The organism is Pseudoalteromonas sp. SR41-8 (assembly GCF_014163915.1).
Taxonomy (GTDB): Bacteria; Pseudomonadota; Gammaproteobacteria; order Enterobacterales; family Alteromonadaceae; genus Pseudoalteromonas; species Pseudoalteromonas rhizosphaerae.
On the sequence record NZ_JACJEE010000035.1, the window covers coordinates 1 to 47,154 of the forward strand.

Consider the following 47,154-nt stretch of genomic DNA (forward strand, 5'->3'; position numbering starts at 1 on the left):
CGAATATTTAAAACCGAAGTTTTATTTAACTCTCTGAGTTGTTCGTGCCTCGCTATGCGTTGGCGTTTCCCGTCTCAGTGGGGTCGCATTATAGGGAGATCCAAAAACAGATCAACACTTTTTTTGATCTTTTTTGATTTAATTGACTGTTCGAACAAATTTAGTGCATAAAGGTGGTTTTTAATACAATAAAAGGGCTTTTACAGCCCTTTTGTTACTTAACAATAAACTTCCAACCAGCTTTTGCTTGCTGTTTAGACTCTTGTTGGAGCTCACTTGCCATTAGCGGGTGCGCTTTTAGCCAATCATTTTCAAATATTAGTGTTAGAGCGTCATTATTAACAGTTAATACTAATTTTGGTAATACATCATCTTGGCGACGCATTGATAAGATCACTGCGATCCTAAGCAACCGTGTTACATACTGAGTAAGCTGAGCATGGCAGCCTAAATACTCAAAAACATTCTTTTGCAGATCTGAACGATGTGCATTCGCTACAGCCGCAATAATTTTATGCTCCGATTGTGAAAAGCCTGGCATATCGGTGTTTTCTAAAATATAAGCGGTGTGCTTTTGATATTGCTTATACTCAATTAACAAACCAATCTCATGCAATTGCGCAATCGCTTTTAGTAAAGGCAGGCCACTATTGTTGAATAGTGGCCACTGCTCGCTGACTTGAGCTGCGAGGTGACTGGCGAGTTCTGCAACTCGGTTCGCTTGTTTTTGATCGACATGATAACGGCTCATCAGGCCATCAACAGTGCGCTTTCGAATATCATGATTATGAAACTCAGGGATCATGCTATAAAGCACACCTTCACGAAGTGCGCCTCCTGCTAATCCCATTTTATCAATTTCAAGCGCTTCGAATAAAGCAATTAAAATAGCGAGCCCTGACACAAAAACTAAACGTCTTTCTTCACTAAGCCCAGGTAAATCTAGCTCAGCGATGGTCTCATAGGCGATCGATTGCTTTTTAATTTTATTGAGTTTATCTAAACTCAGTGTTTCATCGAGTGATTGTGCCACCATAATTTCTTGGATAGCTTGTACAGTACCCGATGCACCTGATGCAATCTCCCAACCCGCCACTTTATAACTTGGCGCTATATCATCAATAACTACTCGTGCGGCTTTAATAGCAGCATTGAAATTAGCGTCATTGAGTTTACAGTCTTTAAAGTAACGTTCTAGGTAGGTAACACAGCCCATGTTTAGGCTTTTATAATGTAGTGCGTCGAATCCCTTACCTATAACTACCTCAGTACTGGCACCGCCAATATCTATTACTAGTTGGCGACCACTACATGAAGATGTATGCGCAACGCCTTTATAAATAGTGCGCGCTTCTAGCTCACCACTAATGACATTAATTTTATGCGCAAGGATTTGCTCGGCTTTGATTTTAAATTCATCAGCATTCGTTGCTAAGCGCAAAGTAGCGGTGGCAACAATAGTAATGTTGTTTTTAGGGATATCTTGAAGACGCTCTGCAAATAGTGCGAGACATTCCCAGCCTCGTTGCATTGCTTCTGTGCTCAGTAAATTATCATCATTTAGCCCTGCGGCTAATCTGACTTTGCGTTTAACTCGGCCTATTGTTTGTAAGCCGCCAGCAATTGACTTAGCGATCAACATGTGAAAACTGTTAGATCCTAAATCAATTACTGCATAAACATTTTTTTGCGGTTTAAGTTGCCCCACCGTTCAAAAACCTCTAGTTACTACTACGACTATAACGACGGTCGCAATTACGACCGTGCTTTTTGGTAACTATTGTTTGGTCTACGTCCGCTGTTGTTACTACGACTACGTGGGCCTGTTGAATAATTACGCTTTCTTTGAATAGTAGGCTTAGTTAAATCATCAAGCAATGCACTTTTATCATAATGTGATAAAGGAATGCTGTGCTCTATGTATTCTTCAATTTCATGAAGATTATATGCGTACTGCTCACATGCAAAACTAATTGCCTTACCTGATGCCCCAGCGCGTGCTGTACGGCCAATACGATGAACATAATCTTCACAATCATCTGGTAAGTCGAAGTTAAATACATGACTCACTTCAGGGATATGTAAGCCACGAGCAGCAACATCTGTTGCCACAAGGAAGTCTAAATCACCTTTAGAGAATTGCGCTAAAATTGATTGGCGTTTTTTCTGATTTACGTCACCAGTGAGCATTCCCACCCGGTGTCCATCAGACTTTAACCATGCATAAACCGTTTCACAGCTATGTTTAGTATTTGCAAACACAATGGCTTTCTCAGGCCATTCTTCTTCAATCAAAGTTAATAACAGCTTAACTTTATCTTCTTGAGAAGGATGAAATAACTCTTCAACAATGCGCTTGCCAGTTTTCACATCAGGTTCAATTTGTACATGCTCTGGGTTTGTCATGTGCTCAAACGCCAGTTCTTGAACGCGATACGATAACGTTGCTGAAAATAATAAATTAAGGCGTTGTGATGTATCCGGCATACGGCGGAACATATAGCGAATGTCTTTTATGAAACCCAAATCAAACATACGATCGGCTTCATCAAGTACCACTACTTCGATTTCATTGAGGGTGTAACACCCTTGTTTATATAAATCGATTAAGCGCCCTGTGGTGCCAATTAAAATATCAACGCCTTTTTCTAATTGTGCACGTTGTTTTTCGTAATCTTCGCCACCATATACTAAACCTAAGTTAAGATTACAGTGTGGCGCTAAAATTTTTGCATCTTTGTGGATCTGAATCGCAAGCTCCCGAGTAGGGGCCATGATCAGGGCTCTTGGATGTTTACTAGGTGCTTTGCTAGATTGTAATAACCGATGGCACGTGGCAGTTAAAAACGCCAACGTTTTGCCTGTACCTGTTTGTGCTTGACCCGCAATGTCGCGGCCATCACAAATAAAAGGTAGGCATTTAGCTTGTATGGGTGTGCAATATTCAAACCCACTTTCGGTTAACCCGGCAACCACTTCCGGTGCAATAGCAAAGTCTGAAAACTTTTTATCGGTCAAATGTGTCTTAGTCATAGCGTTTAAGCATAACGTTTAAACTTGCAATAAGAAACAAGAGTGTTTAAATACGCATTAAATAATTCGCCTAACTTATCGGAGAGCGCAATGAGCGAGAAAATTATTCAATTAACTGACGATGGCTTTGAAGCTGACGTTTTACAATCAGACAAGCCTGTATTAGTTGATTTTTGGGCAGAATGGTGTGGACCGTGTAAAATGATCGCGCCAATTCTTAATGAAGTGGCAGAAGAGTTTGATGGCCGTGTTGTAATCGGTAAATTAAACATTGACCAAAATGCGGGCACACCACCTAAATTTGGTATTCGTGGTATCCCTACGTTACTTCTTTTCAAAGAAGGCCAAGTTGCGGCAACTAAAGTGGGTGCACTTTCTAAAACTCAACTTGTTGAGTTTTTAGAAAACAACATCTAAAAATATGCCTAAAAAAAGGGCAACTGCCCTTTTTTTTAATTTTTTTTGTATAAAGACTGGACGCCTAGCGAATGACCTGCTAGTTTATAAAGCCAACTAATCCTTAGTTTACCAACAAACCTCTCTCACTAATCAATATCGATTATATGAGCATGATAACTGTAATAAAGAACCCACCAATATGCATTTACGCGAATTAAAAGACAAGTCGATCAAAGAACTTGTAGACTTAGCTGAGTCCATGGGGCTCGAAAACGTAGCCCGCTTAAGAAAGCAAGATATTATCTTTGCTATCCTTAAAGCCCACGCCAAAAGTGGAGAGAACATTTTTGGCGGTGGTGTATTAGAAATCTTACAGGATGGTTTTGGTTTCTTAAGATCATCAGAAGCCTCTTACCTTGCTGGTCCTGATGACATTTATATATCACCTAGCCAAATTCGTCGTTTTAGTATGCGTACTGGTGATTCTATAATGGGTCTCATACGTCCACCTAAAGACGGTGAACGTTACTTTGCATTACTAAAAGTAAACGAAGTAAATTTTGATAAACCTGAAAACTCTCGCACGAAAATTCTTTTTGAAAACCTTACCCCGCTACATGCAAACGAACGTTTACGTATGGAACGCGGTAATGGTAGCACCGAAGATATTACTGCTCGAGTACTTGATTTAGCCTCACCAATTGGCCGTGGTCAACGTGGTTTATTAGTAGCACCGCCTAAAGCGGGTAAAACAATGCTACTACAAAATATTGCGCAATCGATTACCCATAACCACCCAGATGCGACATTGATGGTACTACTTATCGATGAGCGTCCAGAAGAAGTTACTGAGATGCAACGCCTAGTAAAAGGTGAAGTTATTGCATCAACGTTTGATGAACCAGCAAGCCGTCACGTACAAGTTGCTGAAATGGTAATTGAAAAAGCAAAACGTTTAGTTGAGCATAAAAAAGATGTAATCATCTTACTGGATTCAATCACACGTTTAGCACGTGCTTATAACACGGTAATTCCTTCATCAGGTAAAGTACTTACTGGTGGTGTTGATGCTAACGCCCTGCATAAACCAAAGCGTTTCTTTGGTGCTGCGCGTAACGTTGAAGAAGGCGGTAGTTTAACTATTATCGCAACTGCGCTTATCGATACCGGCTCTAAGATGGATGAAGTTATCTACGAAGAGTTTAAAGGTACTGGTAATATGGAATTACACTTAAATCGTAAGATTGCTGAAAAACGTGTATTCCCTGCAATCGACTTTAACCGCTCAGGTACCCGTCGCGAAGAGCTACTGACTAAACCTGATGAACTACAAAAAATGTGGATTTTACGCAAAATAGTTCATGAAATGTCTGAAATTGATGCCATGGAGTTTTTAATTGATAAACTCTCTATGAGCAAAACGAATGATGAATTTTTTGATTCGATGAAGCGTCAATAATTCTCTTTACTAGATTCTAAAATGCCTGTTAATACAGGCATTTTTTTTGCCTATCCCTAAATCTCACTCCTATTATAAATTTGTTTTATTAATCTCTTTGCTCTGTTTCCTATAGACGAAAATCATCAGACTGCGCAGTATTGAGTAAATATTAAAACTGCGATTATTTAAATCTAGCACGCAGTAATGCCACTCAATAAAACGCTCAACTCGCCTTATTGGTTAGTAGTAACTTATAGCCTTAATGTAACGACCCATTAAGCTTATATATCGCTCTTTTAAGTCAGCTGTTGTGATAGCTGCTTAATCAAATCATCTACTAATTCTTTTACGTCTGCATCACTGCTGGGGTTATGTTTTTGTGATAAGAGTGATTTATCTAAGCACATCGCTGCATTAGCTACATCAGTTAATGAAAATATCTGTGCGGCACCAAGGATACGATGGCTATCTTGCTGTAATGCAATATAGTCCTTTGCTGCAAGGTGCTGTGTAAGTGACGCTATTTCATCATCAAAGCTGGCAATAAAACTCGTCACTAAATCGCTAATATCAGGATTAGCTAAAGGTAGCGTGCTGGTACTATTTAAATGCGCTGCGAGTGCCTGATAAAACGCTTCTTTTTCTATTGGCTTACTTAAATAGCCAGTAAATCCCATCGCTAAGTAATTATCTATTTCATGACTCATTGCATTAGCTGTTAACGCAAAAATAGGTTTATTAAAACCACACTTATTTAACAGTTCAAATGCACTAAGGCCATCCATTACTGGCATCTGTATATCTAATAAAACAACATCTGGAAATTCACTGAGGCACTGTTCAACTGCTTGCTCACCATTACTTACTGAGATCACTTCAAGGCCAATCGACTTTAAAAAGCGCGTTATTAGTCTACGATTGTCGGGATGATCTTCTGCTAATAATACTCGCCCAACTAGACCTTTAGTTGCAGCTGGTTTTGAGTTGTCGGTAGCAATAAGGGTTGGCGCATACTCTTTACATGGCACATTAAAAATAAACTCACTGCCTTTACCATGCTCACTTTCAACACTAATATAACCCCCCATCATAATTGCTAATTGCTGGGAAAGACTCAAACCAAGTCCTGAACCACCGAACCTGCGAGTGATGGTATTATCGCCTTGTTGAAAACATTCAAAAATGTTTTTTATTTGCTCTGTATTCATACCAATCCCCGTATCAATCACTTTAAAGCATACGCCTTGTTCGGTGTGATTAATATCCAGAGTAACACTGCCGTGCTCGGTAAATTTGATCGCATTAGTCAGTAGGTTTATTAGTATTTGCTTAACGCGGATCATATCTAACTTAGTCCAATAACTCGAGCCTAAGTGATTTTCTAATAGCAGCGTTAAACCTTTACTTTTAGCCTGCATACTTGACATAGCATAAACATCATTAACAAGCTCCACGAGGTCAAACTCGCTAACATGTAAATCTAAACGGTTTGCTTCTATCTTACTAATATCGAGCACATCATTAATCAAATCTTTTAAATGATCGCTATGTTTTTTAATAACTAACAATTCTGTTTGTAATTGCTGGGGCTGATATAAACCATGCAATAAGTCGTCTGTTTGCCCTAAAATAGCGGTAAGTGGTGTGCGTATTTCATGGCTGATATTAGCCAAAAACTGGCTCTTAACTTGATTCGCGGCACGTAGCTCTTGTGCCACATATTGTAATTCTTGAGTACGTTGCTCAACTTTTTGCTCTAATTGGGCTTTAGCCTTTTTTTCGATTGCACGGCGATATAATACAACTGCACAGATCAATACCAACATCAGCACAATAGACAGTAAAATAGTTAACTGTGAACGTTTTTCAATCTTTAATTCTTGTAGGCTACGCTCTTGTTTAAGCTGTTTAATTTCTTGGTTTAACTGGTTCGACTGAAACTGAGACTGAAATACATTTAACGCTTTCATGACCTCTTCACTGGTTATGCTACGTTGATAATCAACAAACTGTTGGTGCAGATGAATAGCCCGCTTATAGTCACCGGCACCAGCGCTTAATAACGCCTCGATACCTAAGCCGTCTTTAATACGCAATTCATCTTTATATTCTTTGGCTAGTGATATTGATTGTTGTAAATTTTGCTCCGCAATATCAATATCCCCCATCACTAATTGCACTTTAGCTAAAACATGTAAAGAAGCTAACCGTAAGGATTGATTATCTATCTGCTGAGCGTATTTTTGAGCTGCTTGTGCGTGATACAAAGCAGCATCCAACTCATCGATTTTTAAATTTATGTTAGCTAAGTTGGTATGCTGTACAGATAACTGATAGGCATCATTTACACTTTGATAATAGCGTAAAGCGAGCTGGTAATAGTGCAACGCTAATTGATTTTGACCCGACTCAGTATAAGCAACACCCATATTGCCATAGGAACGAGCAATCCCCTCTTCATCACCCAATTGCTGAAATACATCGAGCACTTCGCGATAAATTTCGAGTGCCGAATCATAGCTAGATAAACGAATATAGATGCCCGCAATATTATGAAGAATATCAGCTTTGTCTTGCGCGCTACCATCTATTTCATAAAGTGCTTTTGCCTGCTGGTAATGATCTAAAGCAAGCTCCATGTTGTGCATATTAAAATATGCAAGGCCAATATTACTTAGCAAGTTGGCTTGTTTTAATGGACTCTTTAAACGTACCGCTAAGTTTAACGCACGGCTGTAATCAATAATGGCTTGTTGTAATAAACCTTGAAAATATTGCACCACGCCCTGCATTTTTATTGCTCGAAAATGTAACTCAGGCAGATTTTCAAATGTACTATGCTGCTCAAGCAACTGATAATAATGCAATGCTTGGGGATAATTACTCAACTCAAACGCACGCTCAGCTAAACCAGAATAAATAGCAACTTGTTGCTGATTTGATAATTGTGTAGACAGTAACTGGGTTGCTAACAGCTGCTTTTCAGACCATTCATCCGTAACTTTAAATTGTTCAAAAAGTGCTACTTGTTGTTGAGCATTACCTGATTGAGAAAAAACGCCAAGCATACTAATAGAGCAAATAAATAATAGGCGCTTAAACTGACCCAGCATAATTTTTTCCTTGGAATTTTGTTAGCAGTAGAAGCTATGATAGTTTAGTCAAGATACACCAATAACTAGACTGTAAACAATGCTTAACCCACTGATTGATGAGATTTTCGAGTTAATTTTAACGAAGCACATTTGGAAGGTTCACACTTTAGCGTTGGAATTATCTAAGCGAGGTGTAGTTAATAACTTAGATACAGATCCATACCGTGATCTGTTTAAGCGTAACTTTTTAATTATGAATGCACTTTATCAACTGCAACAACAACTGTTGCCAAATCAATATTTATTGGTAGCCAGTTTACATATAGAGCTCACCGATAATCCAGATAAGATAACTATTGCAGCGCATGACTCATTACAAACGTACTATCTAGATTGGCAAAATTACGATGCTTCGATAACAGAAGTTAAATCACTGTTAGATGACTTTTGGCGTACTTTTCGTGCATCACCAACAATAAATACGCTTGATCAACAACAACGCCAGACATTATTAAAGCGCTGGGAATTACCTGACGATTTTTCTATGCAGGCATTGCAAAAGCGCTGGCGGCAGTTGGCAACACAATATCATCCAGATAAACAACATGGTAATGCAGAGCAGTTTAAACAGTTAAAAAATGAATATGAGCAGCTTAGAGCAAGCTGCTCAAAAACATCATAAGCAATAATTAACGAGTTAAACGACGGGCACGAATTTTACGCCCTTTAATATTACCTTCCGTTAATTTTCGTAGCGCGGGCTTTGAGCTATTACGTTCGACAGCCACAAAAGCCACATTATCAAGCACATTAATTTTACCGACTTGACGTCCGGCAACACCATCTTTACCGGTTAATGCACCTAAAATATCACCTGCGCGTACCTTTTGCTTTTTACCTGAATCGATCATTAGTGTCACCATTTGTGGTTTGTATGGTGGCTTTTCAAGTAGGCTAAACGGCGGTAATTGTTCTGGTAAAAAATCACATTCATAATGGTCACCAATTTGTGCCACTTTGAATTGTTCTGCATCGCCATAAATAGAGCATGCAATGCCTTTTTTACCAGCACGACCAGTTCGACCAATACGGTGTACGTGGGTTTGTGGGTCATGGGCAAGGTGGTAGTTAATCACCATATCCATATCATCGATGTCTAAACCGCGAGCGGCTACATCAGTGGCCACTAAAATCGAGGCGCTTTTATTAGCAAAGTGGATCAAGGTGCGCTCACGATCTCGCTGCTCTAAATCACCATGCAATGACACGGCACTGAAGCCTTCATCAGCTAAATCATCACACACCTGTTGAGTTTCGACCTTGGTATTACAAAACACCACACAACTTTCTGGTTGAAACTTCAGCAGCAACAATTTTAATGTATTAAAACGTTGTTTGTTATTATCCATTTTATAAAAGTACTGTTTAATAGTACTTTTTTCTTGCTCTTCTTCAACCTTCACCATAACAGGATTACTTAATACACGCTTGGCAATCGCTTCTATTGCGCGCGGAAAAGTGGCGCTAAATAATAAAGTTTGACGCTGTTTTGGAATACGCTCAATAATTGCATCCAAAGTGTCTTGAAAGCCCATATCAAGCATTTGATCGGCTTCATCAAGTACTAGCGTGTCTACATCATCTAAACGTAGCGTACCTTTGCGAATATGATCATCTACACGCCCAGGTGTGCCAACAATAATATGTGCACCATGCTCTAGTGAACCAATTTGTGGACCAATCGACACGCCACCACATAGAGTTAATATTTTTATATTGTGAATACCACGCGCTAATTTACGCATTTCCACAGCTACTTGCTCAGCCAACTCACGGGTTGGACAAAGCACTAAAGACTGTATACGAAAACGCTTAACATTAAGCTTGGCCAACACACCTAAACTAAATGCGGCAGTTTTACCTGAGCCAGTTTTAGCTTGTGCAATGATGTCTTTACCTTCAAGCACTGGCGGCAGGCTTTGCGCCTGTACAGCGGTCATTTGGGTGTAACCTAAAGTCGATAAGTTATCGACCAAACCTGATGGTAAAGCGAGTGATGAAAAAGCTGTAGCGGTCAAAGTAATTTCCAGTGCAATAAGTAAACATGAAAAGCCGCTGCAGATGCCCGACTTAGTTATGCTGCATAATAGCAGAATATACAAATTGCTACCATTAAGCTGACCATATTCTCAATAAACATTCACCATAACATCGCCACCGATAGGCATTTATCTCATCTACTTTTGTTGCTCAGTATTAAATGCTTTAATAACTCTCACTTGAAAATATAACCAGGTCAATAATGAAAAAAATCATCACCGGATTACTGCTCGCCGGCAGCTTTTTAGCCAATGCCGCCGAGCCTGAATTTACCGCAAAGCAACTTCAGCAAGTCACCGAACTAAGAACTAATGCCAGTAACAGCGAGTTAAGCTATCAATTGCTTGAATCGCTTACTACTGAAATAGGACCTCGCTTACCTGGCACAGAAAACGATAAAAAAGCCGTTGCGTGGGCCCAAGCTAAATTTAAAGAGCTTGGTTTTGATAAAGTATGGCTAGAAGAAGCAACCTTTCCTGAATGGCGCCGTTTTAGTGAAAGTGGCAAAATTTTAACGCCAAGCGAGCAACCTTTGCACCTAACAGCGTTAGGCCACAGCGTTAGCACACCGAAAGATGGCATTACCGCTGAAGTTGTATTATTTGAAACGCTTGATGAACTTATCGCAGCACCAGCAAACAGCTTAAAAGGTAAAATAGCTTATATAAATTACCATATGAACCGTCATATTGATGGCAATGGTTATGGTCCTGCTGTTCGTGCTCGCTCAACAGGTTCAGTTGAGGCTGCAAAAAAAGGCGCGATTGGTTATATGATGCGTTCTGTTAGCACCGCACACCACCGCTTTGCTCATACCGGTGGCAGTCACTATCAAGAAGGTGTTACGAAAATCCCTAATGTGACCATTGCTAACCCTGATGCAGATCAGCTAGCTCGCTTAGTTGCACTAGGTAAAAATGTTACCGTAAATATCAATGTGCAAACTGAAGATCGCGGCCAAGGTACTGGCTATAACGTGATTGGTCAGTTCAATGGCACACAAAACCCTGAACAGTACGTACTGATTGGCGGTCATTTAGATTCTTGGGATTTAGGCACTGGCGCACTTGATGATGGTGCAGGCGTTGCGTTAACCATGGCTGCAGCCAAACATATTAGTGAAATAAAACGTCCTAAACGCAGTATTCGTGTAGTGTTATTTGCCGCTGAAGAGCTAGGATTATGGGGCGCTAAAGCTTATTTTAAAAAGCATGCAAATGAACTTGATAAAATTGTTGCCGCCGCTGAATCTGACTTTGGTGCTGATGTAGTGTATGGCTTTGAATCGAATGTATCTGCAGCCTCGTTGCCAGTAGTGCGTGCAATAGCCAAGCAACTTGCGCCGCTAAATGTTGAATACATAGGTAAAAATAGCGCTAATGGTGGGCCTGATTTAATTCCATTTAAAAATGCCACCAGCGCGCCAATTTTTGAGCTGCACCAAGACGGTACTGATTACTTTGACTACCATCACACTGCTGATGATACGCTTGATAAGATCGATCCGGCTAAACTTAAGCAAAATACCGCAGCATATGCTGTATTTGCGTTTATGGCAGCTGATGCTAAAACTACAATTAAAGCAAAGCCTGTAGCGAGTAAATAAGCTAACCAAACATACTTTATTACAATTTTTTACTTTGCATCTAACCCTCCTTGTTTTAATTTAACGTAAAACAAGGAAGGGGAAAAAAGGCCATATGCTACTATTCAATACCAGCGATTCATTGTCGTTTTTCAGCCAAACAAAAACCTGCCCATACTGTCATCACGATGACTATCGACTACAAAACCACAGCCGCTTTTTGCGTTTTTCAATTGTCCCTATGCTGCCATTAGCATGGCATTACCAATACCAGTGTAGCCATTGTCAGCACAATGTGCAGCTTTCAATTATGCAACTGCCATGGTTAGAAAAGCTTTCTTTGATCAAATATTTTATAGGCTCGATATTACTTATCTGGTTATCAATTTACTTCTATACACAACATCTTGATGAGCTAAAAGCCAAGCAAGCAATACTCAGCCAGCCACAAGCATTCGATACTTACTTGGTACATGCTGATAAGTTTTCTAACGAACCATTGCGCCCTGAAAACCTAAAAGTAGCCCAAGTACTCGAGTTTGATGACCAAAATATCACCTTTCAAATCAGCAATTATCGCTATAAACGCGACAGCGGCATTACTATGGCTATGCGTACCAGCTTATTGATACAAAAGGGTTATTTCTCATCAAAAACAATAATTTTACCGCGCAGCGAAGTACAGCGTTTATATGATGAAGGCGCTATTTATGATGTACTACGCCCTTATGCATATAGCTTATATGGTGGTTTTGTGATGTTCCCACCACGCCCTAAACCGCTATATGAAGGGTTGAAGCTTAATAAAAATAATCAGCAAGGCATCATCTATTACAAAGATGGGTTATTTCCTGAAGCGTTCGAAAGCTTTTTACTCGCCAGCAAAGAAGGCTCACAATGGGGTCAGCTTAATACTGCGCAAATGTATCGTGATGGTGAGGGGGTAGAAAAAGATATCAGCCAAGCTATTTATTGGTATCAACAAGCTGCCAGGCAAAATAACCACAAAGCCAAAGTACAACTCAAAGAGCTGTGCCTTGAGTATTCCTGTTAATATAGCCAAACTACCCACAACAAGTGGATATAAATATGGCAAGCTTTTAGCTTGCCATTTAACACGTAAATACGACTGTTACATTGTTAAGTGTTGGTCTAAAAAGGTCAGCACTTTTTGATAATAACGAGTGCGATGTTCTTGCTTATAAAAACCATGCCCTTCATCTTCAAGCAGTTCATATATATAAGGATGTTTAGCTTTTTTAAGAGCCGCAATCAGTGATTCGGCTTGCTCAATCGGTGCACGCTGATCTTCACCACCATGCACTATCAGCACTGGAGCCTTTAACTTATCAATATTATAGCTAGGTGAAAAAGCCTTTAGTTGCGCTTCATCTGTACCCAATACATTCTGTAAATAACGTTGGCCACTATCGCGCTCCGCAACATCCCCTTCTTTAAACATTAAGGGCAAATCATAAACGCCAACAACGCCAATCGCACATTTAAACATATCAGGTTCTAAAATCGCACTTTGTAACGCTGAGTATCCACCAAAGCTCGCGCCCATAATGCAGATATTGTTTTTATTAACTGTACCCTGCTCAACTAAATACTTCACACCATCTATAATATCAAATTGAATTTCAGCTCCCCATTTTCGATGCCCAGCATGCTCAAAGTTACGGCCAAAACCACCTGAACCTCTAAAATTAACTTTTAGTACGGCCAAACCACGGCTTGCAAGCAACTGTGCATCAGGGTCGAATCCCCACCAATCGCGCGGGCCATGTGGACCACCATGTGGCATAACCACTAAAGGTAAGTTTTTTTCTATGGTGTTATTCGGTACTGTTAAGTAGCCATAAATAGTTAAACCATCTCGACTGATATAACTTACAGGCTTGGTCTGCGCCATTTGTTCTGCATCAATCCAACTGCGGGATGCAAACAAAAATCGTAAGTTATTACTTTTGGCATCGAATAAATAATATTGTCCAGGGTTACGATCATTAGAGGCATAAATAATATTAGTGTCGCCATCTTCAGTACTACTAACGAGTTGCACTTGTTCACCAGGTAAAGCGGAGATTAATGATTTTAAACGCATGCTTTTATCTGATTGCCCATCGACAAAAGCATAAGTTGGATAACCTAGTTCGGTTTCAATCGCAAATAGCTCTTTTGATGCTTCATCGACCCATATTTGCTTTGGTGAGACTTTCTCTTCCTTATGAATTAAATCAATTGCTCTGGTTTTTAGATTCAATTTATATAAGCCTTGAGCTTCACCACTTATTGATGCTGTGATATAGACAGCATCACCACTACTATCAAAAGCGTGCAACTCAACATCACTGTAAGTCAAACCAGCTAAATTAAGCGCTTGCCAATCTCCACCTGACTTTTCACGGATATGTATTGTAGGCTTAATGTAATCATCACTGGAAACAGCCACTCTGACATTTCCTTCATGGTCAGTCAAAAAGTTGGCCATACGTGACGGGGAGCGCGTAACTTTTCGACGCTTCCCTGAAAAGATATCAACCTCATAAACAACCGTGTGCGGTTCACTACTTGATGTCCACGGGTAAGTCACTATAAGCATTTTATCTTCATCGTGGATTAAAGGATCCAGCAAATAAGAGGTGCCATAAAGTGGTGTGGCCTTTTTGATACGAGAGCCAGTTTGCATTTCGCCAAGATAGCCAACTAAGTACTTAGCTTTTGAGCCATCAGCATTCACGCCATATAATTCCCCATAATATTCAGGGTGATCTTGCCAGCCGCGTAAGTATTCTTTTGCAACTACAACCCGATCATCACTTACCCAATGATAAGCACCAACTTGGGCATTGCTCTCAAAATTAATAGCGTGGTGAATTGTAAATTTTTTAGCATCTAAAATAACTAGCACCTTTTTACCTTCAGGTTGCATAATTACTGCAAGGTAGCTCCCATTAGGAGAGATTTTAACTTGGCTATATTCACTGCTGCGGCTGAAGTCATCGACTGCTGGAGCTGATTGATTTGCATCACTCATGAAGCTGACAACACACAAAGCAATAACAACAATAAACTGCATTATTTTACCCATACAACATCCTTTTATATTTATATTTATATTTATATTTTTTGCAATTGTACCCAGTAAGATTTTAAATAGATATCCATCCAAATACTTAAGTAAAGAACGAAGAGTACTTATTTACTTTGATTAAGTTACATTATAACATTGCCGATACATTATAACAAAACACCGGAATGTTAATGATTTTACCTAACTTTAAAACTAGCCTGATCGCATCTATGGTCACCGTACTGTGTGCTTGTAACAGTGAAATTGATGATCTTGCAGATAAAAATGCTGGGCTGGCAGATAACCATGATCATATCGGAATCACCTCAACAGGGCGTTTAGCCATTAGTCATGCTGATACTGCAAACGTATCAATTTTCGATACTGATAATGACACGCTACTTGAAATGTTTAATACTGCAAATATTGTTAGCGGCTTATATGCAAGTCCTAACAATCGTTTTGCGGTACTTATACAACGCGCGGATAACTATGTAGAATTTATTGATGGTGGTTTATACCAAGAAGATCATGATGATCACCTGCATGATTACAAACAACTACCTTCCTTTTCAGGTTTTACATTAACAAATGATAAGCCAACTCATTTTGATATAAGCGAACAGCAAGCGGCACTGTTTTTTGATGGCAATATAGATGCGGGGATCCCAGCAAGCTTTGCTATTTTAACTGATACATCAATTGAAGATGGCGAAATACTTGCAGCTCATAGCTTTACTAATGCCATGCATGGTACAGCGCAAATTCGCGGTGAATCGGTAATAACAACTTATCGCAGCGAAGATATAACTAGCGTGCTGCCAAATTATGTTGAACAACTGCATATTCATGGTGATCACTTTCATCAAGAACAGCGGTTTGCAGTGGATTGCCCTGCACTACATGGCAGTGCGCAAAATCACCAGCATATCGCTTTTGGCTGTAGCGATGGTGTATTAGTTATAACTGAAAAAGGTGGTGTGTTTAACGCAGCCAAAGTAGCTAATTTCAACAGCTTTGCTGAAGGTACGCGTATTGGCACAATTAAAGCGAGTGAACACAGCGAACTATTTTTAGGTATTGCACAAAGTAAGCTTTTTTACACCATCGACCCAGCATCAGCTGAAATGACACAGCTTGCATGGCAACAAAATACTGAAAATACCGTATTAGCAAGTGCACTCGATAGGATTACTGGCGAGTTTTATGTGCTTGGAAGTGACGGTTTCTTGTCGGTGCTACATGCTGAAGATGATTGGCAAGTCAGTGCACGCTTTAAAGTACTCGAAAACCCAGCTGGTAACTATGCACTCGCTGCCTCTGCGGCCGACGATACTTTATATATCAGTGATGCAAACAACCAAACAGTATTAAGTATCGACACGTATGAGCAAACGACTAAAACTATTCTTAACCTTGATTTTATCCCTAATCAAATTACCTGGTTAGGTATAGCTGCTGAATCAAAACATGAACACTAATTAATTCAAGCAAATAACTTTCATAGCATTCCCTTGCTAATTCATTGCCAGCAAATTTACTTTGCTGGCTTTTTTGCTTTCATGCTGGCAATTCCATGATGAACCAACACAGCAACCGCACCGGCTAATACACCGAATAAACCATCGAACAGTAAAGGCGCAATAATCTCTCCCAGCGTACCTAAATTTGCTAGTGCAAACTCAGCAACAGCGATTTGCCAATGATGCAACACACTAATACCATGCACTAAAATTCCACCACCCACTAAAAACATCGCTACCGTACCTGCAAATGCTAAAAACGCCATTAAGCGTGGTGCTGCGGCTAATAAACCTTTACCTAATAATGCTTTAAAACGGTTTCCTGTTTGCTGTGCTTGGTTAAGCAAATACAAACCAGCATCATCAAGTTTTACAATCCCTGCCACTAACCCATAAACGCCAATGGTCATGATCACCGCAATAACACTTAAGACTAACGCTTGATTTAGTAGACTTGCACCCGCCACGGTGCCTAGAGTGATAACTATTATTTCTGCCGATAAAATAAAGTCGGTTCGAATAGCTCCTTTTACTTTTTGTTTTTCGTACTCAACTAAATCTAAATTTTCGATAGCATCTACATCATCATTTTTCGTAGCTGGTAATAACTTTTCGACTAACTTTTCAGCACCTTCAAAACACAAAAATAATCCACCAACCATTAATAAAGGTGTAATAAGCCAAGGTAGCCAAACACTTATTAATAACGCTGCAGGAACTAAAATTGCTTTATTTAAAAAGGAGCCTTTCGCTACCGCCCACACGACTGGTAGCTCACGATCGGCAGTGACTCCTGTCACTTGTTGCGCGTTTAAGGCTAAATCATCCCCTAACACACCCGCAGTTTTCTTCGTGGCGACTTTACTCATAGTGGCAATATCATCTAATAAAGTGGTGATATCGTCCAATAATGTCAATAGGTTAGTACCTGCCATCTCATTTCCTTTGCAGTTAAAAAATTTATAATAATCAACATAGCCTAAACAAGTATTTTCACCAAAGGTTAATTTTCGTTTGCTATGCTAGTTGCTAAACACACTTAGCCAAGGTACTTGTTTATGTATAAAATCCTATTAATTGCACTCGGTGTTATTAGCCTCAGTGCATGCACAGAACAATTAAATAGTCAGTCTTTCTCCTGCGATAGCCAACTAAGCGCCGTTATTACCAGTAATGATGAAGAAAGTGCCACGCTAAATTACAATCAAGTAGATCATTCGCTGACCAAACAAATCAGCGCCTCGGGCGCAAAATATACCAATGAAGATGTGCTGTTTTGGACCAAAGGGAATGAAGCAATGTTGATAATTGATGGCAACAAATATCATTGTAATTTAGAGTAATACAATCGCTCGCCAAACTTATAATTTATAAAAATACTGCTACACTCATAAATAATTAAGTATTTACGGGTTCACTATGCGCGCTATTGCTATTAAAACGAAACTAATTTTTGCCTTTGCCACAATTGGTTTTTTAATGCTCGCCAGCAGTAGTTTTTTTTACTGGTCATTAGGACAAATTAATCACGCCACTTCGGATATAGAAACTTTAGCTGTACCTGTACAACAGCAAAGTCATGCCTTGCGGTTATCGCTGTTATCAATCACCAAATTTAATGCTGTTGCATACAGCCAAACAAGTAAAGCCAGTTTGCAACAGCAGCAACAGAGCACTCATGAAGAACAAACTTTATTTAAAACCAAGCTAGAAGAATTAAGCTCTCAGCTGCACGACCAACCACAAATGCTGCAATTACTATCACAAATAACACAACGTTATCAAAAGTTTAGTGACACTAGCGCAACAATGTTTAACACCAAACAACAAGGCCTAACAGCAGCAACTCAGGTTACCTTATTAGCAAATGATTACGCTAATAATCTCGCTGATTTAAGTAATGGCTTACTTGATTTAGAACTAATCGAAGTAACACCGGCGCAACAGTCGTTATTAGCCGCTATTGTTGGTACCGCGACCCGCATTGACGACTTGCTATTCACTTTAGGCAATAATGTTAAGAGCATCAACCACATTAGCTCCCTACAAACACTCACAGAGCACCAACAAGATACCGCTTTTTTATTAGACAATATCCAATCTAATTTTACATACCTACAACAGCAAGCGAGTGAGTTAAAAAATCAAACAAATTTCAGCAACCTAAAAGACCTTCTCAGCTTAATTAATCAACAGTTGGCAACACTGTACCAGCAACAAAGTACTCTTTTGACCAGTAAAGTTGCGACCGAGCAAGCCTTTGCTGTATTCCAGCAACAGTTTCAACTTACCGAGCAGCTCATTATTGAGTTAAATCATTTAGCCGATAAACGCTTTGATACCTTGCAGGCAGATGCTCAGTCGGTGATCACTACCGGTTCGCGACTCGCGATTATTATAAGTTTAGTGCTTATTTCATTTGCAGCCTTGATCTGCTTTTTAACCACCAAAGCAATGTTAAAACCACTAAATGCTGTAAATAAAGCACTATCACGTATCGCTTCTGGGGATTTATCGAAACGTACAAAGCCCCATAATGATGATGAATTTGGTGTACTTTTAAACAATATCAATCAATTAAGCGATGATCTAAGTACATTACTAAGTGCGATAAGTGATAACGCCCACACCTTAGATCAATCAGCAATTCAAACCAGTGCACAAGGCCAACATATGACCGAAGCAGCACAGCAGCAATTAGATCGTATTGCAGAGGCCGACTCGGTGGCGCATAGCATGCATAGTAATTCCCAAGCGGTCTGTGAACGAGCGGATAACACCTCTAATGAAGTTGCTAACGCTTCGCAGTTTGCCCATGATGTAAACCAGATTGCTGATCGTAACAGCCAGCGTATCGCAGCGTTGCTTACTCGACTTGATCAAGCAGTACAAAGTACTAATGAGCTAACCCAGCACACACAATTAATTGGCGCGATCGTGGATACAATTAGTAGTATTGCTGAGCAAACTAATTTGCTTGCGCTCAATGCTGCAATTGAAGCTGCCCGTGCAGGAGAAAATGGCCGAGGCTTTGCTGTTGTGGCAGATGAAGTACGCTCTTTAGCTGCACGAACGCAAAACTCGACTAGCGAAATACATACAATGATCCAAACACTGCAACATCAGGCCAACACTGCTCATCATGAAATTAACGATGGGCAACAACAAGCAAAAGAATGTGTAGCAAATAGTAGTGAATTAAACCAAGCCGTGGATAAAATACAAAGTACCTTAGTGACAATTAACCAAATGAGTATGCAAATTGCCAGTTCATCGCATCACCAGCTTGATAACAGCAATGAAATAAAACAGATTATGGCGCAGGTAACGGTGCAAGCACAAACGAATGCCGAACATGCAAAGTCTCTCGCCAACCAAAGTGAAGACGTTAACCAACTCGCTCACTCATTAACCAGCGCAGTAGAAAGGTTTAAGTTCTAACTCTGAATATAAAACCCATCTGCAGCTATTATCATAATGATAAATACACACCACTGAAATAACGTTGCAGTGGCATTTAGCAGCTTATTTATTATTTTGCTCCGCGATAAACTCCCTAATGTATTTATCAAATAGTGCCGCTGGCAGTGGTTTGCTGTATAAAAAACCTTGAATATAATCACAATTTAGAGCATTCAAAAAAGCCAGCTGTGCAAAGGTTTCAACTCCTTCGGCAACAACTTTGAGCTGTAGGTTACTAGCCATTGAAATTATTGCACTGACCATCGCACAATCTTCAAGCTCATCGGGTAAGTCTTTTATAAACTCCCGATCTATTTTTAACTTACTCAGCGGAAAACGCTTTAAATAGCTCAACGATGAGTAACCGGTGCCAAAGTCATCAATTGCTAAACCCACGCCGGTTGCACGTAATGCTTGTAATTGCTGCAAGATGTTTGAGCTATTATCAGCAAGTAGCGTTTCTGTAATTTCAAGGGTTAAACACTGAGCTGATAACTGCGTTTCCTGTAGAACACTTTTAACTAACGCTTCAATATCTTGGCGAATAAATTGCACGCTAGACATATTTACCGTAACAAAAAACTGATCACCGAAACTGCTACACCACTTAGCAGCTTCGCGGCATGCTTCTCTGAGTACCCACTCACCAATTGGAATGATTAATCCTAACTCTTCACATACAGGAATGAATTGTGCCGGCGACACATCGCCAAGCTCCGCACTATGCCATCGCAATAAAGCTTCACAACCGACCGTTTTTTTATCGTGGCTAATAATTGGCTGAAAATAAACGGTAAACTCGTTATTACTAAGCGCTTTATGGAGAGCATTTTCAAGCTTACTACGAGCAGTCGCTTGTTCGTGCAAGCCGCTAGTAAAGAACTCAAAGCAGTTTCGCCCTTGTGCTTTAGCTTTGTACATGGCGCTATCAGCATTACGTAATAATATTTTGCGCTCGACTCCATCGTCGGGGAAAATAGTGATCCCCATACTGCCGGATACAAATACATCTTGCTCACCAATTTTAAATGAAGAATTAAGCGCCAGCAGGGCTTTTTTAGCTAGTCGCTCAATGTCTGCTAACGTATTGATCCCGGGCAGTAATAGCGCAAACTCATCGCCACCTAAACGGGCAACTACGTCAGAGCTGCGCATACATGCTTTAAGCCTTTTGCCAGCCTCAAGTAACAGTAAATCACCACTATTATGCCCTAGGGTATCGTTAACGCTTTTAAACCGATCTAAATCAATAAAACAAATTGCCAAACGCTTATTATTAGCTGTCGCACGGATCATTTCTTGATCTAGCTTGCTATTATAATGATAGCGATTTGCCAGCCCCGTTAAGATATCAAAATTAGTTTGTAGCCACATTTCCTGTTCATTTTCTTTGCGTAAAGAAATGTCGTTAAATAAGGCAACATAAACTTCAATGTCTTTTTCCTCGTCAAATACTACCGAAATATTGACCCAGCTCGGATAAATACTACCATCTTTGCGGCGGTTCCATATTTCACCTTCCCAATGCCCTACCTCATTTAAACGTCGATATAACACTTTAAAAAACGATGGTTTATGATGGCCCGAATTTAATATTGCAGGTGTTTTACCAAGCATATCTTGTTCTTGATAACCGGTGATCTGTGTGAAGGCTTTATTTACAGCTTGAATTTCATTATCACGATTAGAAACTAAAATACCTTCATTAGTTGTCGAAAATACCGTGCTCGCGAGTCGTTGTTGTTGACGTGCTTTTAATTTTAAAGTGATATCACGAATTAAGTGTATTTCACCAATTTTGCTATTTTTTTCGTCGATAACTGCGGTTACTCGTGCCTCTCCCCAAAATACCTCTTTAGCTCCGTGAAATTGACACTCACTATCAACCCCAACTACTCCTTTCGGGCACTCAGTAAATGAGTAAATATTTTTATCTTCCAGTGGCTCGCCTGCAGTTAACTTTTGCACAGCCGCAGTATTAGCTGTAATGACCCTATGTTCGACATCCGTGTAAACGAGCAGATCATCAATACTATTGAAAATCGCTTTTAGCGTCGCACTGTCTTTTTGCGCCGATTTTTTAGCTCGGCGTAATCGCAAAGCTAACATGGTTAAAGTCGCTAACAGTATTATTAGTACAGAAATAGATATTAGCGCTAACAGCAATTGATCGGTGCGTTTTTGTTCTATTTCATTAGTTTGACTAGCAACCAATTGTTCAAGATTTTCTTGATAATGCCAAAGCGCTTTTTCAAGGTTACGTTGAGATGAAATATCATGTATGACAGAAAATAAAAAATCTTTATTTTCAATTGTAAATGGGGCTGAATAAACGCTAACGGTACGTGTTTCACCGCTCGCTAATCGGTGTTTGAAAACAAAATAGTTTTGCCCTTTAGTCAGAGCCGCTTGGCGCTCCTGTGCAACTTGTTGCTCAGTAAATATATTAATTTGCTGGATACGCATTGTTTGCAATTGCGCAATACTGTAACCATAAAATGCAGCCGCTGCTTTATTAGCAAATTTAATTTCACCCGTTTGCGGCTCTACCACTAACATCACGGCACTGTGCTCATTAAAAAGCGGCATATTGATCACGGAATCTAATGATTGTGATTGCTTAGCACTTACTTGATCTACAAAGGTAATTACACAGCAAATAATAACAGCCTTGATAAATGTTTTTACGATAAGCCCACCCATTAATCAAAAACTCATTTCAAACATTTGTCCTAAACTATAGCTTACTCACCTTATAATGTAACAAAAATGATCGCTTAAATGCGCTCTAAAAACACCTCATTAATTCGCTTAACGTCTTTATTTAAGTATAATGCTAACAGTCTTTTAAGCTTTAAAGCGGCCCACAATGAAATACAAAGATCTACGTGATTTTATCGATTTATTAGAAAAAAAAGGTGAACTGAAGCGTATTCACCAAGAAGTTGATCCTTATCTTGAAATGACCGAAATTGCCGACCGCACATTACGTGCTAAGGGACCCGCTTTATTGTTTGAAAACCCTAAAGGTTATGATATCCCCGTACTAGCTAACTTATTTGGTACACCAGAGCGTGTTGCCATGGGAATGGGTAAAGAACACGTTAGCGAACTACGAGAAGTCGGTAAGTTGCTGGCATTTTTAAAAGAGCCAGAGCCACCAAAAGGCATTAGAGAAGCATTTAGCCAAATTCCAGTGTTTAAGCAAGTATTAAATATGCCTGCCAAAGAAGTTAAAAAAGCGCCTTGTCAGCAAGTTATTCTAGAAGGCGATGATGTTGATTTAACTAAGCTGCCAATTCAACACTGCTGGCCTGGTGATGTGGCTCCATTAATCACTTGGGGTTTAACCGTCACCAAAGGGCCTTTCAAAAAACGCCAAAACTTAGGTATTTACCGCCAACAATTACTCGGTAAAAATAAAATCATTATGCGCTGGTTATCACACCGTGGCGGTGCTCTCGATTTTCAAGAATGGTGTAAAGAAAACCCAGGCCAACCTTATCCGGTATCGGTAGCATTGGGTGCTGATCCGGCGACAATCCTAGGTGCCGTCACACCAGTGCCAGATACCTTGAGTGAATACGCCTTTGCCGGCTTGCTACGTGGTAGCAAAACAGAAGTAGTTAAGTCGATATCCAATGATTTACAAGTTCCAGCCAGTGCTGAAATAGTTCTTGAAGGCTATATAATGCCGGGCGAAATGGCACCTGAAGGCCCTTATGGCGATCACACGGGTTATTACAATGAGGTTGATAACTTCCCTGTTATGACCGTGACCCACATGACACATCGTAAAGATCCTATTTATCACAGCACTTTTACTGGTCGTCCACCAGATGAGCCGGCAATTTTAGGGGTCGCACTCAATGAAGTCTTCGTGCCTATTTTGCAAAAGCAATTTCCTGAGATAGTCGATTTTTATCTACCGCCAGAAGGCTGTTCATATCGTATGGCGATAGTGACAATGAAAAAACAATACCCAGGTCATGCCAAGCGCGTGATGATGGGGGTATGGTCGTTCTTGCGTCAGTTTATGTACACAAAATTTGTCATTGTCTGTGATGATGACGTTAACGCACGTGATTGGAATGACGTGATCTGGGCGATTACTACACGTATGGATCCCGCCCGCGACACGACTCTAATTGAAAACACACCGATTGATTATTTAGACTTTGCATCACCGGTTTCAGGTCTTGGTTCAAAAATGGGTATGGATGCCACTAATAAATGGCCCGGCGAAACCACTCGAGAGTGGGGCGAACCCATTGTGATGGATCAAGCGACTAAAGATCGCGTCGATGAAATCTGGCAAAGCTTAGATATTCTTTAACAGCTCTTTTAGAGGCTATAAACTCACTATGCGGATATGTTATTATTGTTCAAATAAAGTGCGTATCCGCTAATTTAAGGTAAAACATGCAAACATTACACGCTGAAGTTGTCGCTATCAGCCCACTCACTGAATTTGTTCACAAAGTAATTTTAAAACCTGTTGAAAGCGTCACCTTTGAAGCTGGCCAATATTTGCAAGTAGTGCTTGGCGAAAAAGACAAGCGCGCGTTTTCAATTGCCAGCCGCCCTTCACAGTCTGATGAGCTAGAACTCCATATTGGCGCATCTGCAGTTGATTCATATGCAATGCAAACTTTAGAGCATCTTCGCCAAGCCCATGCTGAGAAAACTCAGGTGTTGATTGAAGCCGGCTTAGGCATTTCACAGTTGCGCCTCCAATGCGAACGCCCAATCATTTTACTCGCTGGCGGCACTGGGTTTTCATACGCAAAATCTATGGCTGATCATTTAAGTGAAATCGGTTGTGAGCGTCCGGTATTGTTCTATTGGGGTGTGCGTGAAGAGTCAGCCTTATATGCGCATACTGAAATGCAAACATGGGCCGATAGCCGTGAAAACTTTACCTTTATACCAGTAGTTGAAAACCCAACAGCTAGCTGGACAGGCCATACAGGCTACGTACATAAAGCGGTGATGAACGATATCGTATCGCTTGCCCCATATGATATTTACATGGCAGGGCGTTTTGACATGATAGGTATTGTCCGCGATGATTTCCTAGCACATGGTGCAATTCGCGAAAACATGTACGCCGATGCATTTGCATTTATAAAATAGTATAACCAGAGTAACCAGCTTAATTTTTATCCGTAAGCTGGTTACTGACACTCCCTGACAGCCCGCTATGATTTACTTAGCTCTTCTTAAACAAGGAGAACTATGATGACCACAAATTTAATCGAAGTTGTAAATTTCAAACTAAAGACTGATACAAAATTAGCGCAGTTCCACATCGCTAATAATGATTTTCAGCGTTATATTGATAACCAATCAGGCGTACTTTACCGCTCCCTTGCTAAACAAGCCGATACCCAGCAATATAGTAGTATCATTTATTTTGCTACGGTTGCTGATGCCCAAAAACTGCGTGATACATTTTTTGATAATGCTATTTGCCAACAGTACACTTCTCTCATTGCAAAAGAATCGATAAAGCAGGATCGTTTTGAAGTGCTTAGCCAAACAGCTTGCCAACAAAGCTAACACTGTATTTTTGAAAACAAGGATAACCAATGCACAAATCAGAGCGGCTATTTCAATTAGTAAACATACTTAAGAGTCGCCGCTTTGCGATCACTGCAAACGAACTTGCCAATAAATTACAGGTATCTCAGCGAACAATTTATCGCGATATTCAGCACTTACAGAGCTCGGGCGTGCCCGTTGAAGGTGAGGCAGGCACTGGCTATTTAATTACCGATTACGATCTACCACCGATGATGTTTACTCTTGAGGAGCTACAAGCACTGTTGTTAGGTAGTAAAATGGTCAGTGCTTGGACTGATCCACAGTTAGCGGCGAATGCCCAAGCTGCAATGACTAAAATTAATGCAGTGTTGCCTAACAAGTTAAAGCAACGCGTTGCAGAGCTGCCGTATTTAGTCTCTGCATTTCATCACGATAAAAGCCACCAAACGACCACTTTGATACTTCGTAAAGCCATCACTAATAAAACCTGCATTGAATTTCATTATCTGGATGTAAACCAACGATCAACTCAGCGTATTGTCGACCCTTTAGGACTGGTATATTGGGGAGCAAAGTGGACTCTTATCGCTTATTGTCAGTTGCGCAGTGACTACCGAGAGTTTCGCTTAGATCGTATTCAAAGCATTATTCCACTCGCCAAGGTATTTGATACTAATTCACAAAAAAGCTTAGCGCATTATATGGAGTTAGTGAATGCCAAATACCAAACTCACTCTGATGGTCTGGCTCATAATTAAATTTAGCTGTGATTGTTGTTACCTATCAGCGCAATCAACATAAACAATTTCACAAACGGCCAATCCTTAACCATACTTTGAATAACTCATTAATTGGGAGAGACCCAAATGTTAAACACCAAAGTAAAAGATTTTATGCAGCGCAAGTTACCGCATATAACCCCTGAAACCGAGATGACCACAGCAATTGCAGAACTACAAAAATTCAAACTACTGGGAGCGCCAGTGTTTGATGATAATAAATGTTTAGTGGGCTTTATTTCTGAGCAAGAACTGCTAAAACCGTTAATGCAAAATAGTTATTTTTGTGACGGTGTGGTTAAGGTTTCACAACTGATGCAAACCGAGGTTGTAACCGTCAACGGCGACACCAACATAATGGAACTTGCCGAGCAAATGAAAACCGGTAAACCTAAAAATTACCCCGTTGTTGAAGGCACCAAAGTAATTGGCATGATTGGACGCAGTGATGTACTCAAAGCACTTTTTGATAACTACCTAAGCTGCCAGCAATAATGTGTTTTTCAAGCAATGCCTGACGCTAAGCGAACAAGGCATTGCCATTTGTTTAATGTGCGTTAATTAAGCTAGGGGTGCTCCGTAATATTTATAACCGCCGCATCTTTGGCTTTTATTAATACTGCGCAGTTTTTATCTGATGGTGCTAACGTCACTTTAACAACGTCACTCAACGTCAAATCGTTTACTCTATTTGCGCATCTTAGCGCTATTTCACCAATCTGCTCAGCATTCATTGAAATTGTAAAATTGAGTTTTAGAGGCTGATATACCCAACTTTGCCCTTTAAGCATTGTTTGTTGTAACTTAAACTCTTTATCACTTGATAGACTCTCATTTATAGGCTGCTGTAAAAAATCCATGCTTTGTTCGCTAATTTCAACATTCTCTAATTGAGTCATTGCCTTAATAGCTTGCCCAGCATTAAAAAACTGATTTTTATATAAGTGCCAACTATATAAATTTTGTAGTGTTTTAGAGGCAAGTGATGGTGGTAAGTCTGTATGAAGATAGCCTGCTCTTTCGATACTTTGACCGTAGTTATCCCACTCTTTTTGCGCGTAATAATAGCGACCTTGAATCCAATAAAGTAAAGCCTGCTCTTGTAAGTTTTTGGCATTATCTGATGACATATCGGTCAATAATTTTTCGACTTCAGCGAACCGCTGCTGAGAAAGCAGCTCACTTGCTTGCTCGTAACGAGTATAAAAACCGGGCGTAACAGCGTTTGCCCAGACGCAATACTGCCTTGCCCATCTGTTGCTGGCGAAAACTCGAGCTTTTCAAAGTATTTTTTTGTACGTGCAGTAAAATATTCTTTATCAGAAATATCGATAATATCAATATCACTCACTTTACCATCGATATCAATTACATAACTTACGTAAGCCCAGCCTTCTAAACGAGTGGCGCTTTGAGTTTTATTTAGCGTATTGTGATTATTAATAAGTTTCGCAGGTATGAATGATTCAGCCTTTACAAAATAACTATTTGCTAAAATCGAAAGAGTAAAAAATATCGTGAAAAATTTCATAGTCAGGTCCTTTAAGGGAATTACATCCTTACTTTATTTAGAAGCGCCATTCTTCTAGTGCAATAAATGTTTTTCTTTCCTGTTGATATTGCAAAAATGCGCTAGATAGCGCATTTCAATCATAAAACTTAAATTAATAAGTAGACGAGGCTTTTAGATCTCGTAAGGCTTGTTTTTCAGCATCACTCAAGTATGCAATATCAAGTGCATTGGCTTGGGCTTTTTCCATATCAGCCTGAGTAAGGCCTGCAGCAGGTCCTGCAACCATGTATTCATGTTCAATTTCGATGCCTTCCACTGCGGGATCATCGGTATTAATACACGCTAAAATACCATGATCTAAAAAGCGCTTCAGTGGATGCATATCTAAACTGGCTACTGTGCTGGTTTGCACGTTACTAGTTAGGCACGATTCAATACCTATGCGTTTATCACGTAGGTAGTCCATTAGCTTGGCATCTTCAATAGCTTTGACACCATGGCCAATACGCTCAGCACCTAGCTCATTGATTGCTTGCCAAATACTGGCAGCTCCCAGAGCTTCACCGGCGTGAATCGTTGCGCTAAGGTAAGCATCACGTACTTGCTTAAAGTGATCGACAAATAACTCGCCCGGAAAGCCAATTTCATCACCAGCTAAGTCCACTGCAACTAAATCATTTTTAAACGCGAGTAAGGCATCTAACTCTTGCTGGCAAACTTTAGTGCCATAAGTACGTGATAATATACCAATCAGATTAGCTTTAACCGTGCTACTTTGAGTCGCACTTTTAATACCATCAACTACAGCTTCAACCACACCTTGTGGATGTAAGCCTTGGCTTTGTGCCATGTAGTAAGGGCTAAAACGCAGCTCTACATAATCAAGACCTTGTGCTTGCGCATCTTCAATATTTTCGATGGCAATACGCCGACACGCATCGTAATCACCCAATACCGTGACGCCCCAGTCAAGCTTTTGTAAAAAGGCCATTAAGTTAGGCTCAGGATCGATAACTTGCACATGCGGTATTAAGTCTGCAACATTATCAGCAGGCAGCTTAATATTGAACTGACGACCTAAATCAAGAATAGTTTGCGCGCGGACATTGCCATCTAAATGGCGATGGATATCTAGCAAAGGGAGTTTTTTATTGATCATAATTAGCACTCAGTTCAGTTAATTTGCGCGGATCATACGCACTTAAATCGGTAATTCAAGTTTAGATGATTTTGTTTGTATTATTGAGGTCATTTGTCAGCCCCGCTCGATAAAAGTACTAAAAATTAATCAGTACTCTGTTGTAGGTAATGCCATATGGTTTTAAATAGCTTTTCGGCATCGATTGGTTTTGTTAAATAGCCATCCATACCAGCTGCGAGAGCTTTTTTAACATCATCATCATGAGCATTTGCTGACAGAGCAATAATAGGAAGCTGATGTATAAATAGCTCATCACGAATCACTTTAGTGGCTTGCAAACCATCCATATTAGGCATTTGAATATCCATAAGCACTAAATCATAACGGGTTTCAGAGACCTTCTCAATGGCTTCAAAACCGTCACTGGCAACATCAGCAATACACCCTTTGGTTTTTAATATAGCGGTAGCAACATGTTGGTTTAGCGGATTATCTTCCACCAATAGGATCTTAAATTCAGCAAGCGATAAAGTACTCGTGTCAATCTCAGCAAAGAGAGGCTCTAATTGCTCGGCTTTAGTGAGAGGCGAGATACGTGGTAAGGTAAAAGTGAAAGTTGAACCTTGTCCTTCCTCACTTACTAAACTAATATTTCCTCCCATCAATTCAACCAACTTTTTGCAAATACTTAACCCCAAACCTGTACCGCCGAACTGTCGCGAGGTAGAGCTATCGGCTTGTGCAAATGGTTGAAAAAGTTGCTGTTGAGCTACTTGGCTAATACCAATACCAGTATCACTGACACTAAAGTAAGTGACGTCTTGCTGCTGCCATACTTTGAGTGTGATTGTGCCTGTAGCGGTAAACTTAATCGCATTATTTAATAAATTTAGCAAGACCTGCTTTAAACGTATTGGGTCGCTATCTAGCTGTAGATCTGCGCTGTTATCTAGTTCTAATATTAATTTCAGCGACTTAATATCAACGTCGAATTGCACCAAATTAACTAATTCATCAATAAGCTGATTTAGCTCGATAGGCTCTTGTATTAAATCGAGTTTGCCAGCTTCCATTTTAGAGAAATCGAGTACATCATTTAATACTCGCAGCAACACACTCAGCGCACCATCAGCTTGTTCAATATAATGGCGGGCTTGTTGCCAATCTTGCTGCTGCAACGCTAAATAATGCAGACCTTTAATGCCATTGATCGGAGTACGTACTTCGTGACTCATATTCGCTAAAAACTGACTTTTGATTTGACTTGCTTCATCTGCTTTTTGTTTTTCTTGACGCAACACTCGTGTTTGTTGAGCAACTTGCTCGCGCACCTGAATATTGGTGCCGGTCACTGAGATTAAAAAAGTGATCAGTAACCAAACAAATAACATCCCTAATATTTGTGCAAACCAGTACATTATCCATGACGTTTGTGTTGTTGGCTCAAATAGCTGAACTTGCCAAACTCGCTGCCCAATAACTAACTGGTATTCACTCAGCTGTTTGCTATCGGTGCGAGATGCACGGTAGATTAGTTGCCGCTGCTGCGCATCAGTCACATCGTAGAAGTGCATACTTACTTGACTACGATGATTAAACTGCAAAGTATCAGCCAAGCGCGCTAAGTTAATAACGCCAACCACAAAGCCCCTAAAATCACCTTGAATATCTAAGTCACCAAAAACCGGAAAGAAAAACAATACCCCAGTATCATCATTGTTGCTTTGTACAAGCTTCATCGGTTCGCTAATAATCAACTCATTCAATGCTTTTGACATCATCATCACATTACGGATTTGCGCATTTGAGGCTAAATCAAAACCTACTACCTCTTCATTACCCAACATCGGATGTACATACTGTACAGGGTAATAACTGTCCCGTTTCGTCACACTCTGCCATTGTTGCTCGGGTGATTGCTCTTTTATATAAAATTCATTAAAGCCTTCTAGACGAATTTGTTGTTGGTATTGAGCAACCGTTGATAACGGTACATTTGGCACCCATTCTAGGGCAAGTACTTCATTGCTATAATCAAGTTGAGTTGTAGTAAAACGCTTAAATTCAGCGTAACTGACTTCATCACTACTGGCAAAAAAAGTAGAAAGCAGAGCTAAATGCGCCGATACCTCATCTAATTTATGATTTATTTCCAACCGCACTTCAGCTACTTTTGCTTCTTGCTTTTGAATATCTTTGTCTTTTTTCACACTTGCCGCAGCATAAAAGCTAATACTTATAACGACATAAATAAGGATTGAAGGTAAAATTACTTGTAAGCGATGACGCATCTGCTCGTAATTAAAAGCCGCCAATATTAACGGTGTAAAAATTAACACCCCAATACTGTCGCCAATCCACCACGCCACAAAGTTATCAAAAGCGGTATGTACCGGTATTATATTATTGGACACCAATAAGCTAGTGCCTATCGCTGCAGCAATCACACAGCAAGCAGGCCCTGCAATGATCAAGCTTTGTACACTGTGTTTTAAAGAGGATAAGTCTAGCGGAGCTTTAATTATTTTAACGATGCAATAGCAGCCTACCCAGGCCTGCAAAACGGCTGCAAAAGAGACAGCTAAAGCTTGTAAGAAAACCTGCCAATGCAGAATATCAGCAACACGATCGAGATGAATCATATTGGTGAGTAAAGCACCGAGCAAAACCCCAACTAAGGCGCGTCGCCCGCACAATAAAAACCCTGCAAGGGCAATGCCTGATGGTGGCCACGAAGCCACTGCATAACCATCAATAGCGAGCAGCGAATTACTGAAAAACCCAGTAATAAAATAAGCAAAAGTTAAACCAAACGTCAGAGTAAATATATTTTGCAATGCTCTGGCGCTCCTATTCAGGCCTCAACTAACTGTAATTACAAATAAAGGTCGAGTGCTTTTTGTGGTTGTGCGCTTTTACTATAACTAAGCTGTGCTTGTACTAAATATTCTTTGCTGTTCTCTGTGTTTAACGCTTTATCGAACACCCGAGCAGCAAGCTCATACTCACCATGAGCATTAGCTAAGCATGCAAGTGCCAGTAACAATGCTTGATTATCCGGCTCTTTTTTTAAAGTATCTTGTAAACTCGCCTGTAACTTTAATGCGTCTCCAGGGGCGGACACTTTTAATATATGTGCAAGCTCAATATGCTGCTCTGGTTTTTTCAGCATTTTAAGTAAACTTAATTCAATCTCATTTAAACGCCCAGCTTTTGCCATCGCAGCTAAGTAACAGCTATGCGCTTTTACTTTTACGTTTTTAGATAGTTGCTGATACTTATCGGTTAATTGCGATTCTGGCTGTGCCATAAAGTAGGTGGTTAATAATATCGACCATTGGCTATCTGTTAACGCTTTTTTACTTAGTAAACGCGGCATAAACTGCTCAAGCGCAGTCCATTTTTGCTGTTGCACAAGTACTTCGGCATACAATTTCAGCTCCAGCGCGGTGGCTTTTTTAGCTTCCGCTAACGCTTTTAATTCACTGCTTACTGTGTTGCAATCACCACTGGCTAACCAGAGTTTAGCCGCTTTTAGTTGGTTTGCTGGCGATATTTTCTCAAGTAATCCAATCGCTTTGCTTGTGTCATTATTTTGTAAAGCCGCTTTAGCTAGTAACGCATAGCGCACATCTTGCCAATTATCAGCCACGCTATTGTTTCCCAATGCCAGTTCTAGCTGCTCGCTATCACCATTAATTAAGCTCCATACACCTTGCTCAATCGCCGCTTGTTTACGCTCTTCACTGCGGGCAAAAAAACGATGGCGAGTATTGCTGTATAAAGACAAAATATAACGAATAAGCTTATAAGTTAAATACAAACCCAGCGCGATAACCAAAATGGTCGCGCAAAAAGCGACGATAGACCCTTCAATAGTAGTTTGATTAAACGAAATTAATACATAACCCACTTCACCTATTAACATAGGCGATAAAGCAAGTAATACAGCAACTGCTATAATAACCAATATTAAGCGGATCATTTTGCCCACTCCTTGATCTGCTCAGTACTTTGCAAAGTGATAGCTGGACTAAAGTTTAACTGCTCTTTGCTCAACTCCTGCAGCGCTTTAAGCGTACTTTTAGTTAGTGCTTCATCATGTTGGAAATAATCTTTTACTAATACTTCGGCTTGACTCAGAGCAGTAAAATAAATACTGGCTTGTTTAGTCAAAAGCGCATCTTGAGCTTGCGATAAATATAAACTTAATCGCTGTTGGATCAAATGACGCTCGTACTCTGTCAATAAAGGTTCAATAGCGATATCTTCACGTTGGCGAATTTTAATAAAGTTATCTTTAAATTGCTGCCACGAATTAGCTAAATTTTGCTGCCAATCACTAACGTTTTCGCTCAATACATGTTGCTCTTTTTGATCTACTTCTTGTGGTAATGCCACCGCATTGAAAACGAGCTTATCTACTTGCCCAAGTACACCGTGCAGCTTTAAATAAATTGCTTCTATTGCAACCGGCTCAACAGTGCTAAGCGCTTGCAAATCTTGATATATTGCTTGGCGAATAGCGCCAGTTCCTGGATGCTCTGCTAATAACGTATCTAATCGAGTTAATACTGCCGCCGCTCCATTATAATCATGCTCAGCCCACAGTTTAAACTCAGCCATACGCTGCAAACTAGTCACCTCTTGTGGATTAAGACTATATGTTTGTTGCTCTGCACGCTGCAAGGCGGCTGCTAATTGTTTTGCCGTGTTATCTGCATTTTCAGCTAAGCTAGCAGCAACTTTTTGCTCACTATTAAACAGCGCTTGTTGCAAGGTTTGCTGCGCAACTTTCACTGCTTGCAGCTCTTTACTGAGTAATTGGTTGTCAGCTGATAACTGATTAACTAACAAATTTGCTTGCTGTTGTGTATGAAGTTTTTGGTAAAACTGAAAACCAACACCAGAGGCCACAATCAACGAGATAAGTAATGCTAAGCTGCCAGTTTTACTTATTTTTTGTTTGTTGTTTTGGTTCGTTTCTTGTTTCATAGCAAAGTCTTTTTTTGTTGCCGAAGGAGAGTCTGCAACCTTAGCACTCGCCTTGGTTGAACTGCTTGGCGTTGCTTTAGGGTCAGCAAGCTGTGATGTTGGCTTTGTATCTTCACTCATAATGTTACCTTCGCTAATACAAGTAAACATAGCGCTATCGCTTGCACCTGCAGCAATGTGTATATTTGCCGAGTCAATCTGTTGCGCCGCAAGGTATTCACTAATGCGAGCACTGGCAACATAAAACTGGCACTGTCTGATCCACTCTAATTGTTTTGCGCCCAGTTCACGAAAAATCGCATCAACTGCCGCATTACTTGTTATGACTATACCTTTAACATCAAGGCTTTGCCAGTGGTCTAGCCAGTCAGTTGCATTACCTTCTACAGGGCCTCGTTGATAAACCACTAAATTATTTAAAAATGCCCCACGTTGCTTTAAGTTTTTTGCAATCGTTGCTCGGCCATCTTTACCTTTGACCAACACTATATTTAGACCATCAACTTGCTGTAATGATTTTAAAGCCAGTAATCCTTCAGAATCATGCAGTTTAGGCACGGCTGCTCGTACGCCAAATGCCTGCCAAATGGCTTCTGCCGTTTGTTCACCTACGGCATAAAATTGCGCTTTAGTATTGATATCGGGTTTAAGTGCCAACAATGCTTTGACAGCATCTTGGGAGATAAAAATAATTTTATCTGCATTCAGTAAAGGGGTCAGTTGAGTATTATCTGGGGTTAAGTAATCAATTTTCAAAACCGGAAATAAAGTCGCCTGATAACCCCCTTGCGACAGTTGCTCTGCAAGGTCGGCGCCTTTTCCATGTGGGCGAGTTATCAGGATCTGTGACATTTATGCGTCTCTATATACTTCAGCTAAAATTTTATCTGCGCCTAAAGCAAGTAACTGTTCAGCCAGTTGCACACCAAGCTGTTCAGCATCAATTGCTTTACCACTGATCTCAGCGCGTAAAATTTCGCTGCCATCAATTGCGCCCACTAAACCACGTAAATGTACTTGCTCGCCATCAACTAAAGCATAAGCGCCAATTGGTACTTGGCAACCACCTTCTAAACGGCGATTCATTGCACGCTCGGCATTAACACGAATACGTGTCTCGTTATGCTCAAGTGGTGCAAGTAACGCTTGGGTAACCTCGTCATCAATACGGCATTCAATACCTACAGCGCCCTGACCATTCGCTGGTAACGATTCTTCTGGTTCAATAAATGCTTTAATACGGTCATGCATCTGTAAACGAATTAATCCAGCAGCAGCTAAAATAATCGCATCATATTGGCCATCATCAAGCTTAGCTAGGCGAGTATTGACGTTACCGCGTAAATCACGAATTTCTAAATCAGGACGCAGTTCACGAATTTGACACTGACGACGCAAACTCGATGTACCAACAATAGCACCTTGTGGTAGCTGTGCAATGTTGGCAAAGGTATTTGACACAAATGCATCGCGTGGATCTTCACGTTCACAAATTGTATGCAGTGCTAACCCTTCAGGAAAATCAACAGGTACATCTTTCATTGAATGCACAGCGATATCTGCACGGCCATCTAACATGGCCTGCTCAAGCTCTTTAACAAATAGTCCTTTGCCACCGATTTTTGCAAGTGGTGTATCAAGAATAATATCTCCTTGTGTCGACATTGGTACTAGCTCAACAGTAATGCCGGCATGGAAATGCTCTAGCTGTGCCTTTACAAATTCAGCCTGCCACAGTGCTAATGCACTTTTACGCGTAGCGATACGAATAAGTTGAGGTTTTTTTGTCACGTTTTCAGTCATAAAAGGAGTCCAATTAATTTTCTTTGCTGAGCCTAAAGGTGAATAAACACTTACTCAGCTAAAATGCGAAATTCTTTTTGTGCCAATAAATGGCCCTGTTCGTCAACAACATCAACACGCCAGTTGCCAACTTGTTCAGGTAAAATAGTTTTATTAGAGTAAGTGCGATACCGAGGAGACGTTACACCAAGCTCAATACTAGCTAGCACTTCATTTTCATAGCGCCAAACATGCTTGACCGTCTGCCCTTGCATATTTTTAAGCTCACTAAAAAATGCCATTGTTTCAGTAAATTCATTTAAACGCACATCCGCTTTAAAAACATTAACGGGCTCACGATCAACCACTTCACGGGTCAATACTGCGCGGCTTACTTTGTCGGTATCAATTTTTGCACCAAGAGCAACGCTGGCAATATGTGCGGATGTAGCAAAACTATCTGGTTGCTCCGCACTAACGTCACTTTCTACTGGCTCATTATTGGTATTTGTAGCAACAATAGTATTAGCTGCAAGTGCTTGGCTTTGTTCGGGCTGATTACTATCAACAATTTGCTGTTCTGGGCTATCAGTTATCATCGCCATTTCTAGCGATTCACTTTTATCATCCACTACACTAGCATCATTACCATCATCAGCATTAATATCAGTGAGTGTCGACGCTTCGCTGACTACCTCAAACTCTGTATTGTCTGCTACCGTTGTTGAAGATGCTAAAGGCGCGTCTTCTTCGCTTGTCTGTGCAACAGACTCGGGGCTATCAAGGGGTTGTTGTTGATCATTTTGCTCAGCATTTACGGAGCTCAACAGGCTATAAGTAAAAATAACTAACGCAAATATCATAAGTAGCGTAACGGTAACAATGCGCTGCCAATGCCATTGATAGGTTACCTCAGGCGCGATAGGTGCAGCCTCTCGACTCATACTTGCAGTGATCACTATTTTTTGTTTCATTTTAGCCTCGGCTACTCAACACTATTTAACTTAAGCGCGCGATCAACCAGTGGCGAATAGCCATTAGTTCTTCCCCGCAGAGCTGATGGCCCATTGGGTAATCTTGCCAACTTACATCCATGTTATGCGTTGTAAGTATGTCAAACGCATGACGTCCTGCATCATAAGGTACTACTTGATCTTGGCTACCATGAGCCATAAATACCGACAAATCTGTATGTTTAGCTTCAGCAGTTAACTTATCTGGCACGCACATATAAGTCGAAAGCGCCATTACACCTGCCAGTTTCTGAGTTAAACGCGGTGCTAAATGTAGCGCAATAACGCCACCTTGAGAAAAACCAGCCAATATTATTTTATCTGCAGGAATACCTTTACCAAGCTCTTGCTCAATCAACTGCTCAACCTTCGCCGCTGATTCGCGTACCCCAGTTTCATCAGCGCGCTTGTCTAGATCCATAGATTTAATATCATACCAAGAACGCATTGCCATACCACCATTTATGGTGACCGGTTGTACCGGAGCATGCGGGAACACAAACCGCACACCTAATTCATCAGGCAATGCAAGTTGCGATGCGACAGGTAAAAATCCATCGCCTGAATCGCCTAAACCATGTAACCAAATAATCGTTGCTTGATGCTGGCCTTTTGCCGCGTATTCTACAAACTCTAAACTCATAGTGCTGATTGCCATTCTACCGTTTGGCCAGCTTGACGCGTTGTTGCTTCATTCATAAACTGCCAAAATTCTGCGCCCGAGCGATTATCAATCCACTTATCGCCACGCAATTCAAAATGGTGACCATTAAACTTAGTCGCCACCCATACTTGATGCAAAGGAGCTTGCTTATTAATCACAATTTTACTGCGGTCAGCAAAAATAATCTCCAAAATACCTTGTGCAGATTCATAGTCTAAGTCAGCTTCACAGTCATCCACTTGTTCTTCAATGGTAAACATAAGAGCTTCGGCTAATTGGTGGTATTCATGATCAGTCATTATTGTTTCCTTTTACGGGCATTTAGCCAGATATTCGGTACGAATTGCATGCAGCTAGTGTAACAGGAATAAATTCATCCGCGAATAGCTGCATTTTTTAGATATTCTGTTAATCTGCGATTATAAAGCCAGCAACACGATTAATCTAATGAAAGAGATGCATCTTAAACAATTAAAACGACTTTCCCCACTTGGTGTACTACTCATCACTTTAGCTGGCTGCGGACAAAGCGGGCCACTATATTTGCCAGAAGATAAAGCCGAGCCAAATAAACCACAACAAGTAACAACTCCAGTTACGCAAACACAGTCATCAACAACTGAATCGAAACAGGACCAATAATGGACTTTTTTGACTATAAAAATAATCAGCTGCATGCTGAAGACATCGCTGTCAAGGAGCTCGCCGCACAATACGGTACGCCTTGTTATATATATTCTCGCAAAACCTTTGAGCGTCATTACCTTGCCTTTGCACAGGCCGCGACCAATCATAAAAACTTAGTTTGCTATGCTGTAAAAGCCAATTCAAACATTGCTGTTTTAAATGTGCTGGCACGCTTGGGCTCAGGTTTTGATATTGTTTCTAAAGGTGAGCTTGCCCGCGTCATTGCGGCCGGAGGCGACGCTAGTAAAGTGGTTTTTTCAGGGGTTGCCAAAACAGCAGACGAGATTGCCTACGCACTCAAGCTCGGGATTAAATGTTTTAATGTTGAGTCTGTCTCAGAGCTAGATCGTATTTCACACGTTGCCAGTGAACTTAATTTAGTCGCGCCAATTTCAATTCGTGTAAACCCTGATATCGATGCGAAAACCCATCCGTATATTTCAACGGGTTTAAAAGAAAATAAATTCGGTATAGATATTCTTACTGCAACAAGTGTTTATCAGTATGCTGCGTCATTGCCTGGCCTAAAAATCACCGGGGTTGATTGTCACATTGGCTCACAGCTGACTGAAATCAAACCATTTCTCGAAGCACTAGACAAAGTACTGGCTCTAATTGACGATTTAAAAGCCAACGGTATTGAACTCAGCCATTTAGATATTGGCGGCGGTTTAGGCGTACCATACAATGGCGAAGCGCCACCGCATCCAAGTGAATATGTGGCACATATCACCGATCGTTTAACTGATTATCAGCACTTAGAGCTTATTTTTGAACCGGGCCGTGCGATTGCTGCCAATGCGGGTATTTTGGTTACAAAAGTTGAGTTTATAAAACAAAACCAAGATAAGTTTTTTGCAATCGTTGATGCCGGTATGAACGATATGTTGCGCCCTGCTTTATATCAAGCATGGCAAAAAATTGTGCCGGTAACGCCTCGTAATGACGACACACCCACATACAACTTTGATATTGTCGGTCCGGTGTGTGAAACCGGTGACTTTTTAGGTAAAGATCGCCTGTTAGCCTTACAACAAGGTGATTTACTTGCCCAGCGCAGCGCTGGTGCCTACGGCTTTACCATGAGCTCAAATTATAACTCACGGCCACGTGTGGCAGAGATCATGGTCGATGGCGAGCAGAGTCATTTGATCCGCGCGCGTGAAACTCTGGAAAGTCTATGGCAAGGCGAGAAAATTTTACCATAAACTTTTTGTAACGAGGCTGCTCTGTGGCATGATTAGCGCAGAGCAACCCGAATTAGAGCGCTATGTTAGTTAATTTTTCCAAAATGCACGGCCTGGGCAACGATTTTGTTGTAATTGATAACATTACACAAAACGTTTTCTTGTCACGAGACCAAATAAAAAAACTGGCAGATCGCCATTTCGGCATCGGCTTTGACCAACTATTAATGGTTGAAGCGCCTTATTCTCCCGATCTTGATTTCCATTATCGTATTTTTAATGCTGACGGTAACGAAGTAGAACAATGCGGCAATGGTGCTCGGTGTTTTGCCCGTTTTGTACGGATGAAAGGCCTTACTAATAAACATAAAGTCACCGTATCTACCAAATCAGGTAATTTAACCTTATACATCGAAAAAGATGGCCAAGTCACCGTCAACATGGGTCACCCTAATTTCGAACCGAGCAAAATTCCACTCAAAGCGACTAAGCGTGAACTGACTTATATTATTCGAGCAGAAGAACACACCGTATTTAGTGGTGCAGTATCAATGGGTAACCCACATTGTGTACTTGAAGTTGATGATATAGAGACAGCTGACGTCAGCACTTTAGGCCCGCTACTTGAAAATCATGAACGTTTTCCACAGCGCGTTAACGTGGGCTTTATGCAAGTGATTAATTCTGAGCATATTAAATTGCGAGTTTGGGAACGTGGCGTTAACGAAACGCTCGCCTGCGGTACAGGCGCATGTGCAGCAATGGTAATTGGCCAAATTCAAAGTAAATTATCCACTACAGTACAGGTCGATTTACCGGGCGGTAGTTTGCAAATTCGCTGGCAAGGTGAAGGCCATCCAGTGCGAATGACCGGCCCTGCAGAGCATGTATTTGATGGGCAGGTCGCTTTATGAGTAACTCAAACGACAAAGTAACTAGTGAGCAAGTGAGTGAGTTTTTACAACAAAACCCATTGTTTTTAGCTCAAAATCCAGCACTATTAGCCCAACTTGAGCTGCAGCAAGCGCAAGGCGCAACCTCATTAGTGCACATTCAACAGCGTCAATTGCGTGAACACAACACCATGTTGAAAAGCAAAATTGACAGCTTAATTAAGCACGCAAAAGAAAATGAGCTAATTTATAGCTTGTTCAGCGAGTGTCATCGCCAGCTTTGGACTAACTACGACTTTAAAACTTTAGCAATAAACTTACGCAATATTATTTGTACTAATCCGGCGATTAATGAATGCCACTTGCTTAAGTATGATAAAAAGTTTGCGCAACTAATTGAACACCGCTTAGAGCATAATGGCGTTTATCTGGGTCGCGTAAATCAGCAAGAGCGAGATTTACTGTTCAGCCCTGCTACACAATCAACTGCGCTCTATTTAATTGGTAACAGTCAGCACCCTATCGCTATTTTGGCCTTTGGCAGTGATGATGCAAACCACTTCGAACCGGCAAAAGATAGTTTATTTGTACTTGAGTTTGTTCGCTCACTGCAACTTAGACTGTTGGAATTGGAACTAGAGCAGGCATGAGCGAGCAGCAGCCGCCAAATGTTGAGCAATTATGTGACAAACTAAGCGATAAGTGGCGCACGCCAATCCTATTATTTAGTGATTATCTGCGCTTCGAAAGACAATACTCACCACACACTATCAGCCAGTACACCAGCCAACTTAACTTCGCTGCATTGTATTTCAGCAAACTGTGTAATGATTGGTCAAGCGTACAGGGTGAGCATATACGCCGTTACAGCATGCAGCTTAGAAGCAAGCAACTAAGTGGCCGTACGATTAGTTTAAAGCTCAGCTGCATTCGCAGTTTGTATAAGTTTTTAAAGACCAAAGATAACAGTCAACAAAACCATTATCATAATCCGGCAGAAGCAATCAAAGGCCCCAAGTTTGCCAAACCCCTGCCTAAAAACCTTGATGTAGACCAAATGGCACGGTTACTTGATATTCACGATGATGATCCTCTTGCAGTTCGCGATCAGGCGATGATGGAGCTGATGTATTCATCTGGCTTAAGAATTAGTGAGTTAGTTGGTGCCAATATACAAGATATAAATCGCAGTGCGGGGGAAATATTAGTCCGCGGTAAGGGCAACAAAGAACGCCTGTTACCAGTGGGAGGCAAAGCGCTAGAATCATTAAATAAATGGCTTAAACTACGCCCTCAATTTGCTCATCCAGAAGAAATTGCAGTATTTGTCAGTAGCAAAAAGTGCCGTATTTCAGCACGTCACGTTCGACTTCGCATGCAAGAGTGGGGAATAAAACAAGGTATTAGCAGCCAAGTACACCCACATAAATTACGCCATTCATTTGCATCACATATTTTAGAATCATCGGGTGACTTGCGAGCAGTACAAGAGTTATTGGGTCACAGCAGTTTATCGGCCACCCAAGTGTATACCCATTTAGATTTTCAGCATTTAGCTAAAGTGTATGACAACACGCACCCTCGCGCTAAAAAACGTTCAAATACCGACTAGCAAGGAGCTTATATGATCCGCTTTAATCGTGCCATTTCACCTTTTACCGTATTGAGTTTTGACTTAGACGACACCTTATACAATAACCATCCGATAATTACAGCAGCCGTTCAAGCACAGATAAATTATCTAAATGCATTGCCAAACTGGCAAGCACAAGGTAAAGACTATTGGCAACAATGCCGTGAGCAGGCGCTACTTGATAACCCCGAGTTAGTCGACAATGTTACGCAGTGGCGCAAAAGCACTCTGCGTACAGCACTGGCAAAGCTCGGTTATCAAAACGCAGAGCTCGAACACCATGCTAATAATGCTTATCAAGCATTTGCTGATGCCCGCAGCCAAATTGTGGTGGATGATAAAGTGCTCGATTTACTTTCACAACTGAGTAAACGCTATCGCTTAATTGCTATTACCAATGGTAATGTAGAAATTGAACGTTTTAACTTAAATGGTGTATTTGAACTGGTTTTACAAGCAGGTATTCACGGTAAAGCTAAACCTCATACCACGATGTTTGAACAGGCCGCCGCCGCGCTTGGCGTCCCAACCCAGCACATTTTGCACATTGGTGATAGTTTAGACACCGATGTACAAGGTGCGCATAATGCGGGTTGTCAGTCACTTTGGTTAAATGACCAACCAGCTAAATATGCCTACAAAGGCTTAGCCGATATTGAAATAACTGATATTCAAGCGCTTAAACACTTTTTAAGCCAGCCATAATATTCTAGGAGCGAGCAATGAAAGGGACTGCTGTTACTAAATTTATCACGCTGCTGCTACTGCTATCAGTGGCACTTAATGGCTATTTATTGTGGCCACAACAGCAAGCAACAGCCCCACAAGCAGCCGTTAAATTGTCGCCATCAGTTATCGTTGAAAACAATCAGCAATCACTCTATCAGCAAGCTCTACAGCAATTTAATCAGCGACAGTTTACGGCTGCCTTAGCCAGCTACCAAGCATTAACTACAAGCCAGCCATTACAAGCTGAACAACTTTACTTTTTATGGTTAGATAAACTCGATAACTGGTTAAAAAATAATGAGCTCACAGTTGCTGAGACTTTTTTGCAATTATTTTTAAATAGCTATCCATACGATATAAATATGTTACAGCTTGATGCCGAACGTTTAGTGAAAAACCAGCAGCTACACCAAGCTATTGTTGCGTTATTATCATTGCAATCACTTGCCAATGAAAGCCAGCAAGCAGCCATTAATATGCGTTTAATACAATTGACCATGGCACAAATAAAAACGCTTACAGAGCAGCACGCGTGGCAAAAAACCATTAATCAAACCTTAGTGTGGCTTGATTATGATAACGAAAATCCTAATTACTTATTCGCACTCGCTAATGCGTATTACCATCTCGGTGACCTGCTAAGCGCGCAAGCAACATTAGATCGCTTTCCTTTGGAGCATCCATTACAAGCGAAAGTTGCTGAATTACAAACACGCATAGCACAAGCGCAAAGCGGTATTGATCTGGTGCCATTACGTCCATACGGCGCACACTATTTATTAGATATGCAAATCAACGATGCGCTCAACACCCAACTAATGATAGATACCGGGGCAAGCTTTACCGTATTACCAAATAACGTATTTCAAGCATTACGGCCAATACCCGACTATATTGATAGCTTAAGCATCAATACCGCCAACGGCCAAGTAATCGCAAAACGTTACCAACTTGATTCAATTTTAATTGGCCAGCAATATATTGAAAACTTTGAAGTGTTAGTAATTGATAACCATAGTGGGTATGGATTACTCGGCATGAATTTTTTACAGTTGTTTAAATTTAATATTAATCAACAAACTAATCAGCTAGAGTTAGCTAAATAAGGATGACTATGACACTCAACGATTTTTTAAGCCGTCTGGCTAATGAGCCACACACCATTGCATTTGCCGATACGATGGCAGTGATTGAAGCAAACTATACTTTTACAGCCTGCGCATTCAATAACCACGGCTTAAAAAGTGCCGTTGGTGAAAATAATGGCTCATGTAAAATTTTTGCTTTTGCTAAACTAAACCAACTAAGTAAACAAAATACTCTAGATTGCTTTGGCGCGTTTTATCGTGATGATGTACTTGGCAATCCTAATGAGCACGATCACATGAACATTCGCACATTTATGTTAGCACCAGAAGTAACCCCCTTCTTGGGCATTACTTTTGATGGCGAACCATTAACAGCTAACTAAGTGATTTTTCCATAAAGTAGCGGGTGCCAGAGCGAGGATAATTATCGAGTTGATATTTAACTTCATAACCACGATGTTCATAAAATGGTTTAGCTTGAAAATCTAAAGTATCAAGCTGAACTTGCAGCGCACCTAACTGCTTACCCTTTAATTCGATCGCGCTAAGTAACTTACTAGCTAGGCCTTGACCGCGTGCTTTTTCATCACACCAAAGCCAATTTATTTGTAACCAGTTACCAAATAATTGAGCAGCTACAGCCGCCACCACTTGCTGATTTTCATCAACAAATTTACACCCCAATGGCAGTCTTTGTGCATCAAAGTGAGCTTGATTATAAGCAACTATTTGCTCACGCAATAACTGTTCTAATACCTGTGAATCATCATTTTCAAACTGATACATGGTCGCTTTTTACCAAGTTAAAAGGTCAGTTTAAATGACTAACAAGTTAATATAAATGATTTTTACCGTAAGGCACCTCAAGCATATTACTGCCCACTTTTTCAGGCTGGCCACACATTTCATCGTATGCGCTGGTATGACGCAATACCATTTGCGCATAACTAAGGTGGTCGAGTCGTTTTTGAATATGCAATGGGCTTAAGCCACGAATAAACTCCCCCTGCTCATCCGTTACATAATACTCAACATTGTTGATCATCACCGACACTTGGTATAAAGCCATTTCCAATGAGTGAACAATAACTTTTTGCAAAGGCTGATGGTTTTTAAGTTCTGATAATTTTATCGCCATGGTGAAACCCTTTTTACAGTGGATTAAGTTATCTGTACGTTGCTTTGATATACTTTGATCAATTTAAACCGAAGCGACTTAATTTATGAGCGAGAAAACTCGTCTAGCTAAATACCTTGCCCATGCTGGCGTTTGTTCTCGTAAACAAGCCTCGCGGCTGATTGATGAAGGTGTGGTGAGCGTAAATAACCGCCCAGCCAATCATATTGATCACGTTGATGATAACGACGATATACGCGTCAATAACACGCGCGTACAAGGTAAAGCAACGCGCGTTTATTATGCCTATCACAAACCGGTAGGAATTGATTGTAAACTCAATCAACATGACCCTAGCAGCTTAATTCACCATCTACCAACAGACACCCGCGTATACCCCATTGGCAGGCTAGATAAAGATTCTCGTGGTCTGTTAATACTGACTAATGATGGTGAATTTTGTAATCAGCTGATCCATCCTGACTTCCACCAGCCAAAACGTTATTTAGTCACTGTTGATAAACCGCTTAATGATGGCTTTAGCCAAAAAATGGCAAATGGTGTGCCTGTTGATAAACATATCACACTGCCATGTACCGTGGAGAAAGTAGCCGACTGCCAATTTAGTATTATTTTAAAGCAAGGGCTGAATCGCCAAATCCGAAAAATGGCCCATTACTGTGGCTATAAAGTGATTGATCTTTACCGAGAACAAATTGCCGAGCTTAATTTGGCCACCCTAAGCCTGCCAGAAAATACCTATCGTAAAATAAATAAATCTGACATTTTAAAAAACTAATTATTTTTATATAAAATAGTTGCAAAGTTTGATTACAGGTGTAATCTTAAGTTAAAGATTACACCTGTAGGCAATATATATATGATTGAATTATCAAAAGCAGAATTTGAAGTGCTCGATGCACTTTGGCTGAACTCCCCTGCTACAGCAAGCCAAATTATCGAGCGTTTAAGCGATGATAAACAATGGCACGAAAAAACCATTAAAACCTTACTCGGTCGGTTAGTAAAAAAAGGCGCACTCAGCTTTGAAAAAGATGGCCGCCAGTATATTTACACTCCTTGCATGGAACGCGCTGAATACACGCTAAAAGAAAGTCAAAATTTTATTGAGCGTTTTTTTAGTGGCCGTATCGCGCCGTTAGTCAGCGGTTTTGCTAAATCTGAGCAACTTTCTCAACAAGACATCAACGAACTTAAAAAGGTGATTGATGACTGGGAAAAACAGCAAAAGTAAGGGCTTAATATGTTAGAAAACACCTTTAACTGGCTTCTTGAGCAGCAACTATTAATCAGCTTACTGATACTCAGTTTGCTGGTTTTAGAACGCTATTCACTAAAATGGCTCAATGCTAACTTTGTCTATAAGTTATGGCTAATGTTACCAATCACATTACTGCTAGCAAATATGCCAGAGCATTTTAAGCCGCTGCCAAACAACGTCATTAGCACTATGCTGATCAGCCCCAAGCAAGGTTTTTCAACAACGATTAGTATTAGTTGGGTACTAGTTTATAGCGCTATATTTAGCATACTGGCGTTAACTGCCATCGTGGTACACCTGCGGTTTATCAACCAATTACGATTAACCAATCTTGATGATAAAGTGCTGATTGACGCACATCCCGACATGCAACTATTACAAAGTAGCGCCGTTAGTACACCAATGGTTATAGGGCTATTCAGTAATCAGCTAGTCCTACCAACCGCCTATACACAACACATTGATAGCACTGCGTTAACGCTGATCATTGAACATGAAAAAGTACATATAAAACGCGCCGATAATTTATTTAATGCGCTGGCATTAATGGCCACATTGCTGATTTGGTTTAATCCACTGGCTTGGCTTGGCTACATGAGCTTTAGACGCTTGCAAGAGCTGTCGTGCGACGAAAAAGTACTGACAAATAAAACTACTCAACAACGCATTTTATACAGTAAAGCTCTGATCAACTGTGCAGCAAATAGCCGTGCAGGGTTAATAGCTTACTCACACTATGGAGATAAAAACACGATGTTACAACGACTCAATCAAATCAAACACACCGGCAATAGCTCAATTATTGCCAAAGGCGCTTTACTTATTTTTGCAGCGGGTATGATCAGCAGCTTTGCTATCGCAAAACAACCTGAAGCAATAAGTAAGGTGCAAGCTATTTCACCCATCATGCGTATTGAGCCTATTTACCCGATACAGGCAGCTGAACAAGGTATCAGCGGTTCAGTAGTATTAAAATACGATATTAGCCCAGCCGGAAAGACACAAAATGTGTCGGTTGTGAATGCCAAACCTGAAAGAGTATTCGATAAAGAGGCAAAAAAAGCGCTAATGCAATGGCAATATAAGCCTTCAAATTCAGGCTTTAAAGATGTATTGGTACAGTTAGACTTTGCAATTGACAGTAATTACAAATCAGAAGAACTGATTGAAAAGGTGACTGTTGCGGCTAAGTAAATTTTAACAACCAAGACCCTAAAGCAAGCGCCTTATTGAAGCCGCTTGCTTTAGCGTTTTAAAAAACAAAGCTTATACCAATCGACTTAAATATTTAACCATTCTAGCGAGCTAAATAAAGCGCTAACTGCGTTATAATTTTTTCAAGTAGAACAACTACATGTCAAAATTTACGCCTTGTTATCACTGTATTTAT

General features: G+C 40.5%; 43 protein-coding genes. 24 read left to right on the forward strand and 19 right to left on the reverse strand.

All coding sequences use genetic code 11. The features are described 5' to 3' along the window. Positions 1 to 214: 214 nt before the first annotated feature. Together gppA and rhlB are read right to left on the reverse strand one after the other, a co-directional pair. Positions 215 to 1,708 (reverse strand): guanosine-5'-triphosphate,3'-diphosphate diphosphatase, encoded by a 1,494-nt coding sequence (gene gppA / locus H5162_RS17985; protein ID WP_145239897.1) that lies wholly within the window; start codon positions 1,706 to 1,708, stop codon positions 215 to 217. Positions 1,709 to 1,755: 47 nt separating this feature from the next. After that, the gene (gene rhlB / locus H5162_RS17990; protein WP_145239899.1) at positions 1,756 to 3,033 is read right to left on the reverse strand and encodes an ATP-dependent RNA helicase RhlB; all 1,278 of its coding nucleotides are present in this window, start codon (positions 3,031 to 3,033) and stop codon (positions 1,756 to 1,758) included. 90 nt (positions 3,034 to 3,123) lie between these two features. On the opposite strand from rhlB, the gene trxA reads away from it, so the two are divergent. Further along, the gene (gene trxA, locus H5162_RS17995; protein ID WP_145239901.1) at positions 3,124 to 3,450 is read left to right on the forward strand and encodes a thioredoxin TrxA; all 327 of its coding nucleotides are present in this window, start codon (positions 3,124 to 3,126) and stop codon (positions 3,448 to 3,450) included. Positions 3,451 to 3,631: 181 nt separating this feature from the next. Then, positions 3,632 to 4,891 (forward strand): transcription termination factor Rho, encoded by a 1,260-nt coding sequence (rho, locus tag H5162_RS18000; protein WP_064666866.1) that lies wholly within the window; start codon positions 3,632 to 3,634, stop codon positions 4,889 to 4,891. Positions 4,892 to 5,169: 278 nt separating this feature from the next. On the opposite strand, the gene H5162_RS18005 is transcribed toward rho, so the two are convergent. Next, complete coding sequence (locus H5162_RS18005; protein ID WP_182735837.1) at positions 5,170 to 7,986, reverse strand: ATP-binding protein; 2,817 nt, start codon at positions 7,984 to 7,986, stop codon at positions 5,170 to 5,172. 79 nt (positions 7,987 to 8,065) lie between these two features. Between H5162_RS18005 and H5162_RS18010 the strand changes: the two genes are divergently transcribed. Continuing rightward, positions 8,066 to 8,650, forward strand: coding sequence for a DNA-J related domain-containing protein (locus H5162_RS18010; RefSeq protein ID WP_145239905.1), 585 nt, complete (start codon positions 8,066 to 8,068; stop codon positions 8,648 to 8,650). A 7-nt stretch (positions 8,651 to 8,657) separates the two neighbouring features. Here the strand turns inward: H5162_RS18010 and dbpA are convergent, their stop codons facing one another. Then, positions 8,658 to 10,046, reverse strand: coding sequence for an ATP-dependent RNA helicase DbpA (dbpA, locus tag H5162_RS18015; RefSeq protein ID WP_145239907.1), 1,389 nt, complete (start codon positions 10,044 to 10,046; stop codon positions 8,658 to 8,660). Positions 10,047 to 10,270: 224 nt separating this feature from the next. Between dbpA and H5162_RS18020 the strand changes: the two genes are divergently transcribed. Together H5162_RS18020 and H5162_RS18025 are read left to right on the forward strand one after the other, a co-directional pair. Beyond that, positions 10,271 to 11,674 carry a M20/M25/M40 family metallo-hydrolase gene (locus H5162_RS18020; protein ID WP_149982165.1) on the forward strand — a complete coding sequence of 468 codons (1,404 nt, stop codon included), beginning with the start codon at positions 10,271 to 10,273 and terminating at the stop codon, positions 11,672 to 11,674. Between the two features lie 94 nt (positions 11,675 to 11,768). Further along, the gene (locus H5162_RS18025; protein WP_182732303.1) at positions 11,769 to 12,707 is read left to right on the forward strand and encodes a tetratricopeptide repeat protein; all 939 of its coding nucleotides are present in this window, start codon (positions 11,769 to 11,771) and stop codon (positions 12,705 to 12,707) included. Positions 12,708 to 12,785: 78 nt separating this feature from the next. On the opposite strand, the gene H5162_RS18030 is transcribed toward H5162_RS18025, so the two are convergent. Beyond that, positions 12,786 to 14,747, reverse strand: a complete 1,962-nt coding sequence (locus H5162_RS18030; RefSeq protein WP_259398273.1) for a S9 family peptidase — start codon at positions 14,745 to 14,747, stop codon at positions 12,786 to 12,788. A gap of 173 nt (positions 14,748 to 14,920) precedes the next feature. Here H5162_RS18030 and H5162_RS18035 point away from each other — a divergent pair, with 173 nt between their 5' ends. Further along, the gene (locus H5162_RS18035) at positions 14,921 to 16,210 is read left to right on the forward strand and encodes a hypothetical protein (RefSeq protein ID WP_182779209.1); all 1,290 of its coding nucleotides are present in this window, start codon (positions 14,921 to 14,923) and stop codon (positions 16,208 to 16,210) included. A 56-nt stretch (positions 16,211 to 16,266) separates the two neighbouring features. On the opposite strand, the gene H5162_RS18040 is transcribed toward H5162_RS18035, so the two are convergent. Continuing rightward, a complete protein-coding gene (locus tag H5162_RS18040) occupies positions 16,267 to 17,187 on the reverse strand; it encodes a DUF808 domain-containing protein (protein WP_145239915.1) in 921 nt (306 codons plus the stop codon). A 123-nt stretch (positions 17,188 to 17,310) separates the two neighbouring features. Here H5162_RS18040 and H5162_RS18045 point away from each other — a divergent pair, with 123 nt between their 5' ends. Both H5162_RS18045 and H5162_RS18050 read left to right on the forward strand, forming a co-directional pair. Beyond that, positions 17,311 to 17,595, forward strand: coding sequence for an MliC family protein (locus H5162_RS18045; RefSeq protein ID WP_182735747.1), 285 nt, complete (start codon positions 17,311 to 17,313; stop codon positions 17,593 to 17,595). A gap of 76 nt (positions 17,596 to 17,671) precedes the next feature. Further along, positions 17,672 to 19,693, forward strand: coding sequence for a methyl-accepting chemotaxis protein (locus tag H5162_RS18050; protein WP_182779210.1), 2,022 nt, complete (start codon positions 17,672 to 17,674; stop codon positions 19,691 to 19,693). Positions 19,694 to 19,777: 84 nt separating this feature from the next. On the opposite strand, the gene H5162_RS18055 is transcribed toward H5162_RS18050, so the two are convergent. Next, positions 19,778 to 22,417 carry a GGDEF domain-containing phosphodiesterase gene (locus tag H5162_RS18055; RefSeq protein ID WP_182779212.1) on the reverse strand — a complete coding sequence of 880 codons (2,640 nt, stop codon included), beginning with the start codon at positions 22,415 to 22,417 and terminating at the stop codon, positions 19,778 to 19,780. A gap of 166 nt (positions 22,418 to 22,583) precedes the next feature. Between H5162_RS18055 and ubiD the strand changes: the two genes are divergently transcribed. From ubiD to H5162_RS18080, 5 genes are all read left to right on the forward strand, one after another. After that, positions 22,584 to 24,050 carry a 4-hydroxy-3-polyprenylbenzoate decarboxylase gene (gene ubiD, locus H5162_RS18060; RefSeq protein WP_145239922.1) on the forward strand — a complete coding sequence of 489 codons (1,467 nt, stop codon included), beginning with the start codon at positions 22,584 to 22,586 and terminating at the stop codon, positions 24,048 to 24,050. Between the two features lie 86 nt (positions 24,051 to 24,136). Further along, positions 24,137 to 24,850 carry an NAD(P)H-flavin reductase gene (gene fre / locus H5162_RS18065; RefSeq protein WP_149982174.1) on the forward strand — a complete coding sequence of 238 codons (714 nt, stop codon included), beginning with the start codon at positions 24,137 to 24,139 and terminating at the stop codon, positions 24,848 to 24,850. A gap of 102 nt (positions 24,851 to 24,952) precedes the next feature. Continuing rightward, positions 24,953 to 25,276, forward strand: a complete 324-nt coding sequence (locus tag H5162_RS18070; protein WP_259398274.1) for a hypothetical protein — start codon at positions 24,953 to 24,955, stop codon at positions 25,274 to 25,276. Between the two features lie 29 nt (positions 25,277 to 25,305). Continuing rightward, the gene (locus H5162_RS18075; protein WP_182779214.1) at positions 25,306 to 26,019 is read left to right on the forward strand and encodes a YafY family protein; all 714 of its coding nucleotides are present in this window, start codon (positions 25,306 to 25,308) and stop codon (positions 26,017 to 26,019) included. A gap of 108 nt (positions 26,020 to 26,127) precedes the next feature. Next, on the forward strand, positions 26,128 to 26,535 hold the full coding sequence (locus tag H5162_RS18080) for a CBS domain-containing protein (protein WP_145239928.1): 408 nt from the start codon (positions 26,128 to 26,130) through the stop codon (positions 26,533 to 26,535). 71 nt (positions 26,536 to 26,606) lie between these two features. Here H5162_RS18080 and H5162_RS18085 read toward each other — a convergent pair whose 3' ends face one another. From H5162_RS18085 to cyaY, 10 genes are all read right to left on the reverse strand, one after another. Further along, a complete protein-coding gene (locus H5162_RS18085) occupies positions 26,607 to 27,170 on the reverse strand; it encodes a hypothetical protein (protein ID WP_182779216.1) in 564 nt (187 codons plus the stop codon). 5 nt (positions 27,171 to 27,175) lie between these two features. After that, positions 27,176 to 27,571, reverse strand: coding sequence for an energy transducer TonB (locus H5162_RS18090; protein ID WP_182779218.1), 396 nt, complete (start codon positions 27,569 to 27,571; stop codon positions 27,176 to 27,178). Between the two features lie 133 nt (positions 27,572 to 27,704). Beyond that, positions 27,705 to 28,712: an adenosine deaminase gene (gene add / locus H5162_RS18095; protein WP_145239932.1), complete on the reverse strand. Its 1,008-nt coding sequence runs from the start codon at positions 28,710 to 28,712 to the stop codon at positions 27,705 to 27,707. A gap of 125 nt (positions 28,713 to 28,837) precedes the next feature. Continuing rightward, entirely contained in the window at positions 28,838 to 31,531 is a 2,694-nt protein-coding gene (locus tag H5162_RS18100) for a CHASE domain-containing protein (RefSeq protein ID WP_182779220.1), read from the reverse strand. A gap of 38 nt (positions 31,532 to 31,569) precedes the next feature. Then, positions 31,570 to 32,679, reverse strand: a complete 1,110-nt coding sequence (locus tag H5162_RS18105; protein WP_182779222.1) for a heme biosynthesis HemY N-terminal domain-containing protein — start codon at positions 32,677 to 32,679, stop codon at positions 31,570 to 31,572. Next, positions 32,676 to 34,541, reverse strand: a complete 1,866-nt coding sequence (locus H5162_RS18110; protein ID WP_145239938.1) for a uroporphyrinogen-III C-methyltransferase — start codon at positions 34,539 to 34,541, stop codon at positions 32,676 to 32,678. The genes H5162_RS18105 and H5162_RS18110 overlap by 4 nt, the downstream gene beginning before the upstream one ends. Further along, positions 34,542 to 35,480 (reverse strand): hydroxymethylbilane synthase, encoded by a 939-nt coding sequence (gene hemC, locus H5162_RS18115; protein ID WP_149982317.1) that lies wholly within the window; start codon positions 35,478 to 35,480, stop codon positions 34,542 to 34,544. Positions 35,481 to 35,542: 62 nt separating this feature from the next. Continuing rightward, positions 35,543 to 36,445, reverse strand: a complete 903-nt coding sequence (locus H5162_RS18120; RefSeq protein WP_145239940.1) for a DUF2914 domain-containing protein — start codon at positions 36,443 to 36,445, stop codon at positions 35,543 to 35,545. A 25-nt stretch (positions 36,446 to 36,470) separates the two neighbouring features. Then, on the reverse strand, positions 36,471 to 37,127 hold the full coding sequence (locus H5162_RS18125; protein WP_149982182.1) for an alpha/beta hydrolase: 657 nt from the start codon (positions 37,125 to 37,127) through the stop codon (positions 36,471 to 36,473). Then, on the reverse strand, positions 37,124 to 37,447 hold the full coding sequence (cyaY, locus tag H5162_RS18130; protein WP_145239944.1) for an iron donor protein CyaY: 324 nt from the start codon (positions 37,445 to 37,447) through the stop codon (positions 37,124 to 37,126). Before cyaY ends, H5162_RS18125 begins: the two co-directional genes overlap by 4 nt. Positions 37,448 to 37,595: 148 nt before the next feature. On the opposite strand from cyaY, the gene lptM reads away from it, so the two are divergent. The 8 genes from lptM (at position 37,596) to H5162_RS18170 (ending at position 43,748) form a co-directional block, all read left to right on the forward strand. After that, positions 37,596 to 37,790 (forward strand): LPS translocon maturation chaperone LptM, encoded by a 195-nt coding sequence (gene lptM, locus H5162_RS18135; RefSeq protein ID WP_149982183.1) that lies wholly within the window; start codon positions 37,596 to 37,598, stop codon positions 37,788 to 37,790. Beyond that, positions 37,790 to 39,043, forward strand: a complete 1,254-nt coding sequence (gene lysA, locus H5162_RS18140) for a diaminopimelate decarboxylase (protein ID WP_149982184.1) — start codon at positions 37,790 to 37,792, stop codon at positions 39,041 to 39,043. The genes lptM and lysA overlap by 1 nt, the downstream gene beginning before the upstream one ends. Positions 39,044 to 39,105: 62 nt before the next feature. Further along, the gene (gene dapF, locus H5162_RS18145; RefSeq protein WP_145239950.1) at positions 39,106 to 39,936 is read left to right on the forward strand and encodes a diaminopimelate epimerase; all 831 of its coding nucleotides are present in this window, start codon (positions 39,106 to 39,108) and stop codon (positions 39,934 to 39,936) included. Beyond that, positions 39,933 to 40,565 carry a DUF484 family protein gene (locus H5162_RS18150; RefSeq protein ID WP_182779224.1) on the forward strand — a complete coding sequence of 211 codons (633 nt, stop codon included), beginning with the start codon at positions 39,933 to 39,935 and terminating at the stop codon, positions 40,563 to 40,565. Before dapF ends, H5162_RS18150 begins: the two co-directional genes overlap by 4 nt. After that, entirely contained in the window at positions 40,562 to 41,527 is a 966-nt protein-coding gene (locus H5162_RS18155; protein ID WP_149982186.1) for a tyrosine recombinase XerC, read from the forward strand. Before H5162_RS18150 ends, H5162_RS18155 begins: the two co-directional genes overlap by 4 nt. Positions 41,528 to 41,539: 12 nt before the next feature. Continuing rightward, positions 41,540 to 42,253 (forward strand): HAD-IA family hydrolase, encoded by a 714-nt coding sequence (locus H5162_RS18160; RefSeq protein WP_149982187.1) that lies wholly within the window; start codon positions 41,540 to 41,542, stop codon positions 42,251 to 42,253. Between the two features lie 17 nt (positions 42,254 to 42,270). After that, complete coding sequence (locus tag H5162_RS18165) at positions 42,271 to 43,383, forward strand: retroviral-like aspartic protease family protein (RefSeq protein WP_145239958.1); 1,113 nt, start codon at positions 42,271 to 42,273, stop codon at positions 43,381 to 43,383. Between the two features lie 8 nt (positions 43,384 to 43,391). Then, positions 43,392 to 43,748, forward strand: coding sequence for a HopJ type III effector protein (locus H5162_RS18170; RefSeq protein ID WP_145239960.1), 357 nt, complete (start codon positions 43,392 to 43,394; stop codon positions 43,746 to 43,748). Here the strand turns inward: H5162_RS18170 and H5162_RS18175 are convergent. Both H5162_RS18175 and H5162_RS18180 read right to left on the reverse strand, forming a co-directional pair. After that, a complete protein-coding gene (locus H5162_RS18175; protein WP_145239962.1) occupies positions 43,741 to 44,151 on the reverse strand; it encodes an N-acetyltransferase in 411 nt (136 codons plus the stop codon). The genes H5162_RS18170 and H5162_RS18175 overlap by 8 nt on opposite strands. 46 nt (positions 44,152 to 44,197) lie before the next feature. Then, positions 44,198 to 44,503 carry a DUF6482 family protein gene (locus tag H5162_RS18180; RefSeq protein ID WP_182732290.1) on the reverse strand — a complete coding sequence of 102 codons (306 nt, stop codon included), beginning with the start codon at positions 44,501 to 44,503 and terminating at the stop codon, positions 44,198 to 44,200. Between the two features lie 85 nt (positions 44,504 to 44,588). Here H5162_RS18180 and H5162_RS18185 point away from each other — a divergent pair, with 85 nt between their 5' ends. The 3 genes from H5162_RS18185 (at position 44,589) to H5162_RS18195 (ending at position 46,958) form a co-directional block, all read left to right on the forward strand. Next, positions 44,589 to 45,281 (forward strand): pseudouridine synthase, encoded by a 693-nt coding sequence (locus tag H5162_RS18185; protein ID WP_145239966.1) that lies wholly within the window; start codon positions 44,589 to 44,591, stop codon positions 45,279 to 45,281. 81 nt (positions 45,282 to 45,362) lie between these two features. Continuing rightward, the gene (locus H5162_RS18190; RefSeq protein WP_182779226.1) at positions 45,363 to 45,737 is read left to right on the forward strand and encodes a BlaI/MecI/CopY family transcriptional regulator; all 375 of its coding nucleotides are present in this window, start codon (positions 45,363 to 45,365) and stop codon (positions 45,735 to 45,737) included. Between the two features lie 9 nt (positions 45,738 to 45,746). After that, entirely contained in the window at positions 45,747 to 46,958 is a 1,212-nt protein-coding gene (locus H5162_RS18195) for a TonB family protein (protein WP_182779228.1), read from the forward strand. Positions 46,959 to 47,154: the final 196 nt, after the last annotated feature.

Coding starts and splice junctions, on each gene's coding strand:
- rhlB (WP_145239899.1), bottom strand. CDS start 3,033: ATGACTAAGACACATTTGACCGATAAAAAGTTTTCAGACTTTGCTATT.
- trxA (WP_145239901.1), top strand. CDS start 3,124: ATGAGCGAGAAAATTATTCAATTAACTGACGATGGCTTTGAAGCTGAC.
- rho (WP_064666866.1), top strand. CDS start 3,632: ATGCATTTACGCGAATTAAAAGACAAGTCGATCAAAGAACTTGTAGAC.
- H5162_RS18005 (WP_182735837.1), bottom strand. CDS start 7,986: ATGCTGGGTCAGTTTAAGCGCCTATTATTTATTTGCTCTATTAGTATG.
- H5162_RS18010 (WP_145239905.1), top strand. CDS start 8,066: ATGCTTAACCCACTGATTGATGAGATTTTCGAGTTAATTTTAACGAAG.
- H5162_RS18020 (WP_149982165.1), top strand. CDS start 10,271: ATGAAAAAAATCATCACCGGATTACTGCTCGCCGGCAGCTTTTTAGCC.
- H5162_RS18025 (WP_182732303.1), top strand. CDS start 11,769: ATGCTACTATTCAATACCAGCGATTCATTGTCGTTTTTCAGCCAAACA.
- H5162_RS18030 (WP_259398273.1), bottom strand. CDS start 14,747: ATGGGTAAAATAATGCAGTTTATTGTTGTTATTGCTTTGTGTGTTGTC.
- H5162_RS18035 (WP_182779209.1), top strand. CDS start 14,921: ATGATTTTACCTAACTTTAAAACTAGCCTGATCGCATCTATGGTCACC.
- H5162_RS18040 (WP_145239915.1), bottom strand. CDS start 17,187: ATGGCAGGTACTAACCTATTGACATTATTGGACGATATCACCACTTTA.
- H5162_RS18045 (WP_182735747.1), top strand. CDS start 17,311: ATGTATAAAATCCTATTAATTGCACTCGGTGTTATTAGCCTCAGTGCA.
- H5162_RS18050 (WP_182779210.1), top strand. CDS start 17,672: ATGCGCGCTATTGCTATTAAAACGAAACTAATTTTTGCCTTTGCCACA.
- H5162_RS18055 (WP_182779212.1), bottom strand. CDS start 22,417: ATGGGTGGGCTTATCGTAAAAACATTTATCAAGGCTGTTATTATTTGC.
- ubiD (WP_145239922.1), top strand. CDS start 22,584: ATGAAATACAAAGATCTACGTGATTTTATCGATTTATTAGAAAAAAAA.
- fre (WP_149982174.1), top strand. CDS start 24,137: ATGCAAACATTACACGCTGAAGTTGTCGCTATCAGCCCACTCACTGAA.
- H5162_RS18070 (WP_259398274.1), top strand. CDS start 24,953: ATGATGACCACAAATTTAATCGAAGTTGTAAATTTCAAACTAAAGACT.
- H5162_RS18075 (WP_182779214.1), top strand. CDS start 25,306: ATGCACAAATCAGAGCGGCTATTTCAATTAGTAAACATACTTAAGAGT.
- H5162_RS18080 (WP_145239928.1), top strand. CDS start 26,128: ATGTTAAACACCAAAGTAAAAGATTTTATGCAGCGCAAGTTACCGCAT.
- H5162_RS18085 (WP_182779216.1), bottom strand. CDS start 27,170: ATGTCATCAGATAATGCCAAAAACTTACAAGAGCAGGCTTTACTTTAT.
- H5162_RS18090 (WP_182779218.1), bottom strand. CDS start 27,571: ATGAAATTTTTCACGATATTTTTTACTCTTTCGATTTTAGCAAATAGT.
- add (WP_145239932.1), bottom strand. CDS start 28,712: ATGATCAATAAAAAACTCCCTTTGCTAGATATCCATCGCCATTTAGAT.
- H5162_RS18105 (WP_182779222.1), bottom strand. CDS start 32,679: ATGATCCGCTTAATATTGGTTATTATAGCAGTTGCTGTATTACTTGCT.
- H5162_RS18110 (WP_145239938.1), bottom strand. CDS start 34,541: ATGTCACAGATCCTGATAACTCGCCCACATGGAAAAGGCGCCGACCTT.
- H5162_RS18120 (WP_145239940.1), bottom strand. CDS start 36,445: ATGAAACAAAAAATAGTGATCACTGCAAGTATGAGTCGAGAGGCTGCA.
- H5162_RS18125 (WP_149982182.1), bottom strand. CDS start 37,127: ATGAGTTTAGAGTTTGTAGAATACGCGGCAAAAGGCCAGCATCAAGCA.
- cyaY (WP_145239944.1), bottom strand. CDS start 37,447: ATGACTGATCATGAATACCACCAATTAGCCGAAGCTCTTATGTTTACC.
- lptM (WP_149982183.1), top strand. CDS start 37,596: ATGAAAGAGATGCATCTTAAACAATTAAAACGACTTTCCCCACTTGGT.
- lysA (WP_149982184.1), top strand. CDS start 37,790: ATGGACTTTTTTGACTATAAAAATAATCAGCTGCATGCTGAAGACATC.
- dapF (WP_145239950.1), top strand. CDS start 39,106: ATGTTAGTTAATTTTTCCAAAATGCACGGCCTGGGCAACGATTTTGTT.
- H5162_RS18150 (WP_182779224.1), top strand. CDS start 39,933: ATGAGTAACTCAAACGACAAAGTAACTAGTGAGCAAGTGAGTGAGTTT.
- H5162_RS18155 (WP_149982186.1), top strand. CDS start 40,562: ATGAGCGAGCAGCAGCCGCCAAATGTTGAGCAATTATGTGACAAACTA.
- H5162_RS18160 (WP_149982187.1), top strand. CDS start 41,540: ATGATCCGCTTTAATCGTGCCATTTCACCTTTTACCGTATTGAGTTTT.
- H5162_RS18165 (WP_145239958.1), top strand. CDS start 42,271: ATGAAAGGGACTGCTGTTACTAAATTTATCACGCTGCTGCTACTGCTA.
- H5162_RS18170 (WP_145239960.1), top strand. CDS start 43,392: ATGACACTCAACGATTTTTTAAGCCGTCTGGCTAATGAGCCACACACC.
- H5162_RS18175 (WP_145239962.1), bottom strand. CDS start 44,151: ATGTATCAGTTTGAAAATGATGATTCACAGGTATTAGAACAGTTATTG.
- H5162_RS18180 (WP_182732290.1), bottom strand. CDS start 44,503: ATGGCGATAAAATTATCAGAACTTAAAAACCATCAGCCTTTGCAAAAA.
- H5162_RS18185 (WP_145239966.1), top strand. CDS start 44,589: ATGAGCGAGAAAACTCGTCTAGCTAAATACCTTGCCCATGCTGGCGTT.
- H5162_RS18190 (WP_182779226.1), top strand. CDS start 45,363: ATGATTGAATTATCAAAAGCAGAATTTGAAGTGCTCGATGCACTTTGG.
- H5162_RS18195 (WP_182779228.1), top strand. CDS start 45,747: ATGTTAGAAAACACCTTTAACTGGCTTCTTGAGCAGCAACTATTAATC.